We start from the raw sequence: 57,671 nt of genomic DNA on the forward strand, positions 1-57,671 counted from the left end.
TGCCCACACCGGACGAGGTCGAGGCCGCGATCAGCGCGGGGGCCGTCAAGTGACCGTCGACGTCTCCGAACTCGTCCGTCTGCGCACCCGCCACCCCGAGGCGATCGCTGAGGCCGCCGCCCGCCGGGTCCGCCGGCCGCTGCTCGGCGCGAACGACCGCCTGATGATCGTCGCCGCCGACCACCCGGCCCGCGGCGCCCTCGGCGTCGGCGACCGCAAGTTCGCCATGGCCAACCGCGCCGACCTGCTCGAACGCCTGGTCCTGGCGCTGTCCCGGCCCGGCGTCGACGGCGTCCTCGCCACCGCCGACATCCTCGACGACCTACTGCTGCTCGGCGCCCTCGACGGCAAGGTCGTCATGGGATCGATGAACCGCGGCGGTCTCCAGGGCGCCAGCTTCGAACTCGACGACCGCTTCACCGGCCACCGCGCCGAGGACATACAGCGGCTCGGCTTCGACGCCGGCAAGCTGCTCCTGCGGATCGACTACGCCGACGCGGGCTCCCTCACCACCATGGAGTCCACCGCCCGCGCGATCGACGACATGGCCGCACGGCGACTCCCGGTCTTCGTCGAGCCGTTCATCAGCAGCCGCACGGACGAGGGCAAGGTGCGCAACGACCTCTCCGCCGAGGCCGTCACCAAGTCCATCGCCATCGCCTCGGGCCTGGGCGGCAGTTCGGCCTACACCTGGCTGAAGGTCCCCGTCACCGACAACCCCGACGACATGGCCGAGGTCATGGCCACCTCCACCTTGCCCGCCGTGCTGCTGGGCGGCGAGGTGGGCGACGACCAGGACGGCGCGTACGAGAAGTGGCGCGGGGCGCTGCAACTCCCCACCGTCCGGGGCCTGGTGGTCGGCCGTTCGCTGCTCTACCCGGCGGACGGGGACGTGGCCGCCGCCGTGGACACCGCCGTAGGACTGCTGTGAGGGCCGCATGAGCATCGAGTTGTACGTTCCCCAGGGATCCTCGACCAACGCCCTGTACACCGTGGACATCGACCCCAAGCGGGCCGGCTGGACCTACTGCAGTCTGCGGATCGTCACGCTGGAGCCGGGTGGCACGCACACCTTCACCACCGGCGACAGCGAGTGGATCGTCCTTCCGCTGGAAGGCGGATGTACCGTACAAACAGAAGAAAACGAGTTCCAACTCCTGGGCAGGGAAAGCGTGTTCGCGTCGGTCTCCGACTTCGCGTACGTTCCCCGCGACGCCCGGGCAACGATCGCCTCCGGCGCGGGAGGCCGCTTCGCCCTGGCAGGAGCGAAGTGCGAGCGACGACTCCCCGCCCGCTACGGCCCCGCGCCGGAGGTCCCCACCGAAGAGCGCGGCAGCGGCAACCGGCTGCGCCACGTCCGCAACTTCGCCTCCGCCGACGCCTTCGACTGCGACAAGCTCATCGCCGTCGAGGTCATCACCCCCGGCGGCAACTGGTCCTCGTACCCGCCCCACAAGCACGACGAGAACCGGCCCGGCGAGGAAGCGGAGCTGGAGGAGATCTACTACTTCGAGATCGACGGCCCGAACGGTTTCGGCTATCAGCGCGTATCTCCCTCCCGTGAGGGCGGATCGGACGTCCTCACGGAGGTCCGCTCCGGCGACGCCGTCCTCGTCCCCGACGGCTGGCACGGCCCGTCCATCGCCCAGCCCGACCACGACATGTACTACCTGAACGTCATGGCGGGACCGGGTCAGACGCGGGAGTGGCGGATCTGCTTCCACCCGGACCACACGGAGGGTTACCGATGACCTCAACGACGAGGCTCACGGTCGCGCAGGCACTCGTACGCTTCCTCGCCGCCCAGTACACGGAGCGCGACGGCGTACGGCAGCGGCTGATCGGCGCCACCTGGGGCATCTTCGGCCACGGCAACGTGGCCGGACTCGGCCAGGCGCTCATCGAGTACGGCGACGACATGCCGTACCACCAGGGCCGCAACGAGCAGTCGATGGTCCACGCGGCCATCGGCTACGCCCGCCAGTCCAACCGCCTGTCCACGCACGCCGTGACGACGTCGATCGGCCCCGGCGCGACCAACCTGGTCACCGGCGCCGCGCTCGCCACGATCAACCACCTCCCGGTCCTGCTCCTCCCCGGCGACACCTTCGCCACCCGCGTCGCCGACCCGGTCCTCCAGCAGCTGGAAGTCCCGTACGCGGGAGACATCAGCGTCAACGACAGCCTGCGCCCGGTGTCGAGGTACTTCGACCGCGTCACCCGGCCGGAGGCCCTGATCCCGGCGGCCCTCCAGGCGATGCGCGTCCTCACCGACCCGGTGGAGACGGGCGCGGTGACCCTCGCGCTCCCGCAGGACGTCCAGGCCGAGGCCTACGACTGGCCCGAGGAGTTCTTCGCCGAGCGCACCTGGGTCGTACGACGGCCGGGCGCGGACCCGACCGAACTCGCCGAGGCGGTCACGGCGATCCGGTCCGCGCGGCGCCCGCTGATCATCGCGGGCGGCGGCGTCCACCACAGCCGCGCGGCGGAGGCCCTCGCCGAGTTCGCGCAGACCACGGGCATCCCCGTCGCCTCCACCCAGGCCGGCAAGGGCTCGCTGCGCTGGGACCACCCCCAGGACGTCGGCGGCGTCGGCCACACCGGCACCGCGACCGCCAACGAACTCGCCCGCCAAGCCGACCTGGTGATAGGCGTCGGCACCCGCTACACCGACTTCACCACCGCCTCCCACACCCTGTTCTCGGGTGACGGCGTGCGCTTCCTCAACCTCAACATCGCCCCGTTCGACGGCCACAAGCTCGCCGGGCAGCCGCTGGTCGCGGACGCGAGCAGCTGCCTGGCCGAGCTGACCGCGGCCCTGCGGACGCACGACCACCGGGTCACGGAGTCGTACGCCGATGAGTACAGGCTCGACAAGGACCGCTGGGAGTACCGCGTCGACGCCGCCTACGAGGCCGACGAACCCGATGTCCGCCCGACCCAGCCGCAGGTCCTCGGCGCCCTGGACGCGATAGTCGACGAGTCGGACGTGATCATCAACGCGGCCGGCTCGCTCCCCGGCGACCTCCACAAGCTGTGGCGGGCACGCTCCCGGGACCAGTACCACCTGGAGTACGGCTACTCCTGCATGGGCTACGAGATCCCGGCCGCGATCGGCGTGAAGATGGCCGCCCCCGAGCGCAACGTCTGGGCGCTGGTCGGCGACGGCACGTACCTGATGATGCCGACCGAGATCGTGACCGCCGTCCAGGAGGGCGTCGCGATCAAGATGCTGCTCATCCAGAACCACGGGTACGCCTCGATCGGCGGGCTCTCCGAGTCGGTGGGCGGTGAGCGGTTCGGCACCGCCTACCGGTACCGGTCCGAGGACGGTACCTACACCGGGGCGCCGCTCCCGGTGGATCTGGCCGCCAACGCGGCCAGCCTGGGCATGCGCGTGCTGCGCGCGAAGACCGTGAGTGACCTGCGCGAGGCCCTCGCTCAGGCACGTGCGGCGGACATTCCCACATGTGTCTACGTCGAGACCGAAACGGCAGACACAGTGTCGGGCGCGCCTCCGGCGCAAGCCTGGTGGGATGTACCTGTGGCCGAGACCGCGACCCGACCGTCAGCGGTGAAGGCACGAGAGCTGTACGACCGGCACGTCTCTACCCGACGCCGCCATCTGTGAAGGAGCAACTGGGCATGACGAAGATCGTCAACCATTGGATCGGCGGCAAGACCGTCGAAGGCGCGTCGGGCAACTACGGGCCGGTCACCGACCCGGCGACCGGCGCGGTCACCACCAAGGTCGCGTTCGCCTCCGTGGAGGAGGTGGACTCCGCCGTCGCCGCCGCCAAGGACGCGTTCCAGACCTGGGGCACCTCCTCGCTGGCCAAGCGGACGACCATCCTGTTCAGGTTCCGGGCGCTCCTCGAGGCGAACCGGAACGCGATCGCGGAGCTGATCACCGCCGAGCACGGCAAGGTGCACAGCGACGCGCTGGGCGAGGTCGCGCGCGGCCTGGAGATCGTGGACCTGGCGTGCGGGATCACCGTGCAGCTGAAGGGCGAGCTGTCCACCGAGGTCGCCAGCCGCGTGGACGTGGCCTCGATCCGCCAGCCGCTCGGTGTCGTCGCGGGCATCACGCCGTTCAACTTCCCGGCGATGGTCCCGATGTGGATGTTCCCGATCGCCATCGCGACCGGCAACACCTTCGTGCTGAAGCCGTCGGAGAAGGACCCGTCGGCCTCCCTGAAGATCGCCGAGCTGCTGGCCGAGGCCGGTCTGCCCGACGGTGTCTTCAACGTCGTGCACGGCGACAAGGTGGCCGTGGACCGCCTCCTGGAGCACCCGGACGTCAAGGCCGTCTCCTTCGTCGGCTCGACCCCGATCGCCCGCTACATCCACACCACGGCCTCCGCGAACGGCAAGCGCGTCCAGGCCCTGGGCGGCGCCAAGAACCACATGCTGGTCCTCCCGGACGCCGACCTCGACGCGGCGGCGGACGCCGCGGTGAGCGCGGCATACGGTTCGGCGGGCGAGCGCTGCATGGCCATCTCGGCCGTGGTCGCGGTCGGTGCGATCGGCGACGAGCTGGTGGAGAAGATCCGCGAGCGCGCCGAGAAGATCAAGATCGGGCCCGGCAACGACCCGGCCTCCGAGATGGGCCCGCTCATCACGAAGGTCCACCGCGACAAGGTGGCGTCCTACGTCACCGGCGCCGCGGCCGAGGGCTGCGAGGTCGTCCTGGACGGCTCCGGCTTCACGGTCGAGGGCTTCGAGGACGGTCACTGGATCGGCATCTCGCTCCTCGACAAGGTGCCGACCACGGCGAAGGCGTACCAGGACGAGATCTTCGGCCCGGTGCTGACCGTGCTGCGCGTCGACACCTACGACGAGGGCATCGCCCTCATCAACGCCTCGCCGTTCGGCAACGGCACCGCGATCTTCACCCGGGACGGCGGCGCCGCCCGCCGCTTCCAGCTGGAGGTCGAGGCCGGCATGGTCGGCGTGAACGTCCCGATCCCGGTCCCCGTCGGCTACCACAGCTTCGGTGGCTGGAAGGACTCGCTCTTCGGCGACCACCACATCTACGGCAACGACGGCACGCACTTCTACACCCGCGGCAAGGTCGTCACCACCCGCTGGCCCGACCCGGCCGACGGCCCCTCGGGCGTCGACCTCGGCTTCCCGCGCAACCACTGAGCGACTGACTGAGCCCGGGCACCTTTCAGGTGCCCGGGCTCAGTCATGTCCACGGGAAGGCCTACTGCCCCTGCGCGTCCTTCAGCGCCTGGGTCATGTCGGCGGTCTCCGCGGCCGGCGGAGCCTTGACCTCGGCCGTGGCACCGAACTCGGAGAAGTCCATGGTGGCCGTGACCTTGCCCATCACCTGCTTCAGACGGACGGGCAGGTCCTTGTCGTTCACCCAGATCTCCATGGTGATGGAGTCCGCGCCGCCGGTCATCGAGCCCAGCAGGCTGTCCTTGTCGGTGTAGGCGTCCTTGAACTTGCCCATCTTCGACTGGTCGACCACGGCCCGGTAGTGGGTCGTCTTCTGCCCGTCGACGGTCTCCGAGCCGAGGTCCTTGACGTCATCGGCGTACTTGAGGCCCTTCATCGAGGCCGTCGGGTTGCCACCGCCGCCCCCGTTCATCGCCGCGGCGCCGTTCTCGCCGAACACGGCGGAGGCGTCGACCTTCATCCACTCCTTGCCCTTGAGCGGGCCGGAGGCCTGCGGGTCGACGTCGTAGTAGTACACGCCGTCGACGAGCAGACAGTGGATCGTCGGGTCGTCCTGCACGGTCTGCATCTGCGCGGCCGCGGTGTCCATCTGGACGTCGTAGGCGATGCCGTCGCCCCACGAGTACGTGCCGTCCATGGCTATCGGCGTGCCGGTGCCCAGGTCGGTCGTCATCTTGATCTCGGCCGAGCCGGTCTGTTCGGTGCGGTCGGTGGCCCGCGTGAGCGCCGCCATGATCGCGTCGGTCTTGTCGACCGCGTCGGCCGTCTGCTTCACGGACTCCGCGCCGCACGCCGACGTCGCGACGAGCGCCGCCGCCGTGAACCCCACCCAGGCAGCAGTGTGCCTCAGCTTCATGTTCCCCACCCGTTGCTGTGATTCGTATGTGAGTTCTGTGAGAAATGACTTTAGCGGGCCCCACCGACACCCCCGCGACGGGATTTTTTCGCCGCGGACGCTGCGGTTCCCGTACATCTCAAGGACGGGGAGGGGACAGCGTTTGGCTGCCGTATACGAGCGTGAAATGGCAGTTGATCTACTGATTCCGTAGCAAGCAAGCCATTGACGCAATGGTTTTCGTCGGGGTTCCATCAGCGGCATCTGCTGCACGAGTCGATCGGAACCGCCGTATGACCGACACGCTCCGCCCTGCCGAGGCCGTCCTCCCCGAGGCGCCCGACAGTCCCCAGAAGCTCAAGCGCTCCATCGGAGTCGTCGGCGGCACCCTCCTGACCCTCTCCTGTGTGACCCCCGCGTCCACGCTCTTCGTGGTGGTCCCGGATCTGTTCGGCTCGCTCGGTACCGCGACCGCCCTGACGATCGCCATCGGCTCCCTCCTCTGTATCGCCGTGGCGTTCTGCTACTCCGAACTGGGCACCCTCATCCCCAGCGCGGGCGGCGAGTACGCGATGGTCTCGACGATGGCGGGCCGGCTGGCGGGCTGGCTCGTCTTCGTGCTGTCCCTCCTGGTCGTGATGATCGTTCCGCCGGTGATCGCGATGGGCACGGCGGACTACCTGGCCCCGATCGTCCACCTCGACCCGTCGACGGCGGGCGCCGGCGTCATGCTCCTGGCGACCCTCGCCGGCCTGCTCGACCTGCGCGCCAACGCGTGGATCACCGGTGTCTTCCTGGTCCTCGAGGTGATCGCGGCGGCCGTGGTCGCGGTCCTGGGCTTCGCGCACAGCGAGCGGGGCGCGGACAGCCTGGTGTCGCTCCAGGTGGCGGGCGCGGACGGCCACGCGGACACGGTGACGGCGATGCTGATCGTGTCCGGCCTGGCCATCGCCCTCTTCATCACCCAGGGCTTCTCCACCGCCGTCTACCTCTCCGAGGAAATGGAGAACCCGCGCCGCAACGTGGCCCGTACGGTCCTCGCCACCCTCGCGATCTCCTCCGTGGTCATCCTGGTCCCGGTGATCGCGATCACGATGGGCGCCAAGGACCTCTCCGCACTCACGGGCGGCGACATCGGCACCATGGTCACCGACTGGTCCAACTCCGCCGTCGGCACCTTCGTCAGCCTCTGCGTGGCCCTCGCGATCATCAACGCGGGCATCGTCATGGTCATCCAGAACTCCCGCGTCCTGTTCGCCTCGGCCCGCGACAAGGCCTGGCCCGCCCCCGTCAACAACGTCTTCGCCAGACTCGGCCGCTTCGGCTCCCCGTGGGTCGCCACCCTCGCGGTCGGCGTCCCCGGCGCGATCCTCTGCTTCGTGAACCTGGACACCCTCTACGGCATCACCGGCGTCTCGGTGACCGCCATGTACCTGCTGGTGGCGGTGGCGGCACTGCTGTCCCGCAAGGGCCCCCACCAGCACACCCCGGCCTGGCGCATGCCGCTGTGGCCGGCGATACCGGTGCTGCTCATAGCCGTACTGACGTACATCCTGAGCCAACAGGAGACGGCATACCTGCTCTGGACGGGCGGAATAACGGCGGCGGCCACTCTGTACTGGGCCCTGTACCTCCGCCCGCGCAGGGACACGAGGTGGCTGGTCTCGATCCCGACGGAGGACTGACGCCCCGATCGCCCCGCAGGGGCGAAAAGGGGCGCGGGGCTGTATCGATTTGCGGCTCCGCCGCGTGGGCGCGACCAGCCACAACGCACCCGCACCCGGCAACTCACAGCCCGGACCGAGCTCTTGGCCATACAGCGAACGCGGTACACGAACCCGCCGACGTACCTCCACGGGAGGTCTGCGGTTCAACCCCCGGTCGATAACGATCCGACAGTTTCACCCCGTACCGTTGAACCATGGATCTTCGACCCCCCGGACTGCGAGGACGCCTCCGGAGGCCGCGACGGTGGATCGCCGCCGCGGCCTCCGTCGTCGTACTCGCCGGAGCCGGTACATGGACGGCCGTCGCGGACGACGACGCCCCCCCGGTGCACCAGGCCGACCGGGTCATGGCGGTGAACGGCGTACGCATAGACACCTCGTACTTCACCCCCGACACCGCCGGCAGGCACCCCGCCGTCCTCCTCGGCCACGGCTTCGGCGGCAGCAAGAACGACGTACGCGAGCAGGCCGAAGCCCTCGCCCGGGACGGCTACGCGGTCCTCACCTGGTCCGCCCGCGGCTTCGGCAAATCGACCGGCAAGGTCGGACTCAACGGCCCGAAGGCCGAGGTGGCCGACGTCGAGAAACTGATCGACTGGCTCGCCGAGCAGCCGACGGTCCAGCTCGACAAGGAGGGCGACCCCCGCGTGGGCATGGCGGGCGGCTCGTACGGCGGCGCGATCGCCCTCCTCACCGCAGGCCACGATGCCCGCGTCGACGCCATCGCCCCGGCGATCACCTACTGGAACCTCTCGGACGCGCTCTTCCCGAACGGCGTCTTCAAGAAGCTCTGGGCCGGCATCTTCGTCAACACCGGGGGCGGCTGCGACAAGTTCGAGCCGCAGCTCTGCGAGATGTACCAGCGCGTCGCCGAGTCCGGCATCCCGGACGCCGCGGCCGAGAAGATGCTGGAGGAACGCTCGCCCTCCGCGGTCGGCGACCGGATCAAGGTCCCGACCCTGCTCGTCCAGGGCCAGACCGACTCCCTCTTCCCGCTGGACCAGGCCGACGCCGCCGAGAAGGCGATCAAGGCCAACGGCGCCCCCGTGGACGTCGACTGGATCGCCGGCGGCCATGACGGCGGCGACATGGAGACGAGCCGCGTCCAGTCCCGGGTGCGGTCCTGGTTCGACCGCTATCTCAAGGACGAGAAGACCACCGACACCGGTCCGGCCTTCCGCGTCACCCGCACCGGCGGCGTCGACTCCACCGACGGCGCGGCGCAGCTGAGGGGCGCGAGCGACGACACCTACCCCGGCCTGGAGAGCGGCCGGAAGTCCATCGCCCTGACCGGCCGCGAGCAGGACTTCGCCAACCCGGCCGGCGCCAACCCGCCCGCCGTCTCCGCCCTCCCCGGCCTCGGCGGCTCCGGCCTGTCCCGGCTCTCCTCGCTGGGCGTCGGCGTCTCCCTGGACTTCCCGGGCCAGTTCGCCCGCTTCGACTCGAAGCCGGTCACCGACGACCTCCGCATCACCGGCGCCCCGACGGCCACCGTCCACGTGAAGTCCACGACCGACGACGCCGTGCTGTTCGCCAAGGTCTACGACGTGAGCCCGAACGGCACCCGGCAGGTACTGCCGTCCCAGCTCGTCTCACCCGTCCGCGTCGAGGGCGCCAAGTCCGGCAAGGACGTGACGCTCACCCTCCCGGCGATCGACCACAAGATCGACACGGGCCACCGCCTCCGTCTGGTCCTCGCCTCCACTGACCTCGGCTACGCCTCCCCGGCCGCCCCGGCGACGTACACCGTCTCCCTGAAGGGCGACCTCGACGTCCCGACGGCCCCCGGCGTCTCCACCGCGGCCGCCCCGCTGCCCTCCTGGGTCTGGTGGCTGCCCCTCGCGGGCGCCGTGCTCGCGCTGCTCCTGCTCCTGACGGGCCGCCGCCGCACCGCCATGCCCGCCCCGGACCCGGAGCTGGCCGAAGTCCCGCTCCAGATCACCGACTTGAGCAAGAAGTACGCGGGCGGCGACCGTTACAGCGTCCGCGACCTCTCCTTCCGTGTCGAGAAGGGCCAGGTGCTGGGCCTCCTCGGCCCCAACGGCGCCGGCAAGACGACCAGCCTGCGCATGCTGATGGGCCTGATCAAGCCGGACGGCGGCGAGATCCGGGTCTTCGGGCACGCGATCCGCCCCGGCGCGCCGGTCCTGTCCCGGGTCGGCTCGTTCGTCGAGGGCGCGGGCTTCCTGCCGCACCTCTCGGGCCGCGAGAACCTGGAGCTGTACTGGCAGGCGACCGGCCGCCCGGCCGAGGACGCCCACCTGGACGAGGCGTTGGAGATCGCCGGCCTCGGCGACGCACTGGCCCGCGCGGTCCGCACGTACTCCCAGGGCATGCGCCAGCGCCTGGCCATCGCCCAGGCCATGCTCGGCCTGCCGGACCTGCTCATCCTCGACGAGCCGACCAACGGGCTCGACCCGCCACAGATCCGCGAGATGCGCGAGGTGATGATCCGCTACGCGGCGGCCGGCCGCACGGTCATCGTCTCCAGCCATCTGCTGGCGGAGGTCGAGCAGACCTGCACCCACCTCGTGGTCATGGACCGTGGCCGCCTCGTCCAGGCCGGCCCGGTCGCCGAGATCATCGGCTCCGGCGACACCCTGCTTGTCGGCACGGCCTCGCCCGTCGAGGAGCCGATCGTCGAGAAGGTGGCGGCCCTGCCCGGCATCGTCTCGGCGCTCCGCACCGACGAGGGCATCCTGATCCGCCTCGACACCGACGGAAGCGCCGAGCGGCTGGTCGCCGAACTCGTCCGGCTCGAGGTGCCCGTCCAGTCGGTGGGCCCGCACCGCCGCCTGGAGGACGCCTTCCTCACCCTGATCGGAGGTGCCGCATGAGCACGCTGACCGAGACGGCCTCCGGCTACAAAGCGGGCCGTACGCTCCCCCTGCGCGTGGAACTGATCCGCCAGCTCAAGCGCCGCCGCACGATCGTCATGGGCGGCATCCTCGCCGCCCTGCCCTTCGTCCTGCTCATCGCCTTCGCCATCGGCGGCGAGCCGGGCGGCCGCAACAACACGGTCTCCCTGATGGACACGGCGACCGCGTCCGGCGCCAACTTCGCCGCGGTCAACCTGTTCGTGTCGGCGGGCTTCCTGCTGGTCATCCCGGTCGCCCTGTTCTGCGGGGACACGGTCGCCTCGGAGGCCGGCTGGTCCTCCCTGCGCTATCTCCTCGCGGCCCCCGTGCCCCGCGCCCGCCTCCTGTGGTCCAAGCTCGTCGTCGGCCTCGGCCTCAGCCTGGCCGCGATGATCCTGCTCCCGGTCGTCGCACTGGCGGTCGGCACCGCGGCCTACGGCTGGGGCTCGCTGGAGCTGCCCACGGGCGGTTCACTCGACCCGGGAACGGCGGCACAGCGGCTCGTCGTCGTCGTGGGATTCATCTTCGTCTCCCAACTGGTCACCGCGGGGCTCGCGTTCTGGCTCTCGACCAAGACCGACGCCGCCCTCGGAGCGGTCGGCGGCGCCGTCGGCCTGACCATCGTCGGCAACGTCCTGGACGCCGTGACCGCCCTCGGCGACTGGCGCCACTTCCTGCCCGCGCACTGGCAGTTCGCCTGGGCGGACGCCGTCCAGCCCACTCCCGAGTGGTCCGGCATGATCCAGGGCGCCGCGGTCTCGGTAACGTACGCCCTCGTGCTGTTCGCGCTGGCCTTCCGCGGTTTCGCCCGCAAGGACGTGGTGTCCTAGGTGTTCTGTCCACGGAGGTTGGTGACAGCGATCACTGACATGTGTTCTTGAAATGGGTGAGGGCCCTCTGGCTCGGTGTGGATTGCGACATCTGCACCGGCGACCAGAAAGGCCCTCATGCCGCACCGTAACGCACCGCTGACCGAGACCGGACGCCTGCGCCTGGCCCGCTGCGTCGTGGACGACAACTGGCCCCTGCGGCGGGCTGCAGAACGCTTCCAGGTCTCTGTAAGCACCGCCCAACGATGGGCCGACCGTTACCGGCAGCTCGGCGAGGCGGGCATGGCCGACCGCTCCAGCCGCCCGCACGCCAGCCCACGGCGGACCCCGACCCGTACCGAGCGGCGGATCATCAAGGTCCGCGTGCTGCGCCGCTGGGGACCGGCCCGCATCGCCGGCCTGCTGCGGCTGGTGCCCTCCACCGTGCACCGGGTGCTGACCCGATACGGCCTTGCCCGCCTGGCGCATCTGGACCGGGCCACCGGCCGCGTCATACGCCGCTACGAACGCGACCGGCCCGGCGAGCTGGTGCATGTCGACATCAAGAAGCTCGGCAACATTCCCGACGGCGGCGGCCACAAGGTCCTGGGCCGCCAAGCAGGCCGCAAGAAGCGTTCCGGCGCCGGCTACAGCTACCTGCACACCGCTGTCGATGACCACTCCCGCCTGGCCTACAGCGAGATCCATGCAGACGAGAGGAAGGAGACCGCCGTCGCCTTCTGGGAGCGGGCGCAGTCGTTCTTCGCCTCCATCGGAGTCACCGTCGAGCGCGTGCTGACCGACAACGGCTCCTGCTACAAGTCCCGTCTGTGGCGTGATGCCCTGACCGCAGCCGGGATCACGCACAAGCGCACGCGCGCCTACCGGCCGCAAACGAACGGCAAGGTCGAGCGGTTCAACCGCACTCTGCTCGACGAGTGGGCCTACGCCCGCCCCTACCGATCAGAGCAGGAACGACGCGACGCCTTCCTCGGCTGGCTGCACACCTACAATCACCACCGCGGACACACCGCGCTCAAGGGCCAGCCACCCGCCAGCCGTGTTCCTAACCTCTCAGGGCAATACACCTAGGTCACCGGAAGATCACCTACCGGTCTCGACAGCCGTCCTCCGTGGCCTCTTCGAGACGCTTCCGCAACGCTCCGTAGCGCACGTTCCGGCCCCCTGGCCCGTCACAGTCACAAAGGTCGACGTCAACGGACCAAGGGGGCACGGAAGATGGAGCAGTATCGAATACGACGCGTGCGCGCCGCGCTGCTCGCGCTCACCGCGGCGGGCGGCCTGCTGCTGACGGGCTGCAGCGCGAGCGGCGACGGCGCGAACCAATCCTCGTACGACGGCGGCAACAAGGGCGGCGGCTACGCACCCACGCCGGAGGGGGAGCAACAGGGAAGCAGCCCGGACAGCCCGGACAGCGACTCCCGGGACGTCGCCCCCGAGCCCGACTATCTCTCCACCTTCGCCCTCGACGTCGACACCGCCTCCTACGGCTACGCCCGCCGCACCCTGGCCGAGGGGCAGCTGCCGGACCCGGCGACGATCCGCCCCGAGGAGTTCGTCAACAGCTTCCGCCAGGACTACGACCGTCCCGACGGCAACGGCTTCACGGTCACCGTCGACGGCGCCCGCACCGACGAGGACGACTGGTCCCTGGTCCGCGTGGGCCTCGCCACCCGCACCGCCGAGGACGGCGAGGAACGCCCGCCGGCCGCCCTGACCTTCGTCATCGACATCTCCGGCTCCATGGCCGAGCCCGGCCGGCTCGACCTCGCCAAGGACTCCCTGGGCACGATGACGGACCAGCTCCGCGACGACGACTCGGTCGCCATCGTCACCTTCAGCGACGAGGCCGAGCGGGTCCTGCCGATGACCCGCCTCGACGGCCACCGCGACGAGGTCCACGACGCGATCGACGGCCTGGAACCCCAGGACTCCACCAACCTCGGCGCCGGCGTCGAGACCGGCTACGAGACCGCCGAGGACGGCCTGCGCAAGGGTGCCACCAACCGCGTCGTCCTCATCTCGGACGCCCTCGCCAACACCGGCGACACCGACTCGGAGACCATCCTCGAACGCATCGCGGGCGAACGCCGCGAGCACGGCATCACCCTCTTCGGCGTCGGCGTCGGCAGCGACTACGGCGACCAGCTCATGGAGCAGCTCGCCGACAAGGGCGACGGCCACACCGCCTACGTCTCCGACGAGGACGACGCCCGCAAGGTCTTCGTCGAGCAGCTCCCGCAGAACATCGACCTCACCGCCCGCGACGCCAAGGCCCAGGTCGCCTTCGACCCCGAGACGGTCAAGGAGTTCCGTCTCGTCGGCTACGACAACCGCCGCGTCGACGACGAGGACTTCCGCGACGACCGCGTCGACGGGGGCGAGGTCGGCCCCGGCCACACCGTAACCGCCCTCTACGCCGTCCGCACCCGGCCCGGCCACGACGGCCACCTCGCCACCGCCACCGTCCGCTGGCTCGACCCCGGCACCCGTGCCCCGCACGAGGCTTCCGGCGACCTGGAGACCAGCGCCCTGAAGACCTCCGCCTGGACCGCGAGCCCCCGCTTCCAGGTCACCGCGGTCGCCGCCTACCTCGCCGACGCCCTACGCAAGGGCGACGACGACCGGACCACGTTGCCAGGCGCCCCGTCCCTAGGCGAACTGGCCGACAGGGCAGACAAGTTGGCGGACACCACGGAGGACAAGGCGGTACGCCAACTGGCCGAGGCGATAGACCAGGCGAACCGCTACGAAGACTGAACGGTGCTGGTGAACACGGGATGCGACGAGCGCCCCCATAGGGGCGCGGGGAACCGCGCGACCAGCCCCCACCAGCCCGCAGCCGACAAACCGCTACCGCCCACCCGCTCCGCAGACCGACGGAACAGCTCGCCCAAGCCCCTCCAAATGCAACCCGTCCAACCGGTACCCATAAGCGGAGCGCCCCGCAGCAAGCACGAGCCGCAGTTCACACGCGTCCCCCGGCCGAGCCCCTTCCGTCTCCTTCAACGCATCCAGCAACTCGGTAGTGATCCGATCCAGAATCGGCCGAGCCTCCTTGACCAGATCGGGCCGCTCGGTAGGCCGCAGCTCGGGATGCGCGTCCCAGCGCGCGTAAAGGCCCCGCTGCACAAACCTGTTGGCCTCGATCTGATCCCGGAACACGGCGGTCACGGCCTCCGGATCGAGGCCGAGCCCCACAGCCCGAGCCGCTACGTCGTCCAGGATCGCCTTCTCCCGTACGGGATCGTCGATCGGCTTGGTCGTGCCGTACTTGGCCGCCGCGACCTTGTCCGCAACGAGCAGCCGCTCCGCGAACAGATCCGTCAGCACGGTGAGCGACCGGGCCTCCGCAACCGTACGAGGGGGAGCGAAGGAGGACTCGGCGACGGCCGGCACGGCACCGGACAGAGCCACGGCGGACGAGACGCAGACGGAGACACAGGCGGAGACCAGGGCGGACCTGAGGCGATGGGGGCGCATGATCCACGCCCATCACACGCCCTCACCCATTCCCCGGAGTCCGCCGAAACCAGTGAAAATTCTTTACACACCGGTGAGTTAACTCGTCAGTACTGCAGGAGTTGTCGGCCTCGGGGAGCCGGGACGGGCGTACGCAAGGACTTGAACCGGGCGAAGCAGCGCACCGACCTGGCCGACCGGGTCAGGATCGAGGTCGTCAAGGACGCGCAGGGTGTCGTCCGCGAGGAGTCCATCCGTCAATTTCGGCTGGTGGAGGGCGAGTTCAACGAGGGCAGCGGCCTGCTCACACCGTCGATGAAAATCAAGCGTCACGCGGTGACGGCGGCGTACGCGGAGGAGATCGAGGCGCTGCACCACAGCTGACCCCCTCCCGATCGGCCGACCGGATCGTCGGCCAGGTGGCGCACCCGCGTTGCGTGGTTCGGGACGCTATGGTCATATCACCCCTGAAAGGCACCTAAAGGGCATTTTGGTGCCACGATCGAGGGTCGGCCGCCCGTTGGCGGCTGCCCCAGTTCCCGGGAGGACCATTGCCTCACCGCATGCTCCGTTCAGCGGCCACCGTGCTGCTGGCATCCGCACCGCTCTTCGCCGCCGTGCCCGCACAGGCCGCTGCGCAGCAGCAGGATTTCCCTTGCGCGGTCGGCCTCCAGAAGATCGACAGCGCGGTGACCAGCGCGATCACCCTCAGCATCCATTGTCAGGAGACGCAGACCGTCGGTGTGAGGATCACCGCGAACGGCGTCGAACTCGCAAGTCTGCAGCAGACCGTTCAGGCGGATGTTCAGCAGACGACCACCATCACCGTGCCCAAGGTTCCGCAGGTCTGCGCCACGCTGCTGGCCAACGGCCAGACCAGCACCGTTTGCGTCCCTGCCGCCGTTCGCCTGCCGGCACCCGCTTGAGCGAAACGGCCGCCGCCACCCATTCCGCGATCCGTCCGGGTCCCGCAAGTCAGTTGCGCCAAAAGGTGCGTAACTCGATTTGTGTCACTCAGTCGGGCGTATCGGAAATGGTGCGTCAAGAGAAGCCCGTGTTAGCTTCAGTGACGAGCCCGACACGGTCCGTAAGGAGGCCCGTGTGCGTGAAGAAAACGGAGACGTGATGAACAAGCTCAAGAAGGCTGCGGCCGTAGCGGTCATGGTCGGCGGTCTCGGTCTTGTCGGCGGCGGGGTTGCCAGCGCCAGTGGCGGTCACGACTACGACGACCCGTTCGGGCCCGCGATCGACAACCTGCAGATCGTGGAGTGCGACCAGACTTTCGATGGCGGTACCCTCTTCACTGCTTCTCCTCCCGTTGGTGGTGACGCGGAGCAGAACATCGGCAACTTCTGCTCGGCGGTCAACGTCGAGGACTGATCAGGCTGTGGTGCCTGCGGGCGGCGCTGCCGCCTGAGGGTGACTGGTGCCCCGGAAGGGTGTTGACTTTCCGGGGCGCGAACGTGGCGCCTCCGGCAGGAGCAGTGGGAAAAAGGGTGTGCCCCTTGTTCCCGCTGCTCGCCGGAGGCGCTTTGTTTTTGGGTGATCCGAGGTGGGTCGGGGGTAATTCGCGTGCCTGCGGTATCGGATCTCAGTCGAACCGGATCACCCGGCTGCTCTGGTTGTCGTAAAAGGTGTGCATAACTTGATTGGTCCTACTTGATTCGGCGTGTCCGAAATGGCGAAATAAGGGAAATTCGTGTTAGCGTCTGTGACGAGTCGGACACGGTCCGTAAGGAGGGTCGTGTGCGTGGAGAAAACGGAGACGTGATGAACAAGCTCAAGAAGACCGCTGCCGTAGCGATCATGGTCGGCGGTCTCGGCCTTGTGGGCGGCGGGGTTGCCAGTGCCCATGGTGGCGACTACGACGGCCCGTTCGCCGTCGACAACCTGCAGGTCGTGGAGTGCGAGCAGTCGTTCGATGGCGGTACCGCCTTCGCTGCTTCTCCTACCATTGCTGGTGACGGGGAGCAGAGCATCGGCAACTCCTGCTCGGCGGCCAACGTCGAGGACTGATCAGGCTGTGGTGCCTGCGGGCGGCGCTGCCGCCTGAGGGTGACTGGCGCCCCGGAAGGGTGTTGACCTTCCCGGGGCGCTTTGTTTTGGGCTTTTGTTGCGGGTCGGCGGAGAGTCCCTGCGGGTCTGTGCAATTCCTGCCTTGTAGCAGGCTCGTCGGGGCAGCCGGTGGGGAACGTGGCATGCGCGCCACTGTGCTGCCGGTTCCGTCAGTGCGGATCTGGGGTGGGGCGGGGGTAATTCGCGTACCTGCGATATCAAATCTCAGTCAACCGGATCACCGGGCTACTCTGGTTGTCGTAAAAGGTGTGCATAACTTGATTGGTCCTATCCGATCCGGCGTGTCTGAAATGGCGGAATGGGGGAAATCTGTGTTAGCGTCTGTGACGAGTCGGACACGGTCCGTAAGGAGGGTCGTGTGCGTGGAGAAAACGGAGACGTGATGAACAAGCTCAAGAAGACTGCTGCCGTGGCGGCCATGGTCGGCGGTCTCGGCCTTGTGGGCGGCGGGGTTGCCAGTGCCCATGGTGGCGACTACGACGGCCCGTTCGCCGTCGACAACCTGCAGGTCGTGAAGTGCGAGCAGTCGTTCGACGCCGGCGCCGCCTTCACCGCCCTTCCGGCGGTCACCACTGGCGACCTGGAGCAGAACATCGGCAACTTCTGCTCGGCGGCCAACGCCGAAGACTGAACCGACGTGCGGCGGGGAAGCGGGTCTCGCGCCTTCAGTGCAAAACCCGTTGCTCCCATACTTGTCGCGTCACACGCTCTGATTGATCCGGTGGCTCCGGGTCGAAGGGGCAGCGGCATTAATTCGTAGAAAAGGAGATGTCGAGATGCGAGAAGCTCGACGTCTCCTTTGCCGTTCTGGACGGAGCCACGACGTTTCGTAGTGGCCGCGAGTCAATCCATGGAGTTACGCGTGCACAGGTTCAAGAAGCTCATGCTGGTGACCAGCGTTATCAGTGGCGTCGGACTGACGGCCGGGGCCGCTCAGGCCGCGGTCTGTGAGGGTGAGCCGCCCCAGCCCCCCGCCGCCAACGCGCAGTCCCTCGAATGCGACCAGGAATTTACCGCCTCTACGATCACGATCGCCCCGGCGGTCAGTGTCCTCGGTGACAATGTCACGAACATCGGCAACTTCTGCACGCTGGTCGCTCCGAAGCGCTGATCAGCCAGCCGTCGCCGGCTGGTCCGGGGAGCGAGCTCCCATGATGCCGAAGTGGTGCTTGTCCCTCCGCACGCCGACGGCGAACCGAGCGGATCGGAAGAACTGAACAGCGGGATCGCAGCGGCCATCCGTACGGGTGGCCGCTGATGCTTTTAGGCTACGAATATCGTCCCATCGGTGAAATTCACATGAGCCTTTCTTTGTGGGCTGTACGGATGAACCTCGCCGGATCTTCATCCGTATGGGTGCCACCTGCTTGATGCCTGTTTTCCTCTTGGTGCACCATCGATTCCGTCCTTCTGCTGAAGAGGAATGTGAATCGAAGTGCGCCTCGGAGGGAAGTGTGGGCGATATGATCGTCTTTCCGCGTTGTCCGGAGACAGGGAAAGCGTCTTTCCGGACTGAATCCGAGGCGAGGGCCTGGCTGATCAAGCAGCCACTGCTGGAGAAAATTCCGGACCGAATCTACCGATGCTCGGGTTGCCGGTATTGGCACTTCACCGGATCCCATCACTGGACCAGCCAGAAAATCAGGTGGCAACGAAACTATGGCAGGCGGCAAGTCGTTTCCCGGCGCAACGGTAGGAAGAGGGGGCGGAGCTGACGAAACCGGGTCCGGCTTTTCCACTGCTTCGATCAGGAAGACGAATAGATTGCGACAGAACCTGAGCAGGGGAATGGTCGTGGCCGCAGCCGCGACCAGCATTCTGTCCCTGTGCGGCATCCCGGCGTTCGCGGACGCACAGTCCGAAGGGACCCTGGGGGGATCGCTCGGTGCCCTGTCGGGCGCGCCCGACGCCCAGCACGACGACAGCGCCCCTCGCGAGCACGCCGATCACAGCTCCGTCAGAGGGCAAGCCAACGCCCACGCCGACATCGAGGGTTACGGCGACAGCGGCGACAGTGACAGCGGTAAGGAGATCGTCGGTAAGGGCGACGGAGGCGGTAGCGTCAAGGGCGTCGTCGGTACGGGCGATGGCAACGGCAACCACGCCGTCGAGAACGGCGACGACGACGCCGGCTACGGCGACGACGACGCCGGCTACGGCGACGACTCGGACACGCCGCCCACGGGTCCTCCCACCGCGCCGGCATCACCGCCCGTCACCACACCGCCGACCAGGACGCCGCCCTCGCACGCTCCGCCCTCGCACACCCCGCCCTCGGTGAAGCCGCCCGCCGGGCCCCCGGCGCAGCCTCCCACCCTCCCCGAGACCGGCGCCGGGGCCGAGACCATCGTGGGCTCGGGCGTTGCCGCGCTGCTGATCACGGGCGGCGTAGCCCTTTACCGGCGAGGACGGACCACCTCCCGTCGGTAGTGCTTCCTGCCGGGCGCCCGGACGCAGCGCGTCCGGCACCCGGCATCTTTCGTCAGCCACTTGCCCGCGACGGTGCCTCCGCGGGTTCCCGGACCGCTGGTACCGGGATCGCTGCGGCGGTCGGGGTGGCGCGCAGCCGGTGGCGAACCCCTCGTACGAGGGTCGCTGCCGTGAAGCTCGCGCCGTGGACGAAGCGCATGGCCGGCCCGAACGCGGAAGCTGTCACCAGACCCGCGAGGAACAGTCCCGGGTGCGAGGACTCGAAGCCCCGCCCGACCGCAGGGGAGCCGTCGGCCGCCGTCGCAAGGCTCCCGCGCAGGTCGTCGCAGAGCAGGGCCAGCCGGTCCCGGGTCGCCCGGAACCCCGTGGCCGCGATCACGTGTTCGGTCTCCAGGGAGAGCGGCTCCCCGCTCCGGCTCACCGCCTCCAGTCGTACGCCGCCCGGCACCGCACGGGCTGCGGCGACCTCGTGGCCGAGCAGCACCTCCACCGCCGGCTCGACCCGGTCACGTACCCACCAGGCGCCCGCCGGGCCCAGCGCGGTGGCCGCGATGCGCGCTCGAGTGGGCTCGGGGAGGCGGTGGAAGAGGCCCGGGCGTTCGGCGTAGAACCAGTTGCGCCAGCCGCAGCCGAGGCCGCTGTGCGGGGCGCGGGCCGACTTCCACAAGGGTCGCCGCCAGGGCGGGGGTACGTCGTTCCAGCACAGCCGGTCGGCCCGGGCCACCACCCGTACACGCGTGCCCTGTTCGGCGAGCAGCGCGGCGGTCTCCAGGGCCGCCTGGCCGCCTCCGATCACCGTGACGTCCCTGCCGCGGTATCGCTCCAGGTCGCTGTGGTGACTGCTGTGCGAGACGAGTGCGGGGTGCAGGCCACGCAGCGCAGACGGCACCTCCACGAAAGGCATGACGCCTACCGCGAGCGCCACCGTCCGGGCGCGCAGTACCTCTCCGTCCTCCGTGACCACCTCGAAGCCGGCAGCGCGGGCCGTCACCCGGCTCACCATCCGCTCGTCCACCTGGGGCACGGCGTTCTGGGCGAACCACAGGCCGTACGCGGCGAACGTCGCCACCGGAATCGGTTCGGCGTGCCGCGCCGTCAGGCCCTGGGTCGTGCAGTAGGCGTCCAGGCGCCAACGCCCCTCGGGATCAGAGAGGTTGGAGGCCCAGGGTTCCGACTTCAGGAACATGCCACCGGACATGTGGTCCCGCCAGGACGCCATGGGCCGTCCGAGGACGCGAAGGTTCAGCCCGGCGGCCGCGGCGTGTGACGCGATGGACAGGCCGTACGGGCCGGCGCCCACCACCAGCAAGTCGTACATCAGTGACTTCTCGCTTTCTCGTCGTCGATCAGGGATGGTGCGGCCACCTGGCGGCCCACGCGGGCCGGCCCGGGCGCCGCCGGGGCCGCGGGGAGCCGCTCTTGCAGGCGACGGGCCACATGACGGCACCACAGGGCCCACATCGCTCGGCCGGGAGCCGGGTCGTCCGGGGCGTGCCAGGCCAGTTCGCGTCCGTGGGGCGCCCGCCGCAGGGCAGCGAGCGGTGCGTAGTTCTCCACCACGAACGACCGTCCCTCCTGGGGCTCGGCCACAGGCAGTTGACGGTCGGTCAGGTCGAGGTGCAGGGCGCGTACGACGTCCAGGCCGGCGGTGTCGGTGAAGAGCCGGAACTGGGCGCCGGGGCGGGGGTTGAAGTCGAGCAGGTGGTAGCGGCCCGTCGTGCCGCAGCGGCGGAAGTCGAGGTCGAAGATTCCGCGGTAGCCCAGCTCGCCGGTGAGCCGTTCGGCGAGCGCCCGCACCTGCGGGTTGTCCGTCCAGCGGCCGACCGCGGTCAGGCCCGCTCCGCGCGGCCACGCCCGTTGTTTGCGGCCGGGCCCGCCCGCGCGCACGACGCAGGAGCGGTCGGCGTATCCGTGGCAGAACCAGTCGCGGTCCCGGCCCGGCGGCAGATACGCCTGCAGGAGCAGCGGGCTGCCGGCCTCCCCGGTACGCAGGTACAGCTCCCCTGCCTGCCGCGTGGACTTCACCAGCACCGTGCTGTGCAGCCCGCTGCCCGCCGGCACCTGCCAGGGCCGGCTCCACTTCGCCACTATCGGCAGACCCAGCCGCCGGGTGGCGTCGGCGGCCTCCGCCAGGCTGTCGGGGACCAGCGTGACCGGGTGCGGGATGCCCGCGGACGCGCATACGAGGGCCAGTTCGGCCTTGTCGGCGACGCGTTCGGGCAGGGCGCCGGGCGTGTCGGGCAGCAGATAGGAGGGGGTGAGTTCCTCGCGCATGCGGCTCACGGCGACCGCGCTCGCGTCGTCCATCGGGATCAGGACGGCGGGACGCGCGACCCGGGCGGCCACCCGGCGCAGCACGACGGCGATCTCGTCGGGGGATGCCCCGGGCGGCGGCGGAGGATGCATTTCGCTGACGAAGCGCGATCTGGTGACGGGACTTCCCGTGGCATCGGCGACCACATGCACCTCCACTCCCGCTCTGCCGAGCGAGCGCACGGCCCCCAGCGTTCCGTGGTGAAAGGGATTCCGGTCGATCCGCAGCAGAACGGCGGGGACGCGGGTGTCGAGCAGCGGCACGGATTTCATTCCTTCAGATCGGCTCACCCATACAGGGGAGCGAGGTGCTCGAAAGTCGTAAGCGCGATGGCGCCATTCCCCTTCGTGTGACTGACTTTCATATGACTGGGTGTCAGTAGGGCGGCACTCGAAGAGCAACGGCAGAGGAAAGAGTGAGAGCGGTGAGAGGAGCAGGCATGGTTCTGCAGAATTGCCGGGCCCGGACCGGGCGGCTGACGGTTGTCGCCGCGGCGGTCGCCCTCTCGGCCGCGCTGGCGTCCGGCGCCAGCTTCGCGGCGGGGACACCGCCCTCCGCCGATCCTCCCGTTCCGACGCCGGCCGCCCCGGCGTGGACAGCGCCCGCGGTCACCGCATCGGCCGCGCCGCCGGCACTGCAGACACCCGCTGTCACCCCGGCTCCCACGGTCCCGTCCCGCCCCGGGCTGCCGCCGTCGGTCCCTTCCGTCACAGGCCTGCCGCAGCCGCCCCCGCCCACCCCTTCCGTCACCGGGCCGACGACCCCGGCGCCCGGCGAGGAGAGGCCCGCCTTCGGCGTCTTCCTCGACTCCGGGGCCCCGGGCGTGACGGGCATGACGAGCCTCAGCAGCTGGCTGGGCGGCGCCGAGCTGCGCGTCGGCCACAGCTACCTGCCCGGCGACCGCTGGAGCAACATCGAGGGCGCTCCGGGTTTCCTCCACGAGTGGGCGAGCTGGCGCATGGCCAAGAGCGACCGGATGTTCGTCCTCAATGTGCCCATGCTGGAGCGCAACGAGGAGGGTGTTCCGGACGCCGAGGTCCGGTGGCTGCTGCGGCAGGGCGCCGCCGGACAGTTCGATCACCACTTCCGCGCCCTCGCCGAGCGGCTGGTGGCGTTGAACGTGCCGGACACGATCCTGGTGCTGGGCTGGGAGATGAACGGCACGACGTACACCCATCGCTGCGGCCCCGATCCGGAGGCCTGGAAGAAGTACTGGAACAGGATCGTCACTGCCATGCGGTCGGTGCCGGGCCAGAGATTCCGGTTCGACTTCACACCGAGTCGCGGCCGGGACGCCATTCCCTGGACGCAGTGCTTTCCGGGTGACGACACTGTCGACATCATCGGCATGGACGCGTACGACCAGCCGCGAGGAGTTTCCTTCGACGAACAGGTGAATGAGCCCTACGGACTTCAAGCACACGTGGACTTCGCGAAATCCCACAACAAGCCTATTTCCTATCCAGAATGGGGGCTGTTCCGCAATGGTGACAACGACGAGTACATGCGGCGGATGCTCGCCTGGATCGACGCGCACAAGCCGCTGTACAACACGCTGACCGACTACTGTCCGCACGGTGTCTGGCAGTGCCCGGCCAACCCCGGTTCGTCCCGGGTCTACCGGTCCGTGCTCTCCGGTCGTACCAGCTGGCCGGCGGTGCTGCCCGCGCCCACCACACTTCCTGTCCCGTTGAGCTCGACGGTCTGCTCGCCGCTGCGTCTTGGCGACTGGATCGAGTCCTGGTTCGTCAGGAAGGTGTGCCGGCGTTTCGACGGGTGGTCGCGGATCCGATAGCGGTCGGCGACGGCGGGTCCCGAGACGGACCCGCCGTCATCGGTCCGTTCCCGGAAGCTACTCAGTAGCTCCTTGCCACGCCGACGCGCGGCCACGTAGCCGACCACCGCCGACATCAGCGGAGCGGTGCGTCGACGGGCCAGCAACAGCCGCTGGTTGGCCACGGGTTCGGGGCGCCAGTGGTGCTTGTAGGGCTCGTTGCCGCGCAGCAGACTCAGAGTGCTCTGCCCGCCGCTGACCGCGTACTGGGTGCACGCGTCGAGGAGCATCGCCGCCACGTCGGTCTTGCGTTCCCGCAGGCGCGGATGTGCGCCGTACAGGTAACCGCCCGTGAGGCGGCGCGACTGCAGCGTGAGGTCCACGGCCACCACGTCGTCGTCGAGCCGGAACTCGGTGACCACCGCGTCGCCGGAGCGCACCATCGGTCCCATGGACCGCACCAGGTGCTCGCAGAAGCGCGCCTGCAGGTGCTCCGACGTCACCTTCCGGCCCTGCCACTGCAGCCGGTGCAGTTCGATCAGCCGCTGAAGCGCCGCGCCGACCTGGTCCGGCGTCACGACGTGCCGCTCCACGCCGAGGGACCTCAGCTTGCGCAGCTTGGCGCGGGCCCGCTGAGCCTTGCCGGACGGCAGCCGGGACAACAACCCGTCCATGGGCATGGCGGGCAGCTCCAGGCACAGCGAGTCCTGCATCCGGTGGCGGGGCCCGGTCCAGCGGTCGTAGACGTGCTCGACCGCGCCGCCCGGCCGCACCTCGCGGAAGTCGATCAGCGCGGTGCGGGCGGCGGCCGACAAAGCCTCGGCCAGCACGGCGGCCGCCCCGTCCGCCCGCTCGTCGTCGATCAGGACGTCCCCGTAGTCGGAGATCGGCCCGCCGAGCGGTACGAGCGTGGGCACCGGGACGCGCCGGAGCATCAGGGGCGCGGCGGCCACGAGTTCGGCGCCTTCACGCACGAGCACCAGCCGCAGCCGGCCGGGCCTGCCGTACGACAGCCACCACGAGTGCAGCCAGGCGTGGTTCTGGAACGGGGTCGCCGCGCCGCACCGCTCGTACAGCCGCTCCCAGGCCGGACCCACCTCGGCGAAGGCGCGTCCCTCGGTGACGAGTTCCGTCGTGTACGCCACCGTCACAGCTGTCCGTGCACGTCGGCGGCGGGTGCCGGGCCAGGCACCGAGGCGGGGTGAACGGACTGCTCGTCCCCGGTCCGCCTCGGCCGTACGAGCAGCACCAGTCCGCCGAGCAGGCCACCCGCGCTCGCGCCCACCAGACCGGTCACCGTCCGTGACGCGGAGGTCGGCTCTGTCGGCCGCACCGCCCGTGAGAACTGCACGAGTTCGACGTGGGTGCTGGCCTTGGTCTCGTTCGCGTGCCGGGTCAACGCGCGGGTGACCGCGTTGGCCATGTCGGCGGCGAGCCCGGGGCGCGGGGAGGTGGCCGAGACGGCGACCATCGGCGCGTCCGGCGAGGCGACCGTCCGCACACTTCGACGCAGCGTCGGGACCGGCACGCCCGCCGACGCCTGCGCGTCTCCGAGCACCGCGAGGTCCGTGGCGGCACGGCCGTACGCCTGTGCGAAGCCGAGCGCGGAGGACGGGTCGGACTTCTCGGTCGGTACGGCGATCACGTAGCTGGTCGCCGTGTACGTCGGGGCTTTGAGCGTGCCATAGGTGCCGCCGAGCAGGCCGCCGGCGAGCGCGCCGGCCGCGAGCAGCGACCACGGCCGCAGGAGGCCGGCCCGGGTCAGGCGGCCCGGCTGCCGGGGGTGTCGGGCGTGGTTGTCGGTCATGACGTACTGGCTCCCTGGGGTGAGCGGGGCAATGAGCAGGACAGCGCCGTCGCGTACACGTCCATGAGCCGGGCGGCGCTGCGGGTGATGTGGTAGCGGTGGGCCGCCTCCGGGGCCGTACGCGGCCGTGGGCCGGTCGCGCGCACCCCGGCCACGGCACGGGCGTACGCCTCCGGGCCGCCGCGCACCCGCCGGGCGCCGGCGGTGGCCTGCGGGGGCAGGTCCTCGATCGCCGGGCTGGAGGCGTAGAGCACGGGCAGGCCGGACGCCAGGGCCTCCACGACCGCCAGCCCGAAGGACTCCTCCGGGCACGGTGAGGCGAGCAGGTCCATGGCGGAGGTGAGGGAGGGCAGGTCCGGGCCGGGGGAGCCGTCGGGGACGTAGGGGCGTTCGCCGGTGAACAGGACACGGTCGGCCACGCCTGCCTCGTGGGCCGTGCGGCGCAGGGCACTCTCCTGCGGGCCGCCGCCGACCAGCAACAGCCAGTGGTCGTCCGGAAGCCGGGTGATCGCCTGGATGAGGACGTCGAAGCGCTTGGCCGCGCAGAGCCGGCCGATCCCGCCGACGACAAAGGCGTCCTCCGGCAGGCCGAGGAGGCGGCGGGCGCGGTGGCGCCGCGCCGGGTCGAAGCGGAATCGATCGACGTCGATGCCGTTGGGGATGACCTCGATGCGCGGGGAGGGTACGCCCCAGCGTCTGAGGCGGTCGGCGACCGCGGGGGAGACGGCGACCGTGGCGGAGCCGAGGCGCTCGCTGGCGAGGTAGAGCGCGCGGACGCCCGCCGTCAGCTTCCGGCCTTCCATCTGGGAGTCGCCGAGAGAGTGTTCGGTGGCGACCACGGCCCGGACACCGGCCAGGCGGGCGGCGAACCGGCCGTAGACACATGCGCGATACAGGTGGGTGTGCACCAGGTCGTAGCCGCCGGCGCGGATCAGACGGACCAGGCGGGGCAGCGCGGTCAGATCGCGGTTGCCGTTCATGCCGAGGTGGTGCACGCGGACGCCGTCGGCGATCAGCCCGTCGGCGACGGTGCCCGGGTTGGTGAGGGCCACCACCTCGCAGTCGGCGCTGAGGTGTCGCAGCAGCAGACGGAGTTGCTGTTCGGCACCGCCGGCGCCGAGACCGGTGATGATGTGCAGGGCCTTCATGGTCACACGCCCTCCACGGGGCACCGGCGCAGCCTGTGCAGCTTGTGCTTGAGGTACAGCCGCCAGGCCGTGTCGTTCTGGCCGATGTGCAGACGGGGGAGGGCGTGCGGGCCGGTCAGGGGGCCGGGGTCGATGGCGCAGGCGTAGGCGTACCCGGCTTCGCGTACGGCGGCGACGGCACGCTCGTCGACCGTGCCGTACGGGTAGCAGAAGCCGTCGACCGGCGCGCTGATCAGCTCCGACAGCAGCGCCCTGCTGTCGGCGACCTCGGCCTTCACAGTGACGTCGTCGGCCCGGGTGAGATCGACGTGCGTCAGCCCGTGGGAGCCGATCTCCACACCCTCGGAGGCCGCGCGCCGGACGCCGTCCACGGTCAGCAGTGCTTTGCGCGGGCCCAGCGGGTCCCAGGAGTTGACGCCGCCGAGCCGTCCGGGCAGGACGAAGAGGGTGGCACCGCAGTGCCAGTGGCGCAGCGCCGGAAGAGCATGCTCCAGGAAGTCGGCGTATCCGTCGTCGAAGGTGAGACCGACCAGGTGCCGCCCCTCGCCCCGGGCGCGGGCGGCGAACAACTCGCGCACGGACACGCCGCGCAGTCCGCGACGGTGCAGCCAGGCCAGCTGCCGCTCCAGCCGCTCGGGTGTGACCGTGATGCGGTACGGGTCGTCGGAGCAATCGCCGACGGAGTGGTACATCGCCACCCACGGGACCGGACCCGGCCGCGCCGCGGGGCGTCTGCCGGTACCGACGGATTCAACTGGAGCGACCATGCCTCAGCCTTCGTGTGACGGTACGTACGGAACGAAACGCGAACGTGCAGCCCTGGGCACCAACGGCCGGTCCGAGCACGAGGAAGACGGCGGCAACGGTCACGCAGCCCACCGCGAGGCCGACCACCTGGGACTGCGGCCCGCTCGCGGTGAACGCCCCCGCCGCCGTCGCGGCCCCCGCGGCCAGCACCGGCCTGCTCAGCTCGGACAGCACCTGCCGGGTACGGATCGGGACCCCGCGCGAGCTGCCGTACTGCACGGCTCGCCCATGCGGTGCCATGGGCGCTGCCGGGACGGCGACCGTGCCCGGCCCTTCGGGCCGCGCTTCCCGCAGGCTTCTGCCGCCTGCCCGTCCCTTCGGCCTGCGCGGAGGGCCGAGGAGCAGCAGTGCGGCCGTGACGGTCGCACCGACGGCCGCCCCTCCCTTCTGCTTGCCCGAAGGGCCGAGCAGCAGCAGTGCGGCCGTGATGGTGATGCCGACGGCGTTGGCGGCGGCGATCCCCGACACGCCCCAGGAGTTCACCGTCGCCTTCCCGATCCAGAAGGTCGCGCCGACGCCGGCGGCCATCGCGCCGGTCGGATACCAGGTGGGCCGCCCCGCCGAGAAGTACGAGCGGATCAGGACCCCGACCAGGGTCTGGCCGAGCAGCCCGAGGGCGTACACGCGCATGACGCCCGCCGTCACCACCGTGTCCTGTGCGGTGAAAGCGCCCCGCTGGAAGAGGATCGCGATGATCTGCGGGGCGCAGGCGACCACGGTGGCCGCGCCGACGAGCACCAGGCAGGAAGCCAGCATCAGGTCCCGCTCGACGCGGGCGCGGGCCCGTTCGGTGTCGCCGTCGGCGAGCGCCTGCGCCACCACCGGGAAGGTGACGGTGCACAGCATCAACGAGAGCGTCATCGGGATCTGGGCCACCTTCTGCGCGTAGTTGAGGTGCGAGATGGCCCCGGAGGGAAGGGAGGAGGCGAGGAAGCGTTCGATCAGGATCTGGGACTGGCGGCACAGGGCGAAGAGGAGAACCGCACTGATCAGGGCGAGGTTCTTCGGGGGTGTCTCGGCCCCGGCGCCGCCGGCCGCGGACGGGTGACTCCTCAGATGCCGCCACAGGGAAGGCAGTTGGGCCGCCACCATCAGGCAGCCGCCCACCGCCACTCCGGCCGCCGCCGATCGCACGCCCCAGCGTCCGCCCAGCAGGAACATCGTGGCGATGATGCCGACGTTGTAGGCCACGTAGATCGTGGCGGGCGCCAGGTAGCGGCGGTGCGCCCGCAGGGCCGCGCTGCAGTACCCGGCGAGCCCGAAGCTCAGTACACACGTCGCCGTCAGCCGGGTGCAGTCCGTGGCGAGGCGGGGGTCCGGCAGGCCCGGAGCCAGCGCCTCGACCAGGTACGGGGCCGCGCCGATGACGAGCGCGGACACGGCGACGAAGCCGAGGGACAGCCGGGGCAGGGTGTTGGCGACCAGGGAGCGGACCGGGTCGCCGGAGGCCCCCTGCGCACGCCGGACCAGGGCGAAGCTGAACGCCGGGATCAGCGCGATGGCCAGCCCGTCCTCGATGAGCAGCGTGGAGGCGAACTCCGGTACGGTCCATGCGACCAGAAAGGCGTCGGTCTCGCTGCCCGCCCCGAAGAGCCGAGCCAGCGTCTGGTCCCGCACCAGGCCGAGCAGCGCCCCGGCGACCGACAGCGATGCCGTGATCAGGGTGGCCTTGGCGAGGAACTTCCGGGTGACCGCGGTCATCTCGGTGCTGTCCACGGCCTGCGCGGCGGCCCGCGCCGCGGGTACAGCCGTCCCGTCGGTCCCGCGATCGGGAGCCCGCGCGGTCCGCGGCGGCGTCACGGTCATCGCGCCACGGCCTTCTCCGTGCTCCTGTCCAGCGGAACCGTCGTCACGGCCTCCGCCTCGCCGCTCCCGTCCGCCAGTGCCCACCACGCCACCAGCCCGAAGCACACGGCGGACAGCACGGTGGAGGGGCCGCCGATGTCGGCGTACACGAAGTCGGTCAGCTGCCAGACCAGCAGCCCGCAGGCGACGAGCCCGCAGTCGAGGCCGTGCGCTCCCGGTCTGCGGGCCCGCACCGCGGCCCGCAGCCCGCACACCAGCAGGGCCAGCCAGCTCCCGGCGAGTCCCAGCAACCCGATCAGGCCCTGCTCGCTGAGCACCAGCAGGTACATGTTGTGCGGCGACAGCAGCGGCTGCCTGCGGTACGCGGCCCCCGCGCCCTCCGTGTCGCTGCCCGACGACAGCGCCGGCGAGGCGTATCCGTCCCGGTATTCGGGGAAGCCCTTCAACCCGACGCCGGTCAGCGGGTGTTCGAGCCACATGTCGGTCGCGGCCGCCCACATCGTGTAACGGTCGACGACGGACTGGTCGGGGGAGTCGGTGACCTGCGTGATGCTGTCGATCCGCTCCTGCAGCATCGCCGAGCCGACACCGAGGCCGCCCACCAGGACCACGCCCACGGCGACCACGGCCGCGGCCGCCTTGAGCGCGCGCCGCAGCCCGGCCAGCACCAGCTGCACCGTGCAGGTCACGGCCGTCGCGATCCACGCGCCCCGGCTGAAGGACAGCGCGAGCGGCGGCAGCAGCGCCAGCGCGCACAGGACAGCGACTCCCCGCTGCCGTACGGAGGTCCGCCCCAGCGCGAGACCCAGCGCGCACACCAGGCCGAGGGCGACCACCGTTGCCATGCCCATCACGTCCTGCGGCCCGAACGTGCCGACCGCCCGGATCGGCTCGCCCTGGTACGAGGCGCCGGTCCGGGTGACGTACTGACGCACCCCGAAGGCCCCCTGCACGACCGCGAGCCCCACGAACGCCCAGGTCAGCAGCCGGAAGTCGGCCCGGTCGCGGATCAGCAGCAGGACCGCCGCCGGCACGAGCACGAAGATCTGCAGATACCGGCCCATTCCGGCGATCCCGACCCCGGGCGCGTACGCCCCCGTGGCGGCGAAGGCCAACCCGATGACCGGCAGGCCCAGCACCACGGCGGCCGTACGCGACAAGGGCCGCCGCCGGTCCCGTACCAGGCGGATCGCGCAGTACAGCACCACGAGTCCGGACACCGCGTCGGCGGGGCCCGGGCCGGAGTCACCGCTCGAAGGCAGCGGCAGCGCCAGCACGACGAGCACGGCCACGACGGGCAGGACCGGCGTCAGGACGGTGCCCCAGCGCGCGAGCGGTGTCAGTGCGAGGCTCACCGCTCTCAGCTCCCCGTCGGGCGAACGAGCGTGGCCGCGGTGCGCAGCAGGATGCACACGTCCTGCCACAGCGACCAGTTGTCGATGTAGACGTTGTCGAAGCGGCAGCGGTCCTCGATGGACGTGTCGCCGCGCAGCCCGTGGATCTGGGCGAGGCCGGTGATGCCGGTCCGCAGACGGTGACGGTCCGCGTAGCCGGGGTGGGTGCGGCTGAACTGCGCGACGAAGTACGGGCGTTCGGGCCGCGGTCCGACCAGGCTCATGTCGCCCCGGAGCACGTTCCACAGCTGGAGCAGCTCGTCGAACGAGGTGCGCCGCAGCAGGCGGCAGAACCCGCGCATCTCGTGTTCGTTCGCCACGCTCCACCGGGTCGCCGCCTCGTGCGCGTCGACCGGGCGGTGGGTGCGGAACTTCAGCAGGGTGAAGGGTTTTCCGCCCTTGCCGATGCGCTCCTGCCGGAACACCACGCCCGGCCCGTCGCTGATCCGCAGCGCCACCGCGCAGACCAGCAGCAGGGGACTGACCAGCAGCAGCAGCATCCCCGACACAAGGACGTCGAGCGTCCGCTTGCCCGCGCTGCCGCGGAGCGTCGCGGACATCTCCAGGCGCCGGCAGGCGAACCCGGCCAGCCGCTCCTGCGTCGCATACGACGGAGAGTCCGCGTCGACCTCCCACACCACGCAGCCCCACTCGGCCAGCGCGCGCAGCAGCGGTCCCTGCTGGGCCCGCACCGAAGGGTGCACGGCCAGTACCGCGCGCACGCCGTTCTGTACGACCGCCCGCTCGACCTCCTCACCGGTCGTCAGCACCGGCAGGCCCTCGGCGCCGTCCTGCCGTTCGGCCACGATGCCCACCGGCCGCATCCCGCACCGCGGATGCCGCAGCACGGCGGCGGCCACACGCTGCGCGGTCGCCGCCGGGCCGATGACGAGCGCGGTGTGCGGGTGGCGCAGCAGCGCCGCGCGCCGTCTCGCGTGCACGGTGCCGCGCAGTGCGCAGCTCGCCGCCGCGTGCACGGCGAAGCCCACCAGCAGGGCGCCTGCGGACAGCGCGTGGTCCGGCCGGTACGCCGCCACGAGCGCCGCAAGCGTCAGCCAGGCCACCGCGGTCCGGCCACAGAGGGCGGGCAGTTCGTCCAGGACCCCCGGCACCGACGGGCGCACGCGGTGCGGACGCAGCAGCAGTGACACCGCCACCAGCAGGGCCGACGGCAGCGGACGGAACTGAGTCCCGGTCAGTGTCATGGCACCCAGCAGGGCGGCCGTGCCGTCCGCGACGAGCAGGGGCATCGGCGAGGACGGCCGCGCGGGCGGCCTGCGGGCGGTGGACCTCAAACCCGGGGCGGTGCCGCGGGGCGGCATGACCGAGACGGGCGAGAGTCCGTGGTCCCGGGTCTGTGTGCCGGGGGAGGAGAGGGCGCTTTCCGCGGTCACGAGTGGATCGACTCCCTATGCTCTGGGGGCGCGAAGCGTGGGGCGGGCCGCAGGCTGATCAGGTCGCGATAGACGTCCGCGACCGCCTCGGCGGTGTGCCGCACGTCGTGCGAGGACAGGACGTACCGGCGCCCCTGGTGGCCGAGCGACTCGCGCAGCGGCGGGTCGAGCAGCAGTTCGGTGACGGCCCTGGCCAGCACCGCGGGGTTCTCGGGCGGAACCACGCAGCGGGCGGCGAGCGCGGGAGGCAGACTCTCGCGGGCACCGTCGACGTCGGTGACCACCACCGGCCGTCCGCAGGCCATCGCCTCCAGCGGGGCCAGCGCCATGCCCTCCCAACGGGACGGCAGAACGACGAGATCGGCGGCCTGGTACCAGGGGACGGCGTCGGCGACGGCCCCCGCGAACAGCACGGACCCCGGCGCGTGCGCCCGCAGCCGGTCGCGGTCCGGCCCGTCACCGACCAGGACGAGCCGCGCACCGGGCACCCTGCGGGCGACGGAACTCCACGCCGTCAGCAGGACGTCCTGCCCCTTCTGCCGGCACAGCCGCCCGACACAGACGACCAGCGGCGCGTCGGGGCCGACCTTGCGCAACGGCGTCAGTCCGGCCCGTACGGCGCCGGCCGGGGCGGGGTGGAATCGCTGCGCGTCAACGCCGTTGGGGATGACACTCCACCGCCCACTGATCCCGGCGCGCACGCCGGTCGTGCGCTCCGCCTCGCTCACGCACACCATGCGGGAGGCCCAACGCGCCCCCCACCGCTCCCACGCCAGCGCGAGCGCCGAGGTGGCCCCACCGACCGCCTCGAACGACCAGGCGTGCGGCTGGAACACGGTCGGGATGCGTCCCCGCACGGCGAGCCGCCCGGCGAGCCCGGCCTTCGCGCTGTGCGCGTGCACCAGATGGGGACGCACCTCATCGATCACCCGTACGAGGTGCCGTACCTCCCGCACGAGCGACGGACCCGGTGACCGCGTCGCGTTCCAGTGCCGTACGTCCGCGCCCAGCGGCCGGAGCCGGGTGGTGAGCTCGCCGTCGGGGCAGACCACCGTGACGGCCAGACCGGCCGCGAGTTGCGCCCGCGCCAGGTCCGTCACGACGCGGGCGGCCCCGCCGTCCACGGGCTGGGTGAGGTGAAGGACGCGCGGTCGAGAGTCGGACGGTGACGGATGCATGTGCGATGTCCTCAGCTCACCCTGGCACTCGGGACGGGAGGGAGCAGGCCTCACTGCTGTGCGTCGACGGCGACGAAGAGCACGCCGGCCCACACCGCGTCCCGCTGTGAGACGAACCGGAAGGCCAACCGGTCACCGCCGCGCCGCAGCCCTGTCCTGAGGTCGAACACATCGGAGTCGTAGCCGAGGGTGCCGGCGTACGCGGGCACGCGCTGTGACTGGGCCTTTCCGGGCTCCCTGATCGTGGAGTTCAGGACGTCGCCACGGGGATTGCCGGGGCTGGTGAGGGCGGTGCGGCGGGTCGCATGGCCGCGTGCGCGGCTGGTCGTGAGGGTGAGGGTGTCACCGGTCGCGCCGCGGTCGCCGTCGTACGTCACCAGCCCCGCACGGCCGCCCGCGCCCGCGGGGAAACGCAGCCCGCGCAGCCCGATCTCCTGCCCCGCGCCGGACTTCAGCGCGTCGAAGCCGTCCCATACGGCGAGGTGCCGCAGCGGCTGCTTCGGGTTCTCGTACGCCACCACCAGCGTCCAGCCGCCCCACGCACCCGCCGCCGACCTGCCCTTCGCCACGTTGACCTGCGCCACGGTGTACAGACCCGGCCCGCTCTCCCGAACCAGCCTGGTGACGTTCGCCGAGGCCTGGAAAGCGTCCGCTCCGTGCGCCACCCGGTGGCCGATGACCGTGTCCGCGAGGAGCTCCTGGTACTCCCCGCCTGGTTCGGCGATCAGCACCCGTCCGTTGTCCTTGGGCGGCTTCTGCTCGCCGACACGCAGGTTGCCGCCCCAGTACAACCGGGCGTAGCTGACCCGTGAGCCCTTGGGCAGACGCACCTGGGCGCGGGAGGAGTTGTAGGTGTTCGGGTCCTTGTCGACATCGACGTAGGTCATGTCGAAGTCGCCGTTCCGTCCGGTCCGGCCCGCGCGCGCGGTCGGGCAGGAACGTGGCGCCGACAGCAGGGATCCGCGGACCGCCTTCGGCACACCGCACGTGATGGAGACGTTGGCCGCGCGGACGATGCCGCCGTGCTGGAGCGCGTGGTACCGCTGGGCGAATGCGAGACGGGCTGCCTCCGGCTGTGGCGGCGCGGCAGGCGCGACCGCCAGGGCACCGGCGGGAGCCCAGATGCCGGCGAGGGCGAGAGCGCTCACCGTCGCACGGCGCACCAGGGGAGCTAGGGAATTGCGCATGACCGGCGTTGCCCTTTCGGGAGGTTGCGGTGTCAGAGGGGGCAGCACAAAGGCGAGGTGCGCGCGGAAGGGGCGCGTCGAGAGGTGCGCGCCACTCTAGCCGCTATCGGTGCTAATCAGTTCAAACCTGGCAAGCATGTCGGATCGGGGAAGTCGGATTTTTCGGAAATAGCCAGGCAGGTGGCAAGTGGCAGGCAGGCGGCGGGCGGCAGCGGCGGGAAAGTCGCCGCCTGTTGGCCTGACGCCGCGTATCGCGCCGCCGGATCCGTGCCGGGCCGCCACCACGGGGACCGTGCCGGTCTCGCTCGCTACGACCGGCAACGAATTCGAGGCCGCCGACCTCTCTCGTCGGCGGCCTGCCCGTCGCGGCTGCCCGCGGTCGGCTGTCGTACGGCAGTTGCGGCCGACAGCGCCGGACCGGTCCATGACCGCTTCACTGTCGAGCCTCCTGCCGCCGTAGGGCAAGGAACCCTTTCCGTCCTTTCTCGTCCCGCGTTCCCGACTTCCAGAGTCATATCCTTCAAAGATCTCATATGAGGACTCGGCAATCTTCCGTGCGCAGGGTTTCCGAACCGGTCGGTGCTCGTTGTGCACGGCGTCAGAAATTCTCTCCGGCTACACACGTTGCCGAAGAAAGGAACACCATGAAGTCTCTGAAGGCTGCCGCTGTCCTTACCGGGTCCCTGGTCCTCGCCGGTGCCGCCGCGCCAGCGTTCGCCCTCAGTGTTACCGACGTGGCGCAAGAGAGCCTCAATGACGCAGTGACCGTCGTCGACCACGGGCCGGTCCACGTGCAGCCGCTCCAGTCGTCGGACGCGCTCGACGTCAAGAAGAAGAAGGAGTCGCTGCTGAAGGCGGTGAATCGTTCGGCCACCGCTCTGAACAAGGGCACCCCGCTGGTGGGCGGCCTGCCGTTGCACAGCTGAGAATTACCCCGGACGAGATGCCCGCGCCTTTCTGATCCACTGCTGGCATTGCCCCCCGGGGTGCTCCGAAGAGGGCCGATTCCGCGCCATGCGGTGTCGGCTCTCTGCATTGTCGGAGCTCTCCGTCGATCGTCGTACAACTGCGGCAGTCGGGTGCATCACCGTCGGTGGCAAACAGTGTGGACCGCTGTTGTTGGCGGCGTTTGGCAAAAGTGAGATTCCATGCGCTGCCGAAATTCCGGCGCGGGGAATTCCGGTGGTACCCGGGAGTTCATGGAATGTGGTGAGGAAATGCCCTTTCCGGCTGCCCGCGGTCGCCCGCACCCCGGTCCCGCGGCACCGGGAACCGGGGCGATCACGGCTTCGGTTTTCCCACCACCGCTGCCCGTCTTGTCTGCCGCAGCGCCATCCGCCGAGCTGTGAACCCCTCGTTCGTGTGGTCGTGTCGACGCAGGTAGGCCGTTCGGGTGAGAGGACGTCCGAGTGTGTAGCGGCACGTCTATAGGGTGCCGCGGTGACCTCAATCACCAGTGAAACTCACCCTTCACAAGCCCACGACCCGGGCACGCCCGCCGTCCCGGCATCGGGCGGCGAAGCTCTCGACGGTGACATGGCCTACTTCCTCGCCCTCTCCCACAAGGACGGCTGCGAAGGCTCGAAGCCCACGTCGAGCGTCGGCGAGAAGCTGTTGAGCGACAACGTCCCGCCGGTCGGTGACGCCTTCGATGACGGCGCGCAACCACCCTGCGCGCCATGGCCGGCGGGCAGCCGTCGAGGGCCGATCCGGGGGAAGCCGTGACCGGATCGGTGAACAACGCGGACGGCTCCGCGAGTTCCGCGGCCGACGCCACGAGGTCCGCCGGCGGCTCCCCGACACTCGCGGTCGACGCCCTGGCCCCGGGCGCAGCCCCATGCCCGTCGCCCGTCGTCAAGTTCATGCAGTCAACCAGGCGGAGGCTGGTGCTGCGGGGGCTGTTCGCGTCGGCGGCCGGGGTGGCGCTCGCGCCGGTCCTGGCCGCGTTGGGCTCCCCGGAGGAGGCGCGGTTCGCCGAGACGTACCGCGGACGGCGCATCGTCGGCGTCAGAGATGACGCCGGGCAGCAGGGAGACGACGTCTCCGGCGCGTGGCACGTCACCGTGGACGGCCGGCCACTGCACCTGATGCGTCGTGTGGACGGCAGTTGGATGACCATGATCGACCACTACCAGTCGTATCCGACACCGCTGGCCGCGGCGCGCGCGGCTGTGGACGAACTCGGCCCCACCGCACGGTTGGCCGCGGCGGACGGAAGCGGCAGCCGCATGGACGACAGCGGGACGCCGAGCGGCGGCCAGGGAGCCCAGGGGGATCATCACCATGGTGTACACGCGTAAGGACGTCAGCACGCTCACCCGTTCCGAGCGGCGCCGGTTCGTCGACGCGCTCATCGAGGTCAAACGCCGCGGTGAGTACGACGAGTTCGTGCGCATGCACATCCAGTACTACGTTCCCGACGGCGAGAGCGGCCTGCGTGTGGCCCACATGGCACCCTCCTTCCTGCCGTGGCACCGCAGGTTGCTGCTGGAGCTGGAGGGGGCGCTGCGCCGCGTGGACGAGTCGGTGACCCTGCCGTACTGGGACTGGACGCGTAACCGCAGCTCGACGGCCGTACCGTGGACCGAGGACCTGCTCGGCGGCACCGGGCGGCGTTCCGACCGGCAGGTCATGACCGGCCCCTTCGCCTACCGGCACGGCCAGTGGACCATCAAGGAGGGGGTCACCGACGCCGAGTACCTGATGCGCGACCTCGGCCGCCCTGGGAACCCCATCGCCCTGCCCACGGCCACGGATCTGAAGTCGGCCCTCGCGGATCCGGTCTACGACACGGCCCCTTGGAACTCCACCTCCGCCAAAGGGTTCCGCAACAAGCTGGAGGGCTGGGGGCAGGGACGCGGTGCGGTGTCGTGGCGCAACCACAACCGGGTCCACCGATGGGTCGGGGGCCACATGGCGACCGGCGCCTCCGTCAACGACCCCGTCTTCTGGATGCACCATGCCTTCATCGACCTAGTGTGGTCCCGCTGGCAGTTGCGGCATCGGAACGCCCGCTATCTCCCCGCGAAGCCGCCCGGCCCGGGAGACGCCCAGCGCGGCCGGATCGTGGCGCGGAGAGAGAAGATGCCGCCGTGGGGTGCGACACCCGAGAAACTGGAGGACCACAGCACCATCTACCGGTACCGGTAGTGCCGGTGACGGCGTATCGGGTGCGAGCTTGCCTCCGCCGTGCACGTGCCGGGTGCCGGTACGCGGCTGCCGGTACACGGACCACGTATGCGTATGGCCAAGCCCTGGACGAGTGAGTCCGATGTCTTCTTCCAGCCTCCGGCCGTGCTGAGTCCGGGAATGATGTGGAACCTCCCACCCCGGTTCAAGGCTTGCCGAGGAAGTCCAGGAGCATGCTGTTGAGTGCGGCGGCCCGGGTGAACGGGACGCTGTGGTGCGACAGGCCGGGGAGTACCGCGGTCTCGACGTGTGGCAGGTGCAGCCGTGCCGCCGCCTCGACGCGCCGAATGTCGTGCGCCCTGCTGTCCCCGGCAAGCAGCACCAGCGTCGGGATCGTCGAGCTCCGCAGTTGCCCGGGCCTCGGGCGATTGCCCACGACGGCCTTCGTGCGCGGGAATTCGGCGGCGAGCCCGTACAGGTCCAGCCATGCCGGGTCGACTTCCGCGCTGTGCGTTTCCCAGGCGAGGAACGCGCGGGCCCGTTGGGCGGTGGGCCGGATGAGCAGGGGAAGGGCGCGTAGCAGGTACCGAGCCTTGAATCCAGCGAAGCACTGGGTGGGATCGAGGAGAGCGAGCTTGCGGACCCGCTGCGGCGTGCGCAGCGCATAGGTGAGGGCAATCCATCCGCCATAGGAGTGCCCGCACAGGTCGGCGCGGGCCAGGCCCAAGCCGTCGAGTACGCCGTCCAGCCAGTCGAGAAGGTCGTCGACGGACCGGACGGGGCGGCCCCCGCGCAGGCTGCGGCCTGCCTCGCCGATCCGGTCGACGGCGTAGACGCGCCGGGTGCGGCTCAGGTCGGCCACGTTGGCAAACCACACCGCCGAGGTGGCGCCGCCACCGTGCAGCAGCACCAGCGGCTCCCCGTCCACGGGTCCGCACGCGGTGACCCGGGTTGTGCCGTACGCCGACGTCAGGTCCATCCGGTCGACGGGCACGGGCCAGTGGTCCAGGACGGTGTCGTACGCCGCCAGAAAGCGAGTCAGGTCTTCTGTCATGGGACGCCCTCAGAAATTAGGTCGCTGAGCAAGTATCTCGTTGAGCGAGATACTATGGTGCCGGATCGATCACGGAAGGGCGAATGGCATGGACGAAGGAGAGCCTGGACTGCGGGTTGTGCATCAGCTACGTGCCATCACTGTCGAACTCGACCTGCTCGGAGCCGAGTTCGCGCAACGCAACAGCCTGCACCCGACCGACCTGCGTGCCCTGATCTGCCTGTTGGATGCCGCTCGGGCGGACACGCTCGCGACGCCCGGCTGGCTCGGGCGGCAGCTCGGCCTGAACTCTGCGGGCACCACAGCCCTTGTCGACCGGCTCGAGCGGCTTGGCCACGTGCGGCGCACACGCGACAGCCGCGACCGACGCCGTGTGCTGCTCGAGGTTGATGAACGGGCAGTCACCCTCGGACAGTCGTTCTTCGGACCGCTGATCGCGGAGGTCGTCGCTGCCACGAGGGCCTTCTCCGACACGGAGCTGGCAACAATCCAGCGCTTTCTGCTGAACGCGCACGAGGTCGTCGCCGCACAGCGAGACCCTTCGAGCTTGCTCACCCGAAGTCCCGTGTCGCAGAAGAAGCAACTGCGACGGTAGGGGTCCTTGGCGTGGGAGCCGTTCGAGCCAGGAGCGAAGAAGGGTGGAGAAGAGAGCAGGTGCCGCCAGGGCGCCTGCTCAGTTTGTCTCCGACGCACCGTTTGAAACGTGCTGACCAGACACTTCTCTGTGCAGAGTCCCCATGAGGCGGGAGATGTGAGACCTCCTGGGGGACGCAGTGGGATGGAGCCGCACAGGGTGAGCCTGAAACAGGGGCAAAGGCCGCGACAAGCGAAAAGTCAGCCGCATGCAACCTTGCGACGGGCTGGGAATGGCGCCTGATCTGCGGAAAATCGGCGCCCGGCGGGGCACCGACAGCATCTGTACGGCCTCGTGCCGGGCGTGAGCTGGTGCTTTCCGGGACGGTGGCGGTACCGCGGGTGCGGCGGCGCCGTCGTGGGGGTGGTTCCCGGTGACGGCCCCGAGTGGAACGCCGCACAGTGAGTCTGCGGGTGTCCGGCCGCCTCGCTCTGGACACCGGCGCGCCAGCCGCTCCCGCAGCGGCGCCCAAATCCGGGGACGAGTACGGCGAAGCCGTTGCAGGAGTTCACGGCGGAATCGCACGACCTGTTTCGCCCTGCAGGGTGGGGCGGATGTCGTGAGCGCGACGCTGTGGAGGGCCTTCCATGCGCGGCGCGATGCCGGACAGTGTCCCGCTTCAGACTAGGCACGGGCAGCAGACGGTGGTTCTGACGCGTCCACTTCTCAATCGATTGAGTGGAGACCTGTTTAGGAGGGACCTCTTCCTCTCCGGCACCCTCACCTACGACGACGCCACCCGTACCACCACCGTCACCAACTCCCGTGGCCACAGCACCCGATACGAGCACAACGCCGCCTACCGCCTCATCCGCGAGACCAATGCGCTTGGCCACACCGTCAACCAGGAGTGGGACGCCGCGAACCGCCTGGCGGCCGTCACCGACGCGCTCGGGAACACCACCCGCTACCGCTACGACGAATTCGGGCGCGCCGTGGCCGTCATCCGCGCGGACGGCGGTGAGACGCGCGCCGAGTACAACCACCTCGGCCTGCCGGTCACAGCGGCCGACCCAGGGGGCATCCTCTGGCGTTACACATACGACGACCGCGGCAACCGTACGGCCATCACCGACGCCGCCGGTGCGACCACTCGCTTCTCCTGCAACGAGCGCGGTCACCTGACGTCCATCGTCGACCCGTTGGGGAACCGCACGCGTATCCGGTGCAACAGTGCCGGTCTGCCCCTGGTGACAACCGATCCTCTGGGAGCGGAAACCCACTGTGAGCGAGATGCTTTCGGTCGCACGATCAGCCTGGCCGATCCGCTCGGCAACGTGACCCGCTTCGAATGGACCGTGGAGGGCAAGCCCACCCGCCGGACCGCCCCGGACGGCAGCAGTCAGACGTGGGTGTACGACGGGGAGGGCAACTGCACCGCCCATACCGACCCGCAGGGTGCGGTGCACCGCTTCGAGTACACCCATTTCGACCTTCCTGCGGCTCGCACCGGCCCGGACGGAGTGCGGCACGCCTTCACCCACGACTCCGAACAGCGCCTCACCCAGGTCACCAACTCGCTGGGACAGTCCTGGAGTTACGAATACGGCCTCGCCGGACACCTCATCGCCGAGACGGACTTCGACGACCGCACCCTGCACTACGTCCACGACCTCGCAGGTCGTCTCGTCGCCCGCACCAACGTGCTCGGTCACACCGTCCGCTTCGAGCGCGACGTGCTCGGACAGATCACCCGGCAGACGAACGACGGCAAGGTCAGCAGCTTCACCTACACGGCTCGTGGTGATCTCGCCACGGCCACGACGTCCGACGCGACCGTGGTCCGGGACCACGACGATGTCGGCCGCCTGCGTTCCGAAACCGTCAACGGGCGCACCATCACGTACGAGTACGACGTCCTGGGACGCCGTACTCGGCGCACGACGCCTGCCGGCATGGCGAGCACCTGGAGCTACGACGCGGCGGGCAACTGCACCGAGCGCACCAGCGCAGGCCGAACCGTCACGTTAGACCGGGACCCGGTGGGCCGGGAACTGAGCCGCCACTTCGGCGACACCCTCACCGTGCCGAGCACCTTCGACGCGCTCGGCCGCCTGACCACGCAGGCAGTGACAGACCGCACCAGTGGCCACAAGCTCCAAAGACGCGCCTACTCCTACCGCGCCGACGGCCACCTCATCGCGATCGAAGACCAACTGACCGGCACCAGCGACTTCGACCTCGATGCCGCGGGCCGCGTGACGGCCGTCCGTGCGGCGGGCTGGAGCGAGCGCTACGCCTTATGACGATGCGGGCAACCAGACCGATGCCGCGTGGCCCGCCACACACCCGGGCCACGACGCCACCGGCTCACGCGCGTACACAGGCACCCGCATCACCCGGGCCGGAAACGTCCGCTACGAACACGACGCGGCGGGCCGCATCACCCAACGCCAGAAGACCCGCCTGTCTCGCAAACCCGATACCTGGCGTTACATCTGGGACGGCGAAGACCACCTCGTCGCCGCGGTCACCCCGGACGGCACCCGCTGGAGATACAGATACGACGCCCTCGGTCGCCGTATCGCCAAGCAACGCCTGGCCGCTGACGGCGAAACCGTCGTGGAGCAGACCGACTTCACCTGGGACGGCGTCGTCCTGTGCGAACAGAGCACCACCGGCACGGAGTCGCCCGACCGCGTCACACTCACCTGGGACCACGAGGGCCCGCACCCGATCACGCAGACGGAACGCTTCACCGCCCTCGACGCGCCTCAGTCCGAGATCGGCTCCCGCTGCTTCGCGATCGTCACCGATGTCGTCGGCACGCCCCGTGAACTCGTCGACGAGACCGGCGACATAGCCTGGCGCAGCCGTAACACGCTGTAGGGCGCCACGACTTGGGCTGCCGACAACGCGGCGTACATGCCACTGCGCTTTCCGGGCCAGTACTGCGACCCGGAAACAGAACTCCATTACAACTACTTCCGCCACTACGATCCCGAGACAGCCCGCTACCTCACTGCCGACCCGCTGGGCCTCGCTCCGTCCCCCAACCCGGTCGCCTACGTCACCAACCCGCACAGCTGGACCGACCCCTTGGGCCTCGCCCCGTGCAAGGTGGACGGGGAAATAGCCGGGCTCGATCCGTACGCCGGCACCAAGGAGGCCGCACAGCTGCTGCGCGATGCCGGTGTCCCCCGCGCATTCCGGATCCAGGTCATGCAGTCCTTCGAAGAGGGCACGATCAGCGTGCGCCGGGCCGGTAACAATGACTACGGAATGCGCTTCTACGACAACGAGGGTGCCTGGGCGCGCGGACGCTATCTGACCACGCAGTGGCCTGCAACACGCGAGGAGATCGCCGTCAAGGCGTCATGGAACCAATTCACGTTCCTCAAACAATGGAAGATCCGCCCAGGCGCCCCCATCATTGAAGGCCGAGTCGGGCCGCAGGGCATTGGATATCCTGGCGGCGGAAAACAGACGTATGTACTGAACCCCGATGCAGATCTGCTGGAGCCGTAATGCCCGAAGCACCCGTACAGAAATCTCTCGCCGTGATTACGCGAGCCTTGCACGGGATCGACGAGGAACTGGACCGGCATGCCGCAGGTCAGGGTCGTGTGAGCAGCGCCAAGCAGCTCGCCTCGATCCGAGCGCAGCTTTCGCAGATGGAGCTCCAGCTCTCATCCCCGGAGCTGCCGCCCCGTACGGAGCGCCTGCGGGGCGTCGGCCGTGTCATCGCGGATTCCTGGCCGTATGACAGCCCGCTGGGCAGCACGATTCTGGAGGCGGAGCAGCTTTACCTCAAAGCCTGAACTCTGCGCCCTTCGGCTTGCTGCAGCGTGGTTTCGGGAGCAACTTCTGGCCACATCTACGGACTTGGTCATCGCAACATCCCTCCAGTGCTTGATCAAGTTCCATAGGTGTCCGGATCGTTGGTGATGCCCCAGGAGGGGGAGTGCTCGTTGGGGACCAGCCCGTCTCATCGCGACGCGCCGGCATCTGCTCTCCGCGGTCACTCACGGCACCGTCATGACCCTCGCCCAGGTGGAGGTCGGCGCGAAGACGAACGAAACCACACACTTCCGTCCGCTGTCGGCACCGTCATCACCTTCGACGCCCTGCACTCGGTCAAGGCGAACATCTCCTGGCTGGTCGAGACCAAGAAGGCCCACTACATCGCCGTGATCAAGACCAACCAGCCCACTGCCCACCATCAGCTCGCGGCCCTGCCCTGGCGGGACATCCCCGTCCAGCACACCGCCTCCGGGGCCGGACACGGCCTCCGCGAGTCCCGCTCGATCAAAACCTGCGGGATCGCCGACGAACTCGGCGGAAGCGCCTTTCCCCGCGCCCGCCAACCTCACCCCCACCGACGCCAACGGGCAGATCAGCATCTACCACAACAACGACGGCACCGCCGACGTCATCGTCGACACCAGCGGCTACTGCACTTGACACACCCACCACCGCGCCGTGCGTGAGGAGATCAAGCGGGCCTGGGGCGGAGAGCACGCTCCCGGCCTTCGCACGGACAAGTCGTGGTTCACAGTGATCGGTGGACCGTGGGATAAAAAGCCCTCCAGGGCAACAAAAAACCCTCCGCAAGTGATCTTGCGAAGGGTTGGAAAGGGGCTCTGACATGCATAAACGCGCGCCCCCGGCAGGACTCGAACCTGCGGCCAAGCGCTTAGAAGGCGCCTGCTCTATCCACTGAGCTACGGGGGCCGGTGTGGTGGCCTCGTACCTGGTGCCCGGGTGTGGGCTGATCCGTGACGTTGCCGGGGACAAGGATAGGGCTCCCGGATCCTTGTCCCTGCTGCTTCGCCTCCGTGGCTCAATGTGGAGGTTCGGTGAAGCGGTCCTGATAATCGCAGGCAGGTACGAATCGTGCATCGCTTTTGGCGTCTCGCGCCCCGGGTGTTGTGCACTCGTTATGCCTGGACTGTGCCGTTGTCCCAGTCGTCCCTTCCGTCCCCTTGTGTTCTATCGGCGCGCAGACATGGCCATATGCTTCAGAAATCACCTAAAATTGGGCATTCTTCACATGTGGTGACCTTGGACGTACGGCCTCAGCTGCTCGACGCACTCTCCGCCCTGCGCGACCGTGTCGCCGCCGCACGCTTCCCGCTGCCCCTTGCGGGGGCTCCACGCGCGCGTGCCAACCGCGACGAACTGCTCGCCCAGCTCGACGACTATCTGGTGCCCCGGTTGAGGGAACCCGAAGCGCCCTTGCTGGCCGTCGTGGGGGGCTCGACGGGCGCCGGCAAGTCGACCCTCGTCAACTCCCTTGTGGGCAGACGGGTCAGCGAGGCGGGCGTACTGCGGCCGACCACGCGGACACCCGTGCTGGTGTGCCATCCGGAGGACCATCACTGGTTCAGCGGAATGCGCGTGCTGCCCGACCTCACGCGCGTGTGGGTGCCGCACCGGGACGGGAGCGACGAACTCCTGCTGCCCGGCGAGGATCCCGCGCGCGTGCTGCGCGTCGAGACCGCCGACAGCCTCCCGCCCGGCCTCGCCCTCCTCGACGCACCCGACGTCGACTCCCTCGTCGCCGACAACCGCACCCTGGCCGCCGAACTCATCTGCGCGGCCGACATCTGGGTCATGGTCACCACGGCGGCCCGGTACGCCGACGCCGTCCCCTGGCATCTCCTGCGTACCGCCAAGGAGTACAACGCCGCCCTCGTGACCGTCCTCGACCGGGTGCCGCACCAGGTCGTCTCCGAGGTCTCCCGCCAGTACGGGGCGCTGCTCACCAAGGCCGGACTCGGCGAGGTACCGCGCTTCACCGTGCCCGAGCTCCCCGAGTCGGCATGGGGCGGCGGACTGCTGCCGGCCACCGCCGTCGCACCGCTCAGGGCCTGGCTCGTCCACCAGGCCCAGGACCCGGCCGCCCGGCAGCGCACCCTGGGCCGCACCGCCCACGGCGTCCTCGACTCGCTCAAGGCCCGGATGCCCGAGCTGGCCAGCGCCGCAGCCGCCCAGTACGCGGCCGCGCTGCGGCTCACCGCCGCCGTCGACGGGGCGTACGACAGCGAGCACACCCGCGTGCGAGGACGGCTGCAGGCGGGCGCCGTACTCGCCGGGGACGCGCTCAAGCGGTGGCGCGCGTTCCCGCTCGACTGCTCCGGCGCAGAGCTTCTCGACGCGCTCACGGGGAGCCTCGCCGCGCTCCTGTTGTGCGCCGTCAGCGCCGCCGACGAGCGCGTCGACGAGGCCTGGCGGCGCGAACCGGCGGCGGGCGCACCCGAGCTGGCCGGCCGGGACCCGGCGCCGGAGAGCGCCGAACACCGGATCGGGATGGCCGTACGACGGTGGCGGCGCGAGCTCGAGGAGTTCGCCGAGGAGGAGGTGCGCGACCTCGACCGCAGCGTCGCGCCCGACCCCGAGGTGATCGCCGCGCTCGTCGCCACCGCGCTGCTGGGCGGCCGCCGGGCGCGCTCCGCGGGCGAGGGGCTCGCCGAGCGGATCGGGGCGCACGGCGCGCTCAGGCTCCGCGACCGGGGCGGACGACTGCTCACCGAGCACGTGGACCAGGTGGTCCAGACGGAACGCGAGCGCCGGCTCGCGCCGCTCGACGCCCTCGACGTACACCCCGAGCCGCAGGCCGAACTCATCGCCGCGCTGTCCGTACTGCAGAAGGAGAGGTGACCGGTGACCGCCGTCACTGACGAGGACCAGACCGATCACACGCAGGACGCCGTCTCCGAGGACGAGGACGGCACGCCGGCGCAGGACGAGGCCGTAAAGACCGGGGACGCCGTGGACCCCACGGAGGACGAGCCCGAGGAGCCGGACGATGAGCACGCGCGCGGGGAGGACCGCACGGACTCGTCGGACTCCTCGGACTCCTCGGACGCGTGGGACGACGGGCTGATCGCGCGGCGGGTCACCGACGCCGCCGCGGCGGAACCCGTCGCCGTGGTCGAGACCCGGGGTTCCGGCGCGCAGATCGCCGCGCCGCTCGCGTACGACGGACCGCTCAGGTCGCGGCTCGACGCGCTGCGCGAACTGGTGGGGCTCTCCCGGACCCGGCTCGACAGCCGGACGCTCGCCGAGGCGAGCAGGGTGCTCGACGAGGCCGCGGCGCGGCGCAGGCTGTCCGGGCAGCACACCGTCGTCGCCATCGCGGGCGCCACGGGCAGCGGCAAGTCGCAGCTGTTCAACACGCTGGCCGGAGTGACCATCTCGGAGACGGGCGTACGGCGTCCGACCACCGCCGCGCCCATCGCGTGCAGTTGGAGCGACGGCGCGGCGAGCCTCATCGAGCGGCTCGGCATCCCGCCCCGGCTCAGGCGCCGCCCGGTGCAGAACGCCGAGATGGAGGCGCAGTTGCGCGGACTCGTCCTGGTGGACCTGCCCGACCACGACTCCGCGGCCGTACAGCACCGCGAGCACGTGGACCGCATCCTCGACCTCGTCGACGCGGTCATCTGGGTCGTCGACCCCGAGAAGTACGCCGACGCCGTGCTGCACGAGCGGTACCTGCGGCCCATGGCGGGACACGCGGAGGTCATGTTCGTCGTCCTCAACCAGATCGACCGGTTGCCCGGGGAGGCCACCGAGCAGGTCCTCGACGACCTGCGGCGGCTGCTCGACGAGGACGGGATCGCGCTGGGCGAGTACGGCGAACCGGGCGCGACCGTGCTCGCGCTGTCCGCGCTCACCGGCGACGGCGTGGGGGAACTGCGCGAGACGCTCGGCCAGTTCGTGACCGAGCGGCAGGCGCCGGGGCGCCGGATCTCGGCCGACGTGGACGCCGCCGCGTGGCGGCTGCGGTCCGTGTACGCCACCGGGCGGCGGACCGGGCTGAGCGAGGAGGCGCGGGACGAGTTCGCCGTGCGGCTCGCGGACGCGGTCGGTGCGACGGCGGCCGGCGAGGCGGCCGAGCGGGCGTGGCTGCGCAACGCCAACCGCGCGTGCGGAACGCCGTGGCTACGGCTGTGGCGGTGGCACCAGGACCGGCTCGAACCGCCCACCGGGCGTCTCCCGTTGCGCGCTCAGGCCGACGAGGAGGTCACCGCTCGGCAGCGTGTCGAGCAGGCGGTGCGGACGGTCGCCGACCGGGCCTCGGCCGGGCTCGCGCCGCCGTGGGCGCAGGCGGTGCGGGAGGCGGCCGCACGGGGCTCGCAGGGGCTGCCCGAGGCACTGGACGAGCTGGCCGCGCGCGCGGGGCTGCCGCCGGGGCGACCGCCGCGGCCGGGCTGGTGGCCGGCGGCCGTGTTCGCGCAGGCGTCCATGACGCTTCTCCAAGTCGTCGGCGGGCTGTGGCTGGTGGGCCAGATCGCCGGGTTCATGGCGCCGAACCTCGGTGTGCCGGTGCTGCTGATGGTGGTCGGGATCATCGGTGGGCCGCTCGTGGAGTGGAGCTGCCGGATGGCGGCGCGGGGGCCCGCACGGCGCTACGGGATGGAGGCGGAGCGGCGGCTCAGGGAGGCGGCGGCCGGGTGCGGGCGGGCCCGGGTGCTGGACCCGGTGGCGGCGGAGCTGTTGCGGTACCGGGAGGTCCGGGAGCAGTACGGGAGGGTGTTGGGGGTGGAGGCCGGGGTGCGGTGACGTGCCCCTCGGGGGCCTTCTAGAGGGCTTCTCGAGGGGGCGTCGCTCGTTCGGGTGGCGGAGTTCTCCACAGGTGGGCCGGTGGTCCACAGTGCTCGGCGGGCTCGTGCCGGCGGAGGCAGTCTGGCTGCACGGCGATCGCGACGGATGCGGTCGGCGCAGCAGACGCAGCCGTACGGGACGGGCCCGTTCGGCGTATCCGGGAGGGGTTCGAGATGAACGAGACGATCGTCGGTGTGGTGGGGAACGTGGCGACGCAGCCGGTGTTCCGGGAGACAGAGAACGGTTCGTCGGCACGGTTCCGGATGGCGGTGACCGCACGCTATCTGGACCGTGAGAAGAACGAGTGGAAGGACGGGCACACCAACTTCTTCACGGTGTGGGCCAATCGGCAGCTCGCCGCGAACGTGGCGGCCTGTCTGTCGGTGGGGGAGCCCGTCATCGTGCACGGCCGGCTGAAGATCCGTACGGATGTGCACGACGGGAAGAACTGGACCTCGGCGGACATCGACGCCGTGGCGATCGGCCACGACATGGCGCGGGGCACGTCCATGTTCCGGCGCGAGCCGAAACCGGAGACGGCCGGGGTGCCGTCCCGGCCCGAGCCGAACTGGGAGACGCCCGTCGAGGACAGCGAGGCCCAACGCGAGCCGGAAGTCGCCGCGGTGACCTGACGTCAGCGACCGAACTGCGGCTTATCGGCGAATGCGCACCGAACGAACCGGTGGATTTGTCGATAAGCCCTGCTCGCAGGCGATCTTGGCGATAACGATTCCGAGTCGGAACGGCCGCCCGAGTGCATCACCGGGAACCGTGGTGCGAGCACATACCTAGGATGCCGGGCATAGCTCTCGGGGCTGCTGATTCTGCTGGTGGGACCGTTCCCCCCACGTCAACGGGTCCTGCTCGAAGGGGAATTCTGTGTTTTCTGCGTTGTTGTCCGCGTGCAGGCGAAGGGCGGTCCGCGGTGCCGCCGCGACGCTGGTGTCCGGGCTTGTCGCGGCCGGCGTGCTGACGACCGGTGCCGGCACGGCCGCCGCCGCCGACACGACGGCGCAGAACCAGGGTGGGGCGACCGCCACCATGGGCGGCCTGAAGACGTACGGCGCGGCCGTCATACACGACGACTCCGGGGACCTGGAGGTGTCGGCGGGCCTGTTCGAGATGTCCGTCGACGGCGGCGGCACCCTGCAGACGTACTGCGTCGACCTCCACAACCCCACGCAGCAGGACGCCAAGTACCACGAGACGCCCTGGAGCGGGACCTCGCTCGGGGTCAACAAGGAGGCGGGCCGGATCCGCTGGATCCTGCAGAACTCCTACCCGCAGGTGAACGACCTCGCGGCGCTCGCCGCCAAGGCGGGTGTCGGCGGCGGCCTCACCGAGCAGGACGCGGCGGCCGGTACCCAGGTCGCCATCTGGCGCTACTCGGACGACGCGGACGTCGACGCCGTCGACCCGCAGGCCGAGAAGCTCGCTGACTACCTTCAGAAGAGCGCCCGCGATCTGGCGGAGCCCAGGGCGTCGCTGACCCTCGACCCCGCCGCGGTCTCCGGCCGCCCCGGCGGTCTGCTCGGTCCGGTGACGGTTCGTACCGACGCGGACAGCGTGACGGTGACGCCGCCGGCGGACGCCCAGACGAGCGGCGTGCGGATCGTGGGCAAGGACGGCAAGCCGCTGACGTCGGCGAAGAGTGGCGCCGAGCTGTTCTTCGACGTGCCCGAGGACGCGCCGGCCGGCTCGGCCGAGCTGACCGTGCAGGCCTCCACCACCGTGCCGGTGGGCCGTGCCTTCGCCTCCGAGAGCCGGAGTCAGACGCAGATCCTGGCCGGCTCCAGCGAGTCGACGGTCTCGGCGACGGCGAGCGCGACGTGGGCGGAGCAGGGCGCGATAACCGCGCTGTCCGCGGTGAAGAACTGCGTGGCGGGCGGCGTGGACATCACCGCGACCAACGAGGGCGACGCGGCCTTCACCTTCGAGCTGCTGGGCGTCGAGCACAGCATCCCGGTGGGAGAGTCGCAGACGGTGACGATCCCGCTCCAGGAGGACCAGGCGTACGACTTCACCATCACCGGCTCCGGCGGCCTCGACAAGCGCTTCACCGGTGTCCTCGACTGCCAGACGCAGGGCGCCGAGACCGGGGACGCGGTCCAGACCCTCAGCGAGCCGAGCCCGGCGACGGTGGGCGGTGCCGCCGACACGAACCTGGCCGAGACGGGCAGCTCCAGCGCGACGCCGGTGATCGCGGGGATGGCCATCGCTCTGGTGGTGATCGGCGGGGCGGCGCTGGTGCTCGTCCGCCAGAAGAAGACGCCGACGCAGGACTGAGCCACGGTGCCGGTGTGACGGCGGGCGTCATGTCGTCCCCATTCTGTATAGGGCATCCGGAAGGACACCTTTCGCGGTCCGTCTGAGTGACGACAACCGACAGTGACGGTCGATCTACCGCCGCGGACGGCGAACCCCCAGGTCACAGCCCCCCAGCCAAACGGGTTACCACCCAAGGGTGGACCTCAGGCAAGATGGGGTGTATCTGCCCACTGCCAGATTTCAAGCTGCCGGACGGTTTCTCTTGGCTGAGTACATCTACACCATGCGCAAGACGCGCAAAGCGCACGGCGACAAGGTCATCCTTGACGACGTGACGCTGAGCTTCCTGCCCGGCGCGAAGATCGGTGTGGTCGGGCCGAACGGTGCCGGTAAGTCCACCGTTCTGAAGATCATGGCGGGGCTCGAGCAGCCTTCCAACGGTGACGCGTTCCTGTCGCCCGGCTTCAGCGTCGGCATCCTCATGCAGGAGCCGAAGCTCGACGAGTCCAAGACGGTCCTGGAGAACGTCCAGGACGGCGCCGCCGAGATCATGGGCAAGCTCACGCGCTTCAACGAGGTCGCCGAGCTCATGGCGACCGACTACTCGGACGCGCTCATGGACGAGATGGGCAAGCTCCAGGAGGACCTGGACCACGCCAACGCCTGGGACCTGGACGCACAGCTGGAGCAGGCCATGGAGGCGCTGGGCTGCCCGCCCGGCGACTGGCCCGTCACCACCCTCTCGGGTGGTGAGAAGCGCCGTGTCGCGCTCTGCAAGCTGCTGATCGAGGCCCCGGACCTGCTCCTCCTCGACGAGCCCACCAACCACCTCGACGCCGAGTCGGTGAACTGGCTGGAGCAGCACCTCTCGAAGTACTCGGGCGCTGTCGTCGCCGTCACTCACGACCGGTACTTCCTGAACAACGTCGCCGAGTGGATCCTCGAGCTCGACCGCGGCCGCGCGATCCCCTACGAGGGCAACTACTCCACGTACCTGGAGAAGAAGGCCACGCGCCTCAAGGTCGAGGGCCGCAAGGACGAGAAGCGCGCCAAGCGCCTCAAGGAAGAGCTGGAGTGGGTCCGCTCCAACGCCAAGGGCCGCCAGACCAAGTCCAAGGCCCGCCTCGCCCGTTACGAGGAGATGGCGGCCGAGGCCGACAAGATGCGGAAGCTGGACTTCGAGGAGATCCAGATCCCGCCGGGCCCGCGTCTTGGCTCCATCGTCGTCGAGGTCAACAACCTCTCGAAGGCGTTCGGCGACAAGGTCCTGGTCGACGACCTCTCGTTCACGCTGCCGCGCAACGGCATCGTCGGCATCATCGGCCCGAACGGCGCGGGCAAGACCACGCTGTTCAAGATGATCCAGGGCCTTGAGCCCGCGGACTCCGGTTCGGTCAAGATCGGCGACACGGTCAAGATCAGCTACGTCGACCAGAGCCGCGCCAACATCGACCCCAAGAAGACCTTGTGGGCCGTGGTGTCGGACGAGCTGGACTACATCAACGTGGGCCAGGTCGAGATGCCGTCGCGGGCCTATGTCTCCGCCTTCGGCTTCAAGGGTCCGGACCAGCAGAAGCCGGCCGGCGTCCTGTCCGGTGGTGAGCGCAACCGTCTGAACCTGGCGCTCACGCTCAAGGAGGGCGGCAACCTGCTGCTCCTCGACGAGCCCACCAACGACCTCGACGTCGAGACCCTGTCCTCGCTCGAGAACGCTCTGCTGGAGTTCCCGGGCGCGGCTGTGGTCATCTCCCACGACCGCTGGTTCCTGGACCGGGTCGCGACCCACATCCTCGCGTACGAGGGTGAGTCCAAGTGGTACTGGTTCGAGGGCAACTTCGAGTCGTACGAGAAGAACAAGATCGAGCGGCTGGGCGCCGACGCCGCGCGTCCGCACCGCGCCACCTACAAGAAGCTGACCCGGGGCTGATCGATCTTGCGGCACATCTACCACTGCCCGCTGCGCTGGGCGGACATGGACGCGTACGGCCACGTCAACAACGTGGTCTTCCTCCGCTACCTGGAGGAAGCCCGTATCGACTTCCTGTTCCGCCCGGAGAAGGACTTCAAGCAGGGGTCCGTGGTGGCGCGCCATGAGATCGACTACAAGCGGCAGCTCGTCCACCGGCACACCCCCGTGGACATCGAGCTGTGGGTCACGGAGATCAGGGCGGCGTCCTTCACCATCTCCTACGAGGTGAAGGACGGCGCCGAGATCTACGTACGCGCCTCGACGGTCATCGTGCCGTTCGACTTCGAGACGCAGCGGCCGCGTCGGATCACCTCCGAGGAGCGGGAGTTCCTGGAGGAGTACCGGGATGACGACGAGGAGGAGGCCGTCGCCGCATGACGGTGCTCCACCTCGCCGACGAGGGGGAGGCGGCGGATCTCGCGGCCTTCCTCTCCAGGCTGCTCCACTACGACCGTGGAGCCGCGGTGCGTCTCCAGGCGGCCGGTACCGCGCTCGCCGTCTTCGGGCGCCCGCCGTCCTTCGACGTACTGGCGATCCGCGCGGTGCGGCTGGCGAAGCCGTACGAGAACGGGCTGGACGTCACGCTCGATGTGACCGTGTCCGCCGGGGAGCTGCTCGAGTCCGTTGATGAGACGGGTGCGACGGCCCTCGTGCCGCGGGCGGTCACCGGGCCGCCGTGGGCCGGGGTGCTGCCGCCTCGGGGCGGGTGGCGGCCGGTGCCGGGGTTGCCCGCGTCCGAGGCGCTGCGGGCGATGGTCGGTGCGGGGGTCGCCGAATTCCGGGCCCGTACGGGGGAGTTGGCGGAAGAGCGGCGTACGCGCCCCGAACTCGACCGGATCGGACGGGAGATCTGGTCCCGGACGGTCGGGGACACGCATCTTCCGGTGCGGGCCGTGCACGCGGCGCAGTCCTTCGGGTTCCTGCGCGCCGCCGGGGAGTTGGCGCTGCTCTCCTCCGGTGCGTGGCTGCGGCTTCGTACGCCCTATGGGTCCATCGCCGTACGGCGGGCGGGACTCGGGGCGCTGGACGTCAGCGTGCGCTGAGCGTCGTAGAACCAACGGTCAGGCGCGGTCGCTGTCGTCCGGCCATACGCCGATGTGGTCCGGTTCCAGTTCCAGGGCCACTCGGTCGCGCATGCCCAGGGTCTCCGTGTACTCGGCGGGGAGCTGGAGGCGGCCGGCCCGGTCCAGCATGGCGTACTCGCGCGCCACGACCGTCTCGTGGCCCGTGGTCGCGTCCACCTCGCTGCGGCGCAGGACCTCCGTGGAGGTGCGGCCGTCGCGGATGGCCACCGTGCGCCGGACCTCGCTCGCCACCGCCTGGTCGTGGGTGACGATGACGATCGTGGTGCCGAGGTGTTCGTTGGCGGTGCGGAACGCGGCGAAGATCTGTTCCGCGGTGTGCGAGTCGAGTTCGCCGGTGGGTTCGTCGGCGAGCAGGACGGCGGGGGAGTTGGCGAGGGCCACGGCTATCGCCACGCGTTGCTGCTGACCGCCGGACATCTGGTTCGGGTGGCGGTCCCGGCAGTCGGCGATGTCCAGCAACTCCAGGAGTTCCAGGGCGCGTTCGGTCTGCGCCTTGCGGGCTTTGCGGGTGGTCCTCGTGGCCAGTTGCATCGGGAGGGTGATGTTCTGGGCGGCGGTCAGATAGGGGAGAAGGTTGCGGGCCGTCTGCTGCCAGACGAAGCCGACGGTCCTGCGGCGGTAGGCGAGACGGTCCTTCGGGGTCATCGCCAGGAGGTCGTGGTCGGCCACGCGGGCGGCGCCGGCGGTGGGGGTGTCGAGGCCGGCGAGGATGTTCATGAGGGTGGACTTGCCGCTGCCGGACGCGCCTACCAGGGCCATGAGTTCACCGTCGCGGACGAGGAGGTCCAGGCCTTGGAGGGCCTGGACCTCTATGCCGTCCGTGGTGAAGATGCGGACCAGGCGGTCGCAGGTGATAAGGGCGTCGTGGCCGTAGGTGGGGGCGTTGCGGGCCGTGGCGGCGCGGGTGGTCAGGTCCGCGAGGGTGGGGTTCGTGGTCACTGGGGGCTCCTCGGGTCGTAGGCCGGGGTGAGGCGGGGCGGGTATCTCCGGCGGTTCATCTCGCATCCCCCGCCCTCAGCTCCCCCACCGACCCCCGTCTCCCCGACCACCACGCCTGTATCCCCGCCACTCCGACCGTCACCAGCACCACCGAGGCCGCCGGGATCGCCAGGGACAGGGCGGACGTGCTCAACTCGGCCCGGCCCGCCGACGACGGTGCGGAAGCCAGGGCGATCGTCGTCAGGTCGATGCCCGGGGAGAGCAGGGCCACCGTCGCCCAGCCCGTCAACGCGCCGCCCACCGCGGCCAGTACCGCCTGGGGCAGGGACTCCAGGATCAGGAGGCGGCGGCCCTGGGCGCGGGTGAGGCCCATCGTGCGGAGGCGGGCCAGCAGCGCGGTGCGTTCGGGGGCCGCGCGGAGGAGGGAGAGCAGCAGGGCCAGGACCGCGTAGCCCGCGCCCGCCGCGACCGCGGCCGTGTAGATGTCCTCGGCACCCGACTGGAGGGGGGAGCCGACGTACCGGGCTCGCTCCTCCGACCTCAGCTGCACGTGGCCCGCCGTGCCCGTCACCTTGCGCAGGGCCGTCGCGTCCACCTGCGCGCCGGTCAGCAGCAGTGCCGTCGGGAGGGCCGCCGAGGCGGGCAGTTCCGCCCGGTTCACGACCAGGAACTCCGTGCCGGACACCGCCGGAGTGCGGTCCCGGACCGTCGTGATGCGGACGGTGAAGGTGGTGCCGTCCTGGAGCCGTACGGGGATGGGGCGGGTGCCGTACGTGGCGGCCACCGTCGGGGAGGCCACCGCGGTCAGCGCCTCCCGTGCCTTCCCCGCCCCCCGCGCCTTCATCAACTCGCCCTTCTCGAAGGACCCCAGGCCCGTCCGGGCGGTGAGTGCCGCGTATCCGGCCGGGTCCACGCCCACCAGCGGCGCCGACTGCCGGCCGCCCGCGAGCTGGGCGTCGTACGCGATGCTCACCGCCGTCACGTCCCGCACGCCCGGTGTACGGCGGACCCGGTCGGGCAGGGCGGCGGGCAGGGGCTCGTCGGCGTCCACGCGGGCGTCCGCGCCGATGGCGAGGAGCGCCGCGTCGTCGCGGGCCCCGTTCACGCCGCTCAGGACCGAGCCGCCGAAGGCCGCCGTCGTCAGGGCGGTGAGCAGGGCGAGGAGGGGCAGGACCGCGGAGGCGGAGGTACGGCCCGCGCGGGCCAGGGACAGATGGGCGACCACCCCGCGCAGGCGGCCGGCGGGGCGGGCCAGGCGGCGCAGGGGGAGCGGATAGAGGCGGACCAGGGCCAGGGCCGCGATCACTCCCGTCAACACCGGGGCGACATACGACAGTTCAGCGCCCTCGGAGCCGCGTCGGCGCAGGGTCTCCACCGCGGCCAGGGCCAGCACGAGCAGGGTCAGTTCGGCGACCGTGCGGCGGCGGGACGGCCGGGCCGTCACCACGTCCTCGCGGCCGGTGTGGATCCGTACGACCCGATGGGCGACCACCGCGCGCAGCGGCAGCGCGGCGCAGGCGGCGGCCGTGACGGCGGCGGCCGCCGCGAACGCGTACGTCCGGCGGCCCCCGGGGAGCAGCAGCAGGGCCGCGGTCAGGCCCAGGGCACCGGCCGGGACGGCCACCGTCGCCGTCTCCGCGAACAGCCGACCCGCCAGACCGCGCAGGGACGCGCCGCGGGCCCGCAGCAGGGCGAGTTCGGTGCGGCGGCGGTCGGCCGCCAGGCCGCCCGCCATCAGCAGGACGACGGCGGCCACCGTGCCCGCGCCGACCGCGGCGACGGCGACCAGCGGGGTGACGCCCTCCCGCAGCCGGTCGTAGGCGGTCAGGATCTCGTCGAGGTCGGTGTCCGCGTCCGTGAGCGGGCCGGTCGCCTCACGGATCTTCTGGAGTGCCGGACCGGCCTCCAGGGACGCCACCGCGGACTTCAGACGCTCGGTGTCGCGGGCGTGCAGGGCGTCCGTGGCGGGCGCCAACTGCCAGTACCGCCAAGGGGTTCCGGGTGTGCCCAGCAGCGCGGGGGCCGCCTCGGGGGCGAGCAGCAGGGCGCCGAGCCAGTACTTCTCGGCGTTCGCCCCGGGGACGGGGACCAGGGAGGGGCGGTGCAGGACGGGGTGGGTCGACCAGTAGCCGCCCGCGGGGTCGCTCGGGGTGACGATGCCGGTGATGCGGACGACCAGCGGGCCGCGGCCCTCGCCGGGTACGTGGATCCTCGAACCCACCTCGATGTGCAGGCTCCTGGCCGTCGCCGCGCTGACCGCCCCCTCCACCTCGGGCGTCGACGCGGTCACCGGGTCCGACGCGCGCGGCAGCCGGCCGGTGACCGAGCGGACGTGGTCGGCGAGGCCGTGCTGGGCGACCAGGGCGACCTGCGCGGGCGTACCGGTGGGCTGCGGGATCCAGGGCTCCGGCACCTCCATGCTGTTGGCGGTGCGCACGCCGTACGTCGACTGGCCGCGGTCGGCGACGACGGGCCGTCGGACCGTGGCGAGGATCTTCGCGTACTGGTCGGCCAGCGTCGCCGGGAGGACGTCGTGCTCCGAGATGATGCCGTACTCGGGCTGCGCGTACAGCTGCACGGCCGTCCGGTCGGGGCCCGCCCGCTCGACGGCCCGGTGCAGGCCCGCGTCCTCGTACCGGTCGACCGCGCGCGGGAAGGCCGCGGCGAGGCACGCGGTGAGCGCCACCATCACGGCGAGGGCGAGTGCCGCACCGGGGGCGGCGCGCAGCCGGGTGCGGATCCACGGGGCCACGACAGACCTGGACCTCACCTCACTCACCACCCTGTTCCCTCAGTGCCACCACCGGATTCGCCCGCCGCAACGCCAACACCCCCGTCACCACCAGCGGCAGCACCGCCACCGCCCCCAGCAGCACCACGACCTGCGGAACCGGCAGCTCGACCAGCACCTCCGGCACCGGCCGCGTCGCCTCGGTGGTCAGGACGACCAGAGGGATCACCGCCCGCGCCAGTACCGTCCCGAGCACCGCCCCCACCGACAGGGCCAGCGTCACCAGGACGCCCTGCTCCAGGGCGATCGTGCGGGCCAGCCCGCGCCGCGGGGCGCCCAGCGCGCGCAGTACCGCGAACTCCGGGTCCCGCTCCCGCAGGGAGCCCGCCGCGCTCACCGCGAACCCGAGCGCGGCCAGCGCCGCCGCCACTCCCGCCGCCGCGGTGAAAGCCGCCTCGGGACCCGCCCCGAACGGGTCGTCGCGCAACTCCTCGGCGATCTCGTCCCGTACGACGACCTGCGCGGGGTCCATGTCCGTACGGTCCCGCAACGCGGACGCCACCTCCGCGGGCCGGTCCGTCCGCAGCCACCACTCCGTCGGGGTGACGCTCTCGCCGTACCGCGCCTCCAGCACCCGGTTCACGGACCGCAGATCGACCAGCAGGGCCCCGCCGTCGTTCACCGTCGTCGGCAGCGCCGCCACGGACGCCACGATCCGCACGGGCAGGGTCCGCCCGCCGAACGTCACATCGACGCGCTGCCCCGTCGCGGCGCCCGCCGAGGCGAGGAAGCGGTCGGTGGCGACCGCCGTGATCTGCGGCTGCGCGGGTTGCGCGACCTGGAGGCGGACGGTCAACGAGGCGATGACATAAGGGTTGTCGGCCGGAATGTAACCGGTGCCGTACGCGGCCGTCGGCGGCCTGGACCCGGTCACGCGCGGCTTGGTGGGGAGATTGCTGCCGTCCGCGTTCTCGACGATCCCGTCGGCGAGGGAGCGCACCGTCCAGTCGGACGGCAACTGAAGCCGTCGTACCGACGAGTCCGACCGTACGGCCGACAACTCGCCAAGGATCAGGCGCTGTTGCTGCGCCCGGCCGA

At 70.4% G+C, this 57,671-nt stretch carries 47 protein-coding genes, 1 tRNA gene and 2 pseudogenes (2 of these 50 cut by a window edge); 32 read left to right on the forward strand and 18 right to left on the reverse strand.

Annotated features, from left to right (window positions below; translation table 11 throughout):
* The 5 genes in view from iolC to mmsA are tightly spaced (at most 14 nt apart) and all read left to right on the forward strand, a layout consistent with a single transcriptional unit that may run on beyond the window.
* Positions 1–53, forward strand: the 3' portion of a protein-coding gene (gene iolC / locus QF037_RS29780) for a 5-dehydro-2-deoxygluconokinase (RefSeq protein ID WP_307030416.1). 916 nt of this gene lie to the left of the window's left edge; only the last 53 of its 969 coding nucleotides appear in the window; its start codon lies off the left edge, out of view; it ends in the stop codon at positions 51–53.
* Positions 50–931, forward strand: coding sequence for a Cgl0159 family (beta/alpha)8-fold protein (locus tag QF037_RS29785; protein ID WP_307030418.1), 882 nt, complete (start codon positions 50–52; stop codon positions 929–931). Before iolC ends, QF037_RS29785 begins: the two co-directional genes overlap by 4 nt.
* 7 nt (positions 932–938) lie before the next feature.
* Positions 939–1,751: a 5-deoxy-glucuronate isomerase gene (iolB, locus tag QF037_RS29790; RefSeq protein ID WP_307030421.1), complete on the forward strand. Its 813-nt coding sequence runs from the start codon at positions 939–941 to the stop codon at positions 1,749–1,751.
* Positions 1,748–3,631 carry a 3D-(3,5/4)-trihydroxycyclohexane-1,2-dione acylhydrolase (decyclizing) gene (gene iolD, locus QF037_RS29795; protein ID WP_307030423.1) on the forward strand — a complete coding sequence of 628 codons (1,884 nt, stop codon included), beginning with the start codon at positions 1,748–1,750 and terminating at the stop codon, positions 3,629–3,631. The genes iolB and iolD overlap by 4 nt, the downstream gene beginning before the upstream one ends.
* A gap of 14 nt (positions 3,632–3,645) precedes the next feature.
* Positions 3,646–5,148 carry a CoA-acylating methylmalonate-semialdehyde dehydrogenase gene (mmsA, locus tag QF037_RS29800; protein WP_307030425.1) on the forward strand — a complete coding sequence of 501 codons (1,503 nt, stop codon included), beginning with the start codon at positions 3,646–3,648 and terminating at the stop codon, positions 5,146–5,148.
* 61 nt (positions 5,149–5,209) lie between these two features.
* Here the strand turns inward: mmsA and QF037_RS29805 are convergent, their stop codons facing one another.
* On the reverse strand, positions 5,210–6,043 hold the full coding sequence (locus QF037_RS29805; RefSeq protein ID WP_307030426.1) for a hypothetical protein: 834 nt from the start codon (positions 6,041–6,043) through the stop codon (positions 5,210–5,212).
* Between the two features lie 272 nt (positions 6,044–6,315).
* Here QF037_RS29805 and QF037_RS29810 point away from each other — a divergent pair, with 272 nt between their 5' ends.
* From QF037_RS29810 to QF037_RS29830, 5 genes are all read left to right on the forward strand, one after another.
* Entirely contained in the window at positions 6,316–7,707 is a 1,392-nt protein-coding gene (locus tag QF037_RS29810) for an APC family permease (RefSeq protein ID WP_307030428.1), read from the forward strand.
* A 236-nt stretch (positions 7,708–7,943) separates the two neighbouring features.
* On the forward strand, positions 7,944–10,586 hold the full coding sequence (locus QF037_RS29815; RefSeq protein WP_307030430.1) for a CocE/NonD family hydrolase: 2,643 nt from the start codon (positions 7,944–7,946) through the stop codon (positions 10,584–10,586).
* Entirely contained in the window at positions 10,583–11,437 is an 855-nt protein-coding gene (locus tag QF037_RS29820) for an ABC transporter permease (RefSeq protein WP_307030432.1), read from the forward strand. Before QF037_RS29815 ends, QF037_RS29820 begins: the two co-directional genes overlap by 4 nt.
* Positions 11,438–11,554: 117 nt before the next feature.
* Positions 11,555–12,508: an IS481 family transposase gene (locus tag QF037_RS29825; protein ID WP_307026179.1), complete on the forward strand. Its 954-nt coding sequence runs from the start codon at positions 11,555–11,557 to the stop codon at positions 12,506–12,508.
* A gap of 147 nt (positions 12,509–12,655) precedes the next feature.
* Positions 12,656–14,197 (forward strand): vWA domain-containing protein, encoded by a 1,542-nt coding sequence (locus QF037_RS29830; RefSeq protein WP_307030434.1) that lies wholly within the window; start codon positions 12,656–12,658, stop codon positions 14,195–14,197.
* A 93-nt stretch (positions 14,198–14,290) separates the two neighbouring features.
* Here the strand turns inward: QF037_RS29830 and aroQ are convergent, their stop codons facing one another.
* The gene (gene aroQ, locus QF037_RS29835) at positions 14,291–14,920 is read right to left on the reverse strand and encodes a gamma subclass chorismate mutase AroQ (RefSeq protein ID WP_373463832.1); all 630 of its coding nucleotides are present in this window, start codon (positions 14,918–14,920) and stop codon (positions 14,291–14,293) included.
* A gap of 141 nt (positions 14,921–15,061) precedes the next feature.
* Here aroQ and QF037_RS29840 point away from each other — a divergent pair, with 141 nt between their 5' ends.
* The 7 genes from QF037_RS29840 to QF037_RS29870 all read left to right on the forward strand — a co-directional run bounded on the left by QF037_RS29840 (position 15,062) and on the right by QF037_RS29870 (position 19,405).
* Entirely contained in the window at positions 15,062–15,283 is a 222-nt protein-coding gene (locus QF037_RS29840; protein ID WP_307037835.1) for a hypothetical protein, read from the forward strand.
* Positions 15,284–15,462: 179 nt separating this feature from the next.
* Positions 15,463–15,825 (forward strand): hypothetical protein, encoded by a 363-nt coding sequence (locus QF037_RS29845; RefSeq protein ID WP_307030439.1) that lies wholly within the window; start codon positions 15,463–15,465, stop codon positions 15,823–15,825.
* Positions 15,826–16,000: 175 nt separating this feature from the next.
* The gene (locus QF037_RS29850) at positions 16,001–16,279 is read left to right on the forward strand and encodes a hypothetical protein (protein WP_307030441.1); all 279 of its coding nucleotides are present in this window, start codon (positions 16,001–16,003) and stop codon (positions 16,277–16,279) included.
* Between the two features lie 390 nt (positions 16,280–16,669).
* The gene (locus QF037_RS29855; protein WP_307030444.1) at positions 16,670–16,915 is read left to right on the forward strand and encodes a hypothetical protein; all 246 of its coding nucleotides are present in this window, start codon (positions 16,670–16,672) and stop codon (positions 16,913–16,915) included.
* Positions 16,916–17,333: 418 nt separating this feature from the next.
* The gene (locus tag QF037_RS29860) at positions 17,334–17,606 is read left to right on the forward strand and encodes a hypothetical protein (RefSeq protein WP_307030446.1); all 273 of its coding nucleotides are present in this window, start codon (positions 17,334–17,336) and stop codon (positions 17,604–17,606) included.
* A 231-nt stretch (positions 17,607–17,837) separates the two neighbouring features.
* Positions 17,838–18,086: a hypothetical protein gene (locus QF037_RS29865; RefSeq protein WP_307030448.1), complete on the forward strand. Its 249-nt coding sequence runs from the start codon at positions 17,838–17,840 to the stop codon at positions 18,084–18,086.
* A gap of 683 nt (positions 18,087–18,769) precedes the next feature.
* Complete coding sequence (locus QF037_RS29870; RefSeq protein ID WP_307030450.1) at positions 18,770–19,405, forward strand: LPXTG cell wall anchor domain-containing protein; 636 nt, start codon at positions 18,770–18,772, stop codon at positions 19,403–19,405.
* A gap of 52 nt (positions 19,406–19,457) precedes the next feature.
* Here the strand turns inward: QF037_RS29870 and QF037_RS29875 are convergent, their stop codons facing one another.
* Positions 19,458–20,723: an NAD(P)-binding domain-containing protein gene (locus QF037_RS29875; protein WP_307030452.1), complete on the reverse strand. Its 1,266-nt coding sequence runs from the start codon at positions 20,721–20,723 to the stop codon at positions 19,458–19,460.
* Positions 20,723–21,982, reverse strand: a complete 1,260-nt coding sequence (locus QF037_RS29880; protein WP_307030455.1) for a carboxylate--amine ligase — start codon at positions 21,980–21,982, stop codon at positions 20,723–20,725. The genes QF037_RS29875 and QF037_RS29880 overlap by 1 nt, the downstream gene beginning before the upstream one ends.
* Positions 21,983–22,158: 176 nt before the next feature.
* Between QF037_RS29880 and QF037_RS29885 the strand changes: the two genes are divergently transcribed.
* On the forward strand, positions 22,159–23,514 hold the full coding sequence (locus tag QF037_RS29885) for a glycoside hydrolase family 26 protein (RefSeq protein ID WP_307030457.1): 1,356 nt from the start codon (positions 22,159–22,161) through the stop codon (positions 23,512–23,514).
* A 29-nt stretch (positions 23,515–23,543) separates the two neighbouring features.
* Here the strand turns inward: QF037_RS29885 and QF037_RS29890 are convergent.
* The 9 genes and pseudogenes from QF037_RS29890 to QF037_RS29930 form a co-directional block, all read right to left on the reverse strand.
* Positions 23,544–24,638: pseudogene (locus tag QF037_RS29890) on the reverse strand (GNAT family N-acetyltransferase); the annotation flags it as partial.
* Between the two features lie 2 nt (positions 24,639–24,640).
* Positions 24,641–25,300, reverse strand: coding sequence for a lipopolysaccharide biosynthesis protein (locus QF037_RS29895; protein ID WP_307030459.1), 660 nt, complete (start codon positions 25,298–25,300; stop codon positions 24,641–24,643).
* On the reverse strand, positions 25,297–26,448 hold the full coding sequence (locus QF037_RS29900) for a glycosyltransferase (protein ID WP_307037437.1): 1,152 nt from the start codon (positions 26,446–26,448) through the stop codon (positions 25,297–25,299). The genes QF037_RS29895 and QF037_RS29900 overlap by 4 nt, the downstream gene beginning before the upstream one ends.
* A gap of 2 nt (positions 26,449–26,450) precedes the next feature.
* Positions 26,451–27,215 (reverse strand): polysaccharide deacetylase family protein, encoded by a 765-nt coding sequence (locus tag QF037_RS29905; protein ID WP_307030461.1) that lies wholly within the window; start codon positions 27,213–27,215, stop codon positions 26,451–26,453.
* Positions 27,199–29,061, reverse strand: a complete 1,863-nt coding sequence (murJ, locus tag QF037_RS29910; RefSeq protein ID WP_307030463.1) for a murein biosynthesis integral membrane protein MurJ — start codon at positions 29,059–29,061, stop codon at positions 27,199–27,201. The genes QF037_RS29905 and murJ overlap by 17 nt, the downstream gene beginning before the upstream one ends.
* Positions 29,058–30,416, reverse strand: coding sequence for an O-antigen ligase family protein (locus tag QF037_RS29915; protein ID WP_307030465.1), 1,359 nt, complete (start codon positions 30,414–30,416; stop codon positions 29,058–29,060). Before QF037_RS29915 ends, murJ begins: the two co-directional genes overlap by 4 nt.
* A 5-nt stretch (positions 30,417–30,421) precedes the next feature.
* Positions 30,422–31,849: an exopolysaccharide biosynthesis polyprenyl glycosylphosphotransferase gene (locus QF037_RS29920; RefSeq protein ID WP_307030467.1), complete on the reverse strand. Its 1,428-nt coding sequence runs from the start codon at positions 31,847–31,849 to the stop codon at positions 30,422–30,424.
* Positions 31,846–33,027, reverse strand: coding sequence for a glycosyltransferase (locus tag QF037_RS29925; protein WP_307030469.1), 1,182 nt, complete (start codon positions 33,025–33,027; stop codon positions 31,846–31,848). Before QF037_RS29925 ends, QF037_RS29920 begins: the two co-directional genes overlap by 4 nt.
* Positions 33,028–33,077: 50 nt before the next feature.
* Complete coding sequence (locus tag QF037_RS29930; RefSeq protein ID WP_307030471.1) at positions 33,078–34,214, reverse strand: DUF3344 domain-containing protein; 1,137 nt, start codon at positions 34,212–34,214, stop codon at positions 33,078–33,080.
* Between the two features lie 644 nt (positions 34,215–34,858).
* Between QF037_RS29930 and QF037_RS29935 the strand changes: the two genes are divergently transcribed.
* The 4 genes from QF037_RS29935 (at position 34,859) to QF037_RS29950 (ending at position 37,364) form a co-directional block, all read left to right on the forward strand.
* Positions 34,859–35,140 (forward strand): hypothetical protein, encoded by a 282-nt coding sequence (locus QF037_RS29935; RefSeq protein ID WP_307030473.1) that lies wholly within the window; start codon positions 34,859–34,861, stop codon positions 35,138–35,140.
* A gap of 514 nt (positions 35,141–35,654) precedes the next feature.
* Positions 35,655–35,939, forward strand: coding sequence for a DUF5949 family protein (locus tag QF037_RS29940; RefSeq protein WP_307030475.1), 285 nt, complete (start codon positions 35,655–35,657; stop codon positions 35,937–35,939).
* Between the two features lie 137 nt (positions 35,940–36,076).
* Positions 36,077–36,514, forward strand: a complete 438-nt coding sequence (locus tag QF037_RS29945; protein WP_307037439.1) for a tyrosinase family oxidase copper chaperone — start codon at positions 36,077–36,079, stop codon at positions 36,512–36,514.
* Positions 36,498–37,364: a tyrosinase family protein gene (locus QF037_RS29950; protein ID WP_307030477.1), complete on the forward strand. Its 867-nt coding sequence runs from the start codon at positions 36,498–36,500 to the stop codon at positions 37,362–37,364. Before QF037_RS29945 ends, QF037_RS29950 begins: the two co-directional genes overlap by 17 nt.
* 184 nt (positions 37,365–37,548) lie before the next feature.
* Here the strand turns inward: QF037_RS29950 and QF037_RS29955 are convergent, their stop codons facing one another.
* On the reverse strand, positions 37,549–38,397 hold the full coding sequence (locus QF037_RS29955) for an alpha/beta fold hydrolase (RefSeq protein ID WP_307030479.1): 849 nt from the start codon (positions 38,395–38,397) through the stop codon (positions 37,549–37,551).
* An 88-nt stretch (positions 38,398–38,485) separates the two neighbouring features.
* Here QF037_RS29955 and QF037_RS29960 point away from each other — a divergent pair, with 88 nt between their 5' ends.
* The 3 genes and pseudogenes from QF037_RS29960 to QF037_RS29980 all read left to right on the forward strand — a co-directional run bounded on the left by QF037_RS29960 (position 38,486) and on the right by QF037_RS29980 (position 42,792).
* Positions 38,486–38,992 carry a MarR family transcriptional regulator gene (locus tag QF037_RS29960; RefSeq protein ID WP_307030481.1) on the forward strand — a complete coding sequence of 169 codons (507 nt, stop codon included), beginning with the start codon at positions 38,486–38,488 and terminating at the stop codon, positions 38,990–38,992.
* 767 nt (positions 38,993–39,759) lie between these two features.
* Positions 39,760–42,088 (forward strand): annotated as a pseudogene (locus QF037_RS29965) (RHS repeat-associated core domain-containing protein); the annotation flags it as partial.
* A gap of 410 nt (positions 42,089–42,498) precedes the next feature.
* On the forward strand, positions 42,499–42,792 hold the full coding sequence (locus QF037_RS29980) for a hypothetical protein (protein WP_307030489.1): 294 nt from the start codon (positions 42,499–42,501) through the stop codon (positions 42,790–42,792).
* A gap of 840 nt (positions 42,793–43,632) precedes the next feature.
* On the opposite strand, the gene QF037_RS29985 is transcribed toward QF037_RS29980, so the two are convergent.
* Positions 43,633–43,705, reverse strand: a tRNA-Arg gene (locus QF037_RS29985).
* Between the two features lie 321 nt (positions 43,706–44,026).
* Between QF037_RS29985 and QF037_RS29990 the strand changes: the two genes are divergently transcribed.
* From QF037_RS29990 to QF037_RS30020, 7 genes are all read left to right on the forward strand, one after another.
* On the forward strand, positions 44,027–45,634 hold the full coding sequence (locus QF037_RS29990) for a dynamin family protein (RefSeq protein WP_307030491.1): 1,608 nt from the start codon (positions 44,027–44,029) through the stop codon (positions 45,632–45,634).
* A 3-nt stretch (positions 45,635–45,637) separates the two neighbouring features.
* On the forward strand, positions 45,638–47,539 hold the full coding sequence (locus QF037_RS29995; protein WP_307030493.1) for a YfjP family GTPase: 1,902 nt from the start codon (positions 45,638–45,640) through the stop codon (positions 47,537–47,539).
* Positions 47,540–47,754: 215 nt separating this feature from the next.
* Entirely contained in the window at positions 47,755–48,213 is a 459-nt protein-coding gene (locus QF037_RS30000) for a single-stranded DNA-binding protein (RefSeq protein ID WP_307030495.1), read from the forward strand.
* Between the two features lie 247 nt (positions 48,214–48,460).
* Positions 48,461–49,867, forward strand: a complete 1,407-nt coding sequence (locus QF037_RS30005) for a Cys-Gln thioester bond-forming surface protein (RefSeq protein WP_307030497.1) — start codon at positions 48,461–48,463, stop codon at positions 49,865–49,867.
* Between the two features lie 244 nt (positions 49,868–50,111).
* Positions 50,112–51,776: an energy-dependent translational throttle protein EttA gene (gene ettA, locus QF037_RS30010; protein WP_307030499.1), complete on the forward strand. Its 1,665-nt coding sequence runs from the start codon at positions 50,112–50,114 to the stop codon at positions 51,774–51,776.
* A 6-nt stretch (positions 51,777–51,782) separates the two neighbouring features.
* A complete protein-coding gene (locus tag QF037_RS30015) occupies positions 51,783–52,196 on the forward strand; it encodes an acyl-CoA thioesterase (RefSeq protein ID WP_046263043.1) in 414 nt (137 codons plus the stop codon).
* Positions 52,193–52,861 carry a hypothetical protein gene (locus QF037_RS30020; RefSeq protein ID WP_307030501.1) on the forward strand — a complete coding sequence of 223 codons (669 nt, stop codon included), beginning with the start codon at positions 52,193–52,195 and terminating at the stop codon, positions 52,859–52,861. The genes QF037_RS30015 and QF037_RS30020 overlap by 4 nt, the downstream gene beginning before the upstream one ends.
* Before the next feature lie 18 nt (positions 52,862–52,879).
* Here the strand turns inward: QF037_RS30020 and QF037_RS30025 are convergent, their stop codons facing one another.
* The 3 genes in view from QF037_RS30025 to QF037_RS30035 are tightly spaced (at most 55 nt apart) and all read right to left on the reverse strand, a layout consistent with a single transcriptional unit that may run on beyond the window.
* The gene (locus QF037_RS30025; protein WP_307030503.1) at positions 52,880–53,842 is read right to left on the reverse strand and encodes an ABC transporter ATP-binding protein; all 963 of its coding nucleotides are present in this window, start codon (positions 53,840–53,842) and stop codon (positions 52,880–52,882) included.
* Between the two features lie 55 nt (positions 53,843–53,897).
* Positions 53,898–56,612 (reverse strand): ABC transporter permease, encoded by a 2,715-nt coding sequence (locus tag QF037_RS30030; protein ID WP_373463833.1) that lies wholly within the window; start codon positions 56,610–56,612, stop codon positions 53,898–53,900.
* A gap of 1 nt (position 56,613) precedes the next feature.
* On the reverse strand, positions 56,614–57,671 hold the 3' portion of the coding sequence (locus tag QF037_RS30035; protein ID WP_307030505.1) for an ABC transporter permease. Its footprint extends 2,170 nt past the window's final position; only the last 1,058 of its 3,228 coding nucleotides appear in the window; its start codon lies beyond the right edge, outside the window; its stop codon occupies positions 56,614–56,616.

Source organism: Streptomyces canus, from assembly GCF_030815415.1.
In the GTDB taxonomy this organism is placed as follows: domain Bacteria; phylum Actinomycetota; class Actinomycetes; order Streptomycetales; family Streptomycetaceae; genus Streptomyces; species Streptomyces canus_F.

Excerpts from the sequence above, each read along its gene's own strand:
- QF037_RS29925 (WP_307030469.1), bottom strand. The coding sequence starts at position 33,027 with ATGCATCCGTCACCGTCCGACTCTCGACCGCGCGTCCTTCACCTCACC.
- QF037_RS29945 (WP_307037439.1), top strand. The coding sequence starts at position 36,077 with ATGCAGTCAACCAGGCGGAGGCTGGTGCTGCGGGGGCTGTTCGCGTCG.
- QF037_RS29875 (WP_307030452.1), bottom strand. The coding sequence starts at position 20,723 with ATGTACGACTTGCTGGTGGTGGGCGCCGGCCCGTACGGCCTGTCCATC.
- QF037_RS29815 (WP_307030430.1), top strand. The coding sequence starts at position 7,944 with ATGGATCTTCGACCCCCCGGACTGCGAGGACGCCTCCGGAGGCCGCGA.
- QF037_RS29825 (WP_307026179.1), top strand. The coding sequence starts at position 11,555 with ATGCCGCACCGTAACGCACCGCTGACCGAGACCGGACGCCTGCGCCTG.
- murJ (WP_307030463.1), bottom strand. The coding sequence starts at position 29,061 with ATGACCGTGACGCCGCCGCGGACCGCGCGGGCTCCCGATCGCGGGACC.
- QF037_RS29900 (WP_307037437.1), bottom strand. The coding sequence starts at position 26,448 with ATGAAGGCCCTGCACATCATCACCGGTCTCGGCGCCGGCGGTGCCGAA.
- QF037_RS29960 (WP_307030481.1), top strand. The coding sequence starts at position 38,486 with ATGGACGAAGGAGAGCCTGGACTGCGGGTTGTGCATCAGCTACGTGCC.
- QF037_RS29820 (WP_307030432.1), top strand. The coding sequence starts at position 10,583 with ATGAGCACGCTGACCGAGACGGCCTCCGGCTACAAAGCGGGCCGTACG.
- QF037_RS29885 (WP_307030457.1), top strand. The coding sequence starts at position 22,159 with ATGGTTCTGCAGAATTGCCGGGCCCGGACCGGGCGGCTGACGGTTGTC.
- mmsA (WP_307030425.1), top strand. The coding sequence starts at position 3,646 with ATGACGAAGATCGTCAACCATTGGATCGGCGGCAAGACCGTCGAAGGC.
- iolD (WP_307030423.1), top strand. The coding sequence starts at position 1,748 with ATGACCTCAACGACGAGGCTCACGGTCGCGCAGGCACTCGTACGCTTC.
- QF037_RS29980 (WP_307030489.1), top strand. The coding sequence starts at position 42,499 with ATGCCCGAAGCACCCGTACAGAAATCTCTCGCCGTGATTACGCGAGCC.
- QF037_RS30020 (WP_307030501.1), top strand. The coding sequence starts at position 52,193 with ATGACGGTGCTCCACCTCGCCGACGAGGGGGAGGCGGCGGATCTCGCG.
- QF037_RS29935 (WP_307030473.1), top strand. The coding sequence starts at position 34,859 with ATGAAGTCTCTGAAGGCTGCCGCTGTCCTTACCGGGTCCCTGGTCCTC.
- QF037_RS29950 (WP_307030477.1), top strand. The coding sequence starts at position 36,498 with ATGGTGTACACGCGTAAGGACGTCAGCACGCTCACCCGTTCCGAGCGG.
- aroQ (WP_373463832.1), bottom strand. The coding sequence starts at position 14,920 with ATGCGCCCCCATCGCCTCAGGTCCGCCCTGGTCTCCGCCTGTGTCTCC.
- QF037_RS29905 (WP_307030461.1), bottom strand. The coding sequence starts at position 27,215 with ATGGTCGCTCCAGTTGAATCCGTCGGTACCGGCAGACGCCCCGCGGCG.
- QF037_RS29845 (WP_307030439.1), top strand. The coding sequence starts at position 15,463 with ATGCTCCGTTCAGCGGCCACCGTGCTGCTGGCATCCGCACCGCTCTTC.
- QF037_RS29930 (WP_307030471.1), bottom strand. The coding sequence starts at position 34,214 with ATGCGCAATTCCCTAGCTCCCCTGGTGCGCCGTGCGACGGTGAGCGCT.
- QF037_RS29855 (WP_307030444.1), top strand. The coding sequence starts at position 16,670 with ATGAACAAGCTCAAGAAGACCGCTGCCGTAGCGATCATGGTCGGCGGT.
- QF037_RS29895 (WP_307030459.1), bottom strand. The coding sequence starts at position 25,300 with ATGACCGACAACCACGCCCGACACCCCCGGCAGCCGGGCCGCCTGACC.
- QF037_RS29830 (WP_307030434.1), top strand. The coding sequence starts at position 12,656 with ATGGAGCAGTATCGAATACGACGCGTGCGCGCCGCGCTGCTCGCGCTC.
- QF037_RS29955 (WP_307030479.1), bottom strand. The coding sequence starts at position 38,397 with ATGACAGAAGACCTGACTCGCTTTCTGGCGGCGTACGACACCGTCCTG.
- iolB (WP_307030421.1), top strand. The coding sequence starts at position 939 with ATGAGCATCGAGTTGTACGTTCCCCAGGGATCCTCGACCAACGCCCTG.
- QF037_RS29810 (WP_307030428.1), top strand. The coding sequence starts at position 6,316 with ATGACCGACACGCTCCGCCCTGCCGAGGCCGTCCTCCCCGAGGCGCCC.
- QF037_RS30000 (WP_307030495.1), top strand. The coding sequence starts at position 47,755 with ATGAACGAGACGATCGTCGGTGTGGTGGGGAACGTGGCGACGCAGCCG.
- QF037_RS29805 (WP_307030426.1), bottom strand. The coding sequence starts at position 6,043 with ATGAAGCTGAGGCACACTGCTGCCTGGGTGGGGTTCACGGCGGCGGCG.